The 57,671-nt window shown below is 71.6% G+C and carries 48 protein-coding genes and 6 pseudogenes (1 of these 54 cut by a window edge); 29 read left to right on the top strand and 25 right to left on the bottom strand.

What is annotated here, in order from left to right; genetic code table 11:
• Together RMT89_RS15625 and RMT89_RS15620 are read right to left on the bottom strand one after the other, a co-directional pair.
• A protein-coding gene (locus RMT89_RS15625; protein WP_315884357.1) for a hypothetical protein crosses the window boundary here: on the bottom strand, nt 1-119 show its beginning. It extends 1,666 nt beyond the left edge of the window; the window shows 119 of its 1,785 coding nt (coding positions 1-119); it begins with the start codon at nt 117-119; its stop codon lies off the left edge, out of view.
• Between the two features lie 34 nt (nt 120-153).
• Nucleotides 154-327 (bottom strand): hypothetical protein, encoded by a 174-nt coding sequence (locus RMT89_RS15620; RefSeq protein ID WP_315884368.1) that lies wholly within the window; start codon nt 325-327, stop codon nt 154-156.
• An 819-nt stretch (nt 328-1,146) separates the two neighbouring features.
• On the opposite strand from RMT89_RS15620, the gene RMT89_RS15615 reads away from it, so the two are divergent.
• Complete coding sequence (locus tag RMT89_RS15615) at nt 1,147-2,097, top strand: cation diffusion facilitator family transporter (RefSeq protein ID WP_315884356.1); 951 nt, start codon at nt 1,147-1,149, stop codon at nt 2,095-2,097.
• 163 nt (nt 2,098-2,260) lie between these two features.
• Here the strand turns inward: RMT89_RS15615 and RMT89_RS15610 are convergent, their stop codons facing one another.
• The 5 genes from RMT89_RS15610 to RMT89_RS15590 all read right to left on the bottom strand — a co-directional run bounded on the left by RMT89_RS15610 (nt 2,261) and on the right by RMT89_RS15590 (nt 6,651).
• Nucleotides 2,261-2,686 (bottom strand): universal stress protein, encoded by a 426-nt coding sequence (locus RMT89_RS15610; protein WP_315884355.1) that lies wholly within the window; start codon nt 2,684-2,686, stop codon nt 2,261-2,263.
• Nucleotides 2,687-2,879: 193 nt separating this feature from the next.
• Nucleotides 2,880-4,334, bottom strand: a complete 1,455-nt coding sequence (locus RMT89_RS15605) for a SulP family inorganic anion transporter (protein ID WP_315884354.1) — start codon at nt 4,332-4,334, stop codon at nt 2,880-2,882.
• Nucleotides 4,335-4,382: 48 nt separating this feature from the next.
• Nucleotides 4,383-4,979 (bottom strand): carbonic anhydrase, encoded by a 597-nt coding sequence (locus tag RMT89_RS15600; protein WP_315884353.1) that lies wholly within the window; start codon nt 4,977-4,979, stop codon nt 4,383-4,385.
• A gap of 998 nt (nt 4,980-5,977) precedes the next feature.
• Nucleotides 5,978-6,148 (bottom strand): hypothetical protein, encoded by a 171-nt coding sequence (locus tag RMT89_RS15595; protein ID WP_315884352.1) that lies wholly within the window; start codon nt 6,146-6,148, stop codon nt 5,978-5,980.
• A gap of 83 nt (nt 6,149-6,231) precedes the next feature.
• Nucleotides 6,232-6,651: a hypothetical protein gene (locus tag RMT89_RS15590; protein WP_315884351.1), complete on the bottom strand. Its 420-nt coding sequence runs from the start codon at nt 6,649-6,651 to the stop codon at nt 6,232-6,234.
• A 385-nt stretch (nt 6,652-7,036) separates the two neighbouring features.
• Here RMT89_RS15590 and RMT89_RS15585 point away from each other — a divergent pair.
• From RMT89_RS15585 to RMT89_RS15550, 7 genes and pseudogenes are all read left to right on the top strand, one after another.
• Nucleotides 7,037-7,189: pseudogene (locus tag RMT89_RS15585) on the top strand (transposase); the annotation flags it as partial.
• Between the two features lie 140 nt (nt 7,190-7,329).
• Complete coding sequence (locus RMT89_RS15580) at nt 7,330-8,052, top strand: hypothetical protein (RefSeq protein WP_315884350.1); 723 nt, start codon at nt 7,330-7,332, stop codon at nt 8,050-8,052.
• Nucleotides 8,053-8,208: 156 nt separating this feature from the next.
• Nucleotides 8,209-8,762 (top strand): annotated as a pseudogene (locus RMT89_RS15570) (DEAD/DEAH box helicase).
• Nucleotides 8,763-8,952: 190 nt separating this feature from the next.
• Nucleotides 8,953-10,500 carry a TIGR02677 family protein gene (locus RMT89_RS15565; protein ID WP_315884347.1) on the top strand — a complete coding sequence of 516 codons (1,548 nt, stop codon included), beginning with the start codon at nt 8,953-8,955 and terminating at the stop codon, nt 10,498-10,500.
• Nucleotides 10,501-10,513: 13 nt separating this feature from the next.
• Nucleotides 10,514-11,953: a TIGR02678 family protein gene (locus tag RMT89_RS15560; RefSeq protein ID WP_315884346.1), complete on the top strand. Its 1,440-nt coding sequence runs from the start codon at nt 10,514-10,516 to the stop codon at nt 11,951-11,953.
• Nucleotides 11,950-16,044 (top strand): TIGR02680 family protein, encoded by a 4,095-nt coding sequence (locus RMT89_RS15555; protein ID WP_315884345.1) that lies wholly within the window; start codon nt 11,950-11,952, stop codon nt 16,042-16,044. Before RMT89_RS15560 ends, RMT89_RS15555 begins: the two co-directional genes overlap by 4 nt.
• Nucleotides 16,034-17,308 (top strand): TIGR02679 family protein, encoded by a 1,275-nt coding sequence (locus tag RMT89_RS15550; RefSeq protein ID WP_315884344.1) that lies wholly within the window; start codon nt 16,034-16,036, stop codon nt 17,306-17,308. Before RMT89_RS15555 ends, RMT89_RS15550 begins: the two co-directional genes overlap by 11 nt.
• A gap of 179 nt (nt 17,309-17,487) precedes the next feature.
• Here the strand turns inward: RMT89_RS15550 and RMT89_RS15545 are convergent, their stop codons facing one another.
• Complete coding sequence (locus tag RMT89_RS15545) at nt 17,488-17,658, bottom strand: hypothetical protein (protein WP_315884343.1); 171 nt, start codon at nt 17,656-17,658, stop codon at nt 17,488-17,490.
• A gap of 99 nt (nt 17,659-17,757) precedes the next feature.
• Between RMT89_RS15545 and RMT89_RS15540 the strand changes: the two genes are divergently transcribed.
• A complete protein-coding gene (locus RMT89_RS15540; RefSeq protein ID WP_315884366.1) occupies nt 17,758-19,209 on the top strand; it encodes an ATP-binding protein in 1,452 nt (483 codons plus the stop codon).
• A gap of 813 nt (nt 19,210-20,022) precedes the next feature.
• A complete protein-coding gene (locus RMT89_RS15535) occupies nt 20,023-23,025 on the top strand; it encodes a BTAD domain-containing putative transcriptional regulator (RefSeq protein WP_399498197.1) in 3,003 nt (1,000 codons plus the stop codon).
• Here the strand turns inward: RMT89_RS15535 and RMT89_RS15530 are convergent, their stop codons facing one another.
• A complete protein-coding gene (locus RMT89_RS15530; protein WP_315884342.1) occupies nt 23,026-24,720 on the bottom strand; it encodes a bifunctional 3'-5' exonuclease/DNA polymerase in 1,695 nt (564 codons plus the stop codon).
• 40 nt (nt 24,721-24,760) lie between these two features.
• Entirely contained in the window at nt 24,761-25,393 is a 633-nt protein-coding gene (locus tag RMT89_RS15525) for a LysE family translocator (RefSeq protein ID WP_315884341.1), read from the bottom strand.
• A 66-nt stretch (nt 25,394-25,459) separates the two neighbouring features.
• Between RMT89_RS15525 and RMT89_RS15520 the strand changes: the two genes are divergently transcribed.
• On the top strand, nt 25,460-26,581 hold the full coding sequence (locus RMT89_RS15520; protein ID WP_315884340.1) for a DUF2786 domain-containing protein: 1,122 nt from the start codon (nt 25,460-25,462) through the stop codon (nt 26,579-26,581).
• A gap of 7 nt (nt 26,582-26,588) precedes the next feature.
• Here RMT89_RS15520 and RMT89_RS15515 read toward each other — a convergent pair whose 3' ends face one another.
• The 3 genes and pseudogenes from RMT89_RS15515 to RMT89_RS15505 form a co-directional block, all read right to left on the bottom strand.
• The gene (locus tag RMT89_RS15515; protein WP_315884339.1) at nt 26,589-27,101 is read right to left on the bottom strand and encodes a DUF4232 domain-containing protein; all 513 of its coding nucleotides are present in this window, start codon (nt 27,099-27,101) and stop codon (nt 26,589-26,591) included.
• 108 nt (nt 27,102-27,209) lie between these two features.
• Nucleotides 27,210-27,674, bottom strand: a complete 465-nt coding sequence (locus tag RMT89_RS15510) for a hypothetical protein (RefSeq protein WP_315884364.1) — start codon at nt 27,672-27,674, stop codon at nt 27,210-27,212.
• Between the two features lie 134 nt (nt 27,675-27,808).
• A pseudogene (locus tag RMT89_RS15505) lies at nt 27,809-27,921 on the bottom strand (30S ribosomal protein S14); the annotation flags it as partial.
• 213 nt (nt 27,922-28,134) lie between these two features.
• On the opposite strand from RMT89_RS15505, the pseudogene RMT89_RS15500 reads away from it, so the two are divergent.
• The 3 genes and pseudogenes from RMT89_RS15500 to RMT89_RS15490 all read left to right on the top strand — a co-directional run.
• A pseudogene (locus RMT89_RS15500) lies at nt 28,135-28,505 on the top strand (GTP-binding protein); the annotation flags it as partial.
• A gap of 27 nt (nt 28,506-28,532) precedes the next feature.
• A pseudogene (locus RMT89_RS15495) lies at nt 28,533-28,644 on the top strand (30S ribosomal protein S18); the annotation flags it as partial.
• A 672-nt stretch (nt 28,645-29,316) separates the two neighbouring features.
• Nucleotides 29,317-29,583, top strand: coding sequence for a DUF397 domain-containing protein (locus RMT89_RS15490; RefSeq protein ID WP_315884338.1), 267 nt, complete (start codon nt 29,317-29,319; stop codon nt 29,581-29,583).
• A 97-nt stretch (nt 29,584-29,680) separates the two neighbouring features.
• Here the strand turns inward: RMT89_RS15490 and RMT89_RS15485 are convergent, their stop codons facing one another.
• Complete coding sequence (locus tag RMT89_RS15485) at nt 29,681-30,175, bottom strand: ATP-binding protein (protein ID WP_315884337.1); 495 nt, start codon at nt 30,173-30,175, stop codon at nt 29,681-29,683.
• 352 nt (nt 30,176-30,527) lie between these two features.
• Between RMT89_RS15485 and RMT89_RS15480 the strand changes: the two genes are divergently transcribed.
• From RMT89_RS15480 to RMT89_RS15450, 7 genes are all read left to right on the top strand, one after another.
• On the top strand, nt 30,528-31,352 hold the full coding sequence (locus RMT89_RS15480; protein WP_315884363.1) for a helix-turn-helix transcriptional regulator: 825 nt from the start codon (nt 30,528-30,530) through the stop codon (nt 31,350-31,352).
• A gap of 81 nt (nt 31,353-31,433) precedes the next feature.
• Nucleotides 31,434-32,894: an aldehyde dehydrogenase family protein gene (locus tag RMT89_RS15475; RefSeq protein WP_315884336.1), complete on the top strand. Its 1,461-nt coding sequence runs from the start codon at nt 31,434-31,436 to the stop codon at nt 32,892-32,894.
• Between the two features lie 139 nt (nt 32,895-33,033).
• A complete protein-coding gene (locus RMT89_RS15470; protein ID WP_315884335.1) occupies nt 33,034-33,570 on the top strand; it encodes a DinB family protein in 537 nt (178 codons plus the stop codon).
• Between the two features lie 18 nt (nt 33,571-33,588).
• A complete protein-coding gene (locus RMT89_RS15465) occupies nt 33,589-34,230 on the top strand; it encodes a PadR family transcriptional regulator (RefSeq protein ID WP_315884334.1) in 642 nt (213 codons plus the stop codon).
• A 90-nt stretch (nt 34,231-34,320) separates the two neighbouring features.
• The gene (locus tag RMT89_RS15460) at nt 34,321-35,277 is read left to right on the top strand and encodes an ATP-binding cassette domain-containing protein (RefSeq protein ID WP_315884333.1); all 957 of its coding nucleotides are present in this window, start codon (nt 34,321-34,323) and stop codon (nt 35,275-35,277) included.
• A 2-nt stretch (nt 35,278-35,279) separates the two neighbouring features.
• Nucleotides 35,280-36,041: an ABC transporter permease gene (locus tag RMT89_RS15455; RefSeq protein ID WP_315884332.1), complete on the top strand. Its 762-nt coding sequence runs from the start codon at nt 35,280-35,282 to the stop codon at nt 36,039-36,041.
• A gap of 95 nt (nt 36,042-36,136) precedes the next feature.
• Nucleotides 36,137-37,333 carry a sialidase family protein gene (locus tag RMT89_RS15450; RefSeq protein ID WP_315884331.1) on the top strand — a complete coding sequence of 399 codons (1,197 nt, stop codon included), beginning with the start codon at nt 36,137-36,139 and terminating at the stop codon, nt 37,331-37,333.
• On the opposite strand, the gene RMT89_RS15445 is transcribed toward RMT89_RS15450, so the two are convergent.
• Both RMT89_RS15445 and RMT89_RS15440 read right to left on the bottom strand, forming a co-directional pair.
• Entirely contained in the window at nt 37,327-38,721 is a 1,395-nt protein-coding gene (locus RMT89_RS15445; protein ID WP_315884330.1) for a glutamate decarboxylase, read from the bottom strand. The two genes, RMT89_RS15450 and RMT89_RS15445, sit on opposite strands and share 7 nt — an antisense overlap.
• A 26-nt stretch (nt 38,722-38,747) precedes the next feature.
• Nucleotides 38,748-40,031, bottom strand: coding sequence for an ion channel protein (locus RMT89_RS15440; RefSeq protein ID WP_315884329.1), 1,284 nt, complete (start codon nt 40,029-40,031; stop codon nt 38,748-38,750).
• Nucleotides 40,032-40,142: 111 nt separating this feature from the next.
• Here RMT89_RS15440 and RMT89_RS15435 point away from each other — a divergent pair, with 111 nt between their 5' ends.
• A complete protein-coding gene (locus RMT89_RS15435; RefSeq protein WP_315884328.1) occupies nt 40,143-40,904 on the top strand; it encodes a MerR family transcriptional regulator in 762 nt (253 codons plus the stop codon).
• Nucleotides 40,905-40,921: 17 nt separating this feature from the next.
• Here the strand turns inward: RMT89_RS15435 and RMT89_RS15430 are convergent, their stop codons facing one another.
• Complete coding sequence (locus RMT89_RS15430; RefSeq protein ID WP_315884327.1) at nt 40,922-41,287, bottom strand: YbjQ family protein; 366 nt, start codon at nt 41,285-41,287, stop codon at nt 40,922-40,924.
• A gap of 149 nt (nt 41,288-41,436) precedes the next feature.
• Here RMT89_RS15430 and RMT89_RS15425 point away from each other — a divergent pair, with 149 nt between their 5' ends.
• The gene (locus tag RMT89_RS15425) at nt 41,437-42,273 is read left to right on the top strand and encodes a VTT domain-containing protein (protein ID WP_315884326.1); all 837 of its coding nucleotides are present in this window, start codon (nt 41,437-41,439) and stop codon (nt 42,271-42,273) included.
• A 212-nt stretch (nt 42,274-42,485) separates the two neighbouring features.
• Here the strand turns inward: RMT89_RS15425 and RMT89_RS15420 are convergent, their stop codons facing one another.
• Both RMT89_RS15420 and RMT89_RS15415 read right to left on the bottom strand, forming a co-directional pair.
• Entirely contained in the window at nt 42,486-44,156 is a 1,671-nt protein-coding gene (locus tag RMT89_RS15420; protein WP_315884325.1) for a threonine/serine exporter family protein, read from the bottom strand.
• A gap of 104 nt (nt 44,157-44,260) precedes the next feature.
• Nucleotides 44,261-44,752, bottom strand: a complete 492-nt coding sequence (locus tag RMT89_RS15415) for an inorganic diphosphatase (protein WP_030599677.1) — start codon at nt 44,750-44,752, stop codon at nt 44,261-44,263.
• 79 nt (nt 44,753-44,831) lie between these two features.
• Between RMT89_RS15415 and dacB the strand changes: the two genes are divergently transcribed.
• From dacB to folE, 6 genes are all read left to right on the top strand, one after another.
• The gene (gene dacB / locus RMT89_RS15410; protein WP_315884324.1) at nt 44,832-46,409 is read left to right on the top strand and encodes a D-alanyl-D-alanine carboxypeptidase/D-alanyl-D-alanine-endopeptidase; all 1,578 of its coding nucleotides are present in this window, start codon (nt 44,832-44,834) and stop codon (nt 46,407-46,409) included.
• Nucleotides 46,410-46,470: 61 nt separating this feature from the next.
• Nucleotides 46,471-47,604: a zinc-dependent metalloprotease gene (locus tag RMT89_RS15405; protein WP_315884323.1), complete on the top strand. Its 1,134-nt coding sequence runs from the start codon at nt 46,471-46,473 to the stop codon at nt 47,602-47,604.
• A gap of 193 nt (nt 47,605-47,797) precedes the next feature.
• Nucleotides 47,798-48,823, top strand: a complete 1,026-nt coding sequence (gene tilS, locus RMT89_RS15400; RefSeq protein WP_315884322.1) for a tRNA lysidine(34) synthetase TilS — start codon at nt 47,798-47,800, stop codon at nt 48,821-48,823.
• A 50-nt stretch (nt 48,824-48,873) separates the two neighbouring features.
• Nucleotides 48,874-49,434: a hypoxanthine phosphoribosyltransferase gene (hpt, locus tag RMT89_RS15395; RefSeq protein ID WP_315884362.1), complete on the top strand. Its 561-nt coding sequence runs from the start codon at nt 48,874-48,876 to the stop codon at nt 49,432-49,434.
• A gap of 184 nt (nt 49,435-49,618) precedes the next feature.
• Entirely contained in the window at nt 49,619-51,652 is a 2,034-nt protein-coding gene (gene ftsH / locus RMT89_RS15390) for an ATP-dependent zinc metalloprotease FtsH (protein ID WP_315884321.1), read from the top strand.
• Between the two features lie 140 nt (nt 51,653-51,792).
• Nucleotides 51,793-52,398 carry a GTP cyclohydrolase I FolE gene (gene folE, locus RMT89_RS15385; RefSeq protein WP_315884320.1) on the top strand — a complete coding sequence of 202 codons (606 nt, stop codon included), beginning with the start codon at nt 51,793-51,795 and terminating at the stop codon, nt 52,396-52,398.
• A gap of 12 nt (nt 52,399-52,410) precedes the next feature.
• On the opposite strand, the gene RMT89_RS15380 is transcribed toward folE, so the two are convergent.
• The 6 genes and pseudogenes from RMT89_RS15380 to RMT89_RS15355 all read right to left on the bottom strand — a co-directional run bounded on the left by RMT89_RS15380 (nt 52,411) and on the right by RMT89_RS15355 (nt 57,585).
• Nucleotides 52,411-52,899 carry a DUF3180 domain-containing protein gene (locus RMT89_RS15380; protein ID WP_315884319.1) on the bottom strand — a complete coding sequence of 163 codons (489 nt, stop codon included), beginning with the start codon at nt 52,897-52,899 and terminating at the stop codon, nt 52,411-52,413.
• A 57-nt stretch (nt 52,900-52,956) separates the two neighbouring features.
• Nucleotides 52,957-53,568, bottom strand: a complete 612-nt coding sequence (folK, locus tag RMT89_RS15375; RefSeq protein ID WP_315884318.1) for a 2-amino-4-hydroxy-6-hydroxymethyldihydropteridine diphosphokinase — start codon at nt 53,566-53,568, stop codon at nt 52,957-52,959.
• Nucleotides 53,565-53,924 (bottom strand): dihydroneopterin aldolase, encoded by a 360-nt coding sequence (gene folB, locus RMT89_RS15370; protein ID WP_315884317.1) that lies wholly within the window; start codon nt 53,922-53,924, stop codon nt 53,565-53,567. Before folB ends, folK begins: the two co-directional genes overlap by 4 nt.
• 260 nt (nt 53,925-54,184) lie before the next feature.
• Nucleotides 54,185-54,688, bottom strand: coding sequence for a nuclear transport factor 2 family protein (locus RMT89_RS15365; protein WP_315884316.1), 504 nt, complete (start codon nt 54,686-54,688; stop codon nt 54,185-54,187).
• Nucleotides 54,685-55,656 (bottom strand): dihydropteroate synthase, encoded by a 972-nt coding sequence (gene folP / locus RMT89_RS15360; RefSeq protein WP_315884315.1) that lies wholly within the window; start codon nt 55,654-55,656, stop codon nt 54,685-54,687. Before folP ends, RMT89_RS15365 begins: the two co-directional genes overlap by 4 nt.
• A 112-nt stretch (nt 55,657-55,768) precedes the next feature.
• Nucleotides 55,769-57,585: pseudogene (locus RMT89_RS15355) on the bottom strand (phosphatidylglycerol lysyltransferase domain-containing protein).
• Nucleotides 57,586-57,671: the final 86 nt, after the last annotated feature.

Here is a 57,671-nt window from a genome sequence, read left to right as displayed (position 1 = left end):
AACTCCCCGCTGGGCGTCTTGAGTCCCGCCACGAACGCGGTGGCCTTGCTCTGCAGGTGCTCCAACCGCTTGATGATCGGAGCGACTTCGGCCGCGTACGTCGACAGGGCGTCTGCCACCGTGGCGACCTTGTCCGCGAAGCGGTCCGCGCCATCACGTGCCGGTGCGGTGGAAGCGAACAGCTTCTCCGCCTCCGGTGTTGAACTTCCCCTCCAACGGCTCCGCCGCCTGGATCAGCCACTTGATCAGCGTGCCCAGGTCCTCGCTGGACCCGACGGTGCTCTTCCCGAGATCGGACAGGGTCGTCGACCCCATGTCGAACTTCATCAACCCACCCCCGTGAGCGTGTTACATACCGGCGCTGCGCGATCACTGCAGGGTACTCATGCGTCATGTACGACTACAGCCCGTCGAACATCCTCTCGCACCACGCGTTGCTGACGCAATGTCAAACAGGCCGAAGTGGCGTGATCCAGGGGGTGAGCAGCGGCGCCGCCCGAGGCGAGCCGAACCCGCCCAACGACCCGCTCTGCGCGCGCTGATGGAGGCCAACGGACCTTGTGTTGGCCGTCCGAGCACGTCAAGGGGTGGCTGCGCCGTCAGTTCCCCGGTTGCGCGTATCTTGGGCGAAGTGGTCTTGGCGCACCCGCCGTTGATCTCGGTTTCCCCATCTGCACGGGTTCGGCATCCAACAGGAGGCGTTCGCTGTGCCGTTACGCTTTCGCGGGTGCCGTTGACCTTCTGCGGACTGGGCTGGAAATGGCCTGCTGGTCTCTTCGCCCGACGAGGCTGCCGGGTGTCATCCGCCAAGAATGCGAAGGTTGTGGAGCACGCGGCGATCCCCGCCGGGATCGTCGGCCAGCGCGACCGTCGCCTTCGGTCACGGCTTCCCTTCGGGGCGAGCAGAGGCCAAAGCTGGACGCCGTGTAACTGTCACAAACGACCGTTCGCCGACGCTTCCGGAGACGGTGGCGCGGGGGGCCTGGCTGGTTCAGGCTGGGAGGAGCGGAGGTTACTGTCTTTGCGGTGCGGTCCGGTTTGGACGGGCCGGCGGATCTTGTGGTTGCATTGCGTCGAGCGGGCCGTCGCCCAGCGGGTTTCGGTACTGGATCGACTCGGCTGGCAGCGGGGAAGGGCTCGACGATCATGGCGCACGATCACGCAGGGGACTCCTCCGCACCTGGCATACCCGGCGGTGACGGGCATGCGCACGGGCCGCGGATCGGCAGCGCGGGCGGACGCCACCAGAAGCCGCTGGCCATCGCGTTCGCGCTGACCGCGACGTATGCGCTGGTGGAGGTCGTCGGGGGCGTCGTCACCGGCTCCCTCGCGCTGATCAGCGACGCGGCGCACATGGGCACCGACGTGCTGGGGCTGGGGCTCGCCCTGGCCGCCATCAAGCTGGCCAAGCGTCCGGCGGCGGGTCAGCGCACCTACGGCACCTACCGGCTGGAGGTGCTGGCCGCGGTCATCAACGGTCTGCTGCTGTTCGGTGTCGCCTTCTACGTGCTCTACGAGGCGGTGCAACGCTTCCGGGACCCGCCGGAGGTCCTCGGGGTGCCGATGCTGGTGGTCGCCGTGGTCGGCCTCCTCGTCAACGTCGTCTCCTTCCGGCTGCTCACCGCCGGCGCCAAGGAGAGCCTCAACCTCAAGGGCGCCTACCTGGAGGTGCTCGCCGACATGCTCGGCTCGGTCGGGGTCATCATCGGCGCGATCGTGATCACGGTCACCGGTTTCCGGTACATCGACGCCATCGTCGCGGCGGCCATCGGGCTGTTCATCCTGCCGCGGACCTGGCAGCTCATGCGCCAGGCCCTGCGCATCCTCATGGAGGTGGCGCCTCCCGGCATCGATGTGGAGGCAGCCGCCCGGGAGCTGGCCGCGGTCCCCGGGGTGCGCGAGGTGCACGATCTGCACATCTGGACGCTCACCAGCGGCATGGAGGCGGCCACCGCGCACGTGGTGATCAGGGACGGCGCCGACTGGCACGCCGTGCTGGACCGCACCCGGCAGATCCTCGCCGAGGGATACGGCGTCACCCACCCCACGATCCAGATCGAGCCCGCCGAGCACGTCGAGGAGCCGCCGGGCTTCTGACGCCCCTTGCGGGCAGTGGCCGCGAACCGTCCCGCATGCCCGCCCGGCCGCACAGGCCCCTGTGCGCGTACAGGGTCAGCACATCAACTCGTACACCGACATCGGCGGGAGCTCCGGGGCCAGCCTGTTCGGGGCGGCTCACCGGGTGCCGGGGCGGGCGCGGTCAGGGGTGGACGATGACGATGGGGCAGGGGGCGTGCTGGGCGCACTGATGGCTGACCGAGCCCAGAAGCAGGCTGGCGAAGCCGCCTCGGCCGCGGGAGCCGACGACGAGGAGGTCGGCGTCTTGGGCGGCCTCGATCAGTGCGGGGGCGGGCGGGCCCTCGACGACGCGGCGTTCGACGTCGGCGGCCTCGATGCCCGCGGTGTGCCCGAGGGCGGCTTGGAGGGTCTGCTCGGCCGCCCGTTGGAGCGGTTCGCGGATCGCTGCTTCGGTGGCGAGGCGGGCGATCTCGCTGCCGTGATAGGGGGAGGTCCAGGCGTGGACGACCCGCCGTGTCGCGGCGCGCAGGCGGGCCTCGTCGACGGCCCAGCGCAGGGCCTTGAGCGAGGCCGGCGAGCCGTCGACACCCACGACGATGACGGCCATGGGCGCCTCCCTTCTCGGCGGGGACACATCGAGCGAGCCCGCTTCCCCGGCTCCGTGAGATCCCCGGGCCGGTGGCGGGGCTGGAGTCGATTGTCTCTCAATGTGACCGTCGCGGTCCTGCGGTGGCACCGCCGCACCCGAGGTGGGGTGCGGCGGCGCCACCGGTGGTGCAGGAGGCCCGGGGCCCGGCGTGTCAGGGCAGGGCCGGGGACATCCGTACCGGCTCGGTGCCCTCGGCGTTGTGCCGTTCGGCCCAGGTGATCAGGGCGGTGCGGCAGGCGTGGTCGAGGTGGTGCAGCCCGGACAGGTCCAGCTCGACGGGCCGGTCCTTGGGCAGTGCTTCCAGCTCGTCCAGTATTTTCGGCAGGCGCAGGAAGGTCGCGTGGCCCGACAGGTACGCCTGGACGGGGCCGGCGCCCTTGTCTATCACCTCCAGCTTGATGTGCGAGGTCTGCCAGGCAGTCTTGACCACGGCCAGGAAGAGGCCGATGAGGACGCCCTCGAACATGCTGACCGTGACGATGGCCACGGCGGTCGCCGCGAGGATCAGGGCCTCCCCGCGGTGGCCGCGCCACAGCGCGGGGAACTGCTTGACGGGCAGGAGTTTGACACCGGCGTGGACCAGGACGCCGGCGAGCGCGGCGATGGGGATGAGTGCGAGGACGGCCGGCAGCAGGGCGGCGAACAGCAGCAGCCACAGCCCGTGCAGGACCCGGGAGGCCTTGGTCTTGGCGCCGGCCTGGACGTTGGTGGCGCTGCGGACGATGACCGCGGTCATCGGCAGGGCGCCGAGGGCGCCGCAGACGATGTTGCCCGCGCCCTGGGCCATCAGTTCCTTGTCGTAGTCGGTGCGCGGGCCCTCGTGCATGCGGTCGACGGCTGCCGCGCTGAACAGCGACTCGGCGGAGGCGATGAGGGTGAAGGCGAGCACGGTGCCGAGCACGCCGGGGCCGAGCCCGCCGAGCACGTCGGTTCCGGGCGGCTGGATCGAGTCGATCAGACCGCGGACCTCGACCGTCTTCACCGACAGGTTCAGCAGCCAGGTCGCGCCGGTGGCCAGGGCCACGGCCACCAGCGCGCCAGGCACCACCCGCACCTTGGCGGGCAGGCGCTGCCACAGCAGCATCACCGCGATGGTGCCCGCCCCGATGGCGAAGGAGGGCCACATCGTGGCGGAGGTGAAGAGGTCACCGGCCAGGCCGGGCAGGCCGGCGATTTTGCCGATGCCCGATGCGGGGGCTGCCACGCCGGCCATGGCGTACAGCTGACCGGCGATGATGACCAGGCCGATGCCGGCGAGCATGCCCTCCACCACGGCGATGGAGATGCCGCGGAACCAGCGCCCGCACTTCAGGGCGCCCAGCACCAGCTGGAGCAGGCCCGCGGCCAGGACGATCACACCCAGGGCGGGCAGTCCGTAGGTCTGGACGGCTTCGTAGACGAGGACGGTCAATCCGGCGGCGGGGCCGCTGACCTGGAGGCTGCTGCCCGGCAGCAGGCCAGTGAGCAGGCCGCCGACGATGCCGGTGACCAGGCCGAGTTCGGCCGGCGCGCCGGAGGCGACGGCGACGCCCACACACAGCGGGACGGCGACGAGGAAGACGACGAGGGACGCGGCGACGTCACGCCGCAGAATGTCGGGATTCATGGGGGTCCTTGGCGAGGTGGGGGGCCAGGGTTCGGGTCGTGCGGGGGGTCACAACGGCAGGAAGGCGTTGTCCTGCGGCCGGTGCTCGCACACCAGCCCGGTGTGGATTTCGTAGAACCAGCCGTGCAGCCGCAGCCGCCCCTCGGCCAGCCGGCGGGCGATGCCCGGATAGCCGCGCAGCCGCTCCAGCTGCTCCAGGACGTGGCGCTGCACCGGGCCGGCGAGTTCTGCGGCAGGCTCCTCACCGGTGCTGCTGTCCTGCAGGGACGGGGAGGCCGCGTGGGCCAGCCAGCCCTTCACGGCGGGGACGGCCGTGAGGTCGTCGCCGCGTACCACAGCGCCGACCGCCCCGCAGTGGGAGTGGCCGCACACCACGATGTCGGCGACCTGGAGGACCTCCACGGCGTACTCGATGGTGGCCGCCTCACCGGACGGGCGCTCCAGACGGTAGGGGGGAACGATGTTGCCCGCGGTGCGCATCTCGAACAGCTCGCCCGGCCGGGCGCCGGTGATCAGGGAGGGGACGACGCGTGAGTCGGAGCAGGTGATGAACAGGGCCTGCGGCTGCTGGCCGGCGGCCAGCGGGCCGAGTTCCCCGGCGGCCCGGTGGTGGAAGGAACGGGCGTGGTCGATCAGGGATCGCATGTCAGGTACCTCCTGCGCCCCCGGCGGGGCGCGTCGATGTGATGGATGGGGATGATGCGGCCCTGGAGCCAAACGGCGGGCAGCCTGAAGCCGCCCGGCGCGGGTGGGCGAAGGGGACGCCGCACCGCCTTGCAGGGCTCGCAGAAAAAGGGTTGGGATGGTGAGGCGGGTCCCGTTCCTCACACCTCGGACGGCCCGACCGCACGGTCAGTGGCGGACACGCCCGGCCGTCGCGGGTGACGATTCACCTGCGGGCACGCGGGCACGCCTCACAGCCGCTTGACAATCAGCGGCACGCCAGGAGCGGACACGACTCCCGCACGAGCGGGGCGTGGAACGGGGCCTGACTGTCAGCAGCGGAAGACCTGCAACAGGGCAGGTGAAACGGGCGGCGGCTGTCCGACCGGCTCATACGGCACCCGCCGGCAGGGCCGGCAGTCGCACGGCGCGGCCGACGCACACCCCGCCGTGGGACCAGCCGACTCGGAAGGATCGGCCGGGGGGCTGTTCTCCCGGACTCGCGCCCAGTGCCCGGCAGCCTCCTCCGGCCGGAAGGAGCCCTCGCACAGCTGCACTTCGAAAACGGCCGCAGCTCCGCGGCCCTGAGCCGCACGTTGATCTGAAGGCGCCGCGGCAGCGGCATGGGAGAAGAACAGCACCGCCAGGACAGCGCTCAGCAGCGCCGCGACAGCGCGCACCGCATACCTGCTCCCTGACACTCCCTGCCCTCCCTTCCGGCGCGACCCATCACTCAGCGGCTCGGTCGAAGATCCTCGCACAGCCGTCGACCAGTCCGACGATCCACTGTCGGCAACAGTTCCAGCCCGGATGTAAACAGCGCGTTACGAGCAGACGGCGGGCGGCGGGAGCCGACCGAAACCGGCCAGCCTCCCGCGACCAGCCAATCCCCCGCCTGCGCCAGGCGAAGACGGTGGGCGAGCCGCCCGCCGGCGGCCCGCCCAGGCCCGCACCGGCCACCAACCGATGCCACCTGCTGCTCAGGCCGCGGGGGCGCAGTATTCGCAGCGGGTCTCCTCCCGCGCGGCCTGCTGCTCGGGGGCCGGTGTGACGGGCTTTTCGGTGGGCCGGGGTTCGCGGGCCTCGGAGGCGGTGCGCAGGGCGGTCGCGCGCACCAGGGCGGCGATGACGGCGTAGGGGTCGCTGGGCATGGTTCTCCTGCTGAATGTGGTGGGGAGGGTGACCGGGCTGCGGGGCCGGCCCCTGGCGGTGCGCGTGGGGCGGCCCGGCCCGGTCAGCAGCGCAGGATCTGCCGCGAAACGGCCGGAAGGCCCCCGTCCGGGACCGAGCCGAGCTCCGGAGAGCGTGTGGGGCCGGCCGCGTCGAGCGGCGGCAGCGCCGGCGCGCCGGGGGAGGCCGCCGGTTGCGGCGTCGCGGAGTGCGTCGCCCGCGGGGCTGGGGCGCTCTCGCAGACCCGGGCGGCCGGGTCGTGTTCGGGGTGCTGCCCGCCCGACGGGGCCATCGCGACGGCCGGCGGGCAGCGGTCGGCCGTGGCGCCGCGACGGCCGTGCGGGCATCCCGGATCTTCCACGGCCAGGTGGGTGCCGACCGGGGTGAGCAGGGCGTGCAGCAGCGCGAGGGCGGCCAGGGCGAGGACGACGAACGCGACACGCGCCAGCCCAGACCGGGTGCGGGGGCGGGAGGTCGTCGGCATCGCGCTCTCCTCCCGCCCTGGTACACACGGCTCTCCCGCCATGGTCACCGCTGCCGACGGCGGACACGAGCCGCGCCACCCGATCGAGTGACGTGTGTCACCTGGCGGAGGGATGCATGATTGCCGCAGGTGGTGCTGGTAACGGTGACCATTGCAGGCTTTTGAGGTTTGGCCGTTCCTGACGTGCGGTCGGCCGGTTACGGGTGCGGACGCTTGCCTGTCATGCGCGGCCCTGAAACGCGGCGCCAATCTCACGAATGAACCCTTTGCCGGAGCAAGATCAAGAATGGGCCGCCAGGACCTCGTTGATCTTGGATGGATTCTCAGAACCTGTTCTCACGCAAAGAGGCGAGTCGCCCCCTTCCGAGAAATGTTTACCGCCCGCCCCGCCGGTGTGCCCCAACCCGCCCGGCCCGGGCCCGGACGCCCACCCGGCTCGAAGAACCGCAGGCCAGCCCCGCGCCACGAACCCGGGAAGACCGTGAAACGAGTCGAAACCCTCACCGAGCATGTCCGCTTGAAACAGCAGCGAGGTTAAAGATCAAGCTTAGTGGTGGAAGCCGCATGAACGGCCTGCGGACGCAGATCTCGACATGCAACAGTCGCGGCATGCGCAGCGCGGACCCAGTGATGGAGGGGGGCGTCCCGGCACAGTCCGGGACGGGTGCGGAGGGATCCGTGGCCGAGGTGGCATGGCGGCGGTGGGGGGTGGCTCTGGGCGGGCCGTTCCCGGCGCGCTTCTCGGAGCCGGCATGGAGCTATGAGGAGCGGGTGGGGCACCGTTGTCCTGTCTGCGAGGGGGAGTTGCACAGCCTGCGCAGGCCGTACGAGTCGCAGGGGCGGGTGTACCGGTACACCGCGCTGGTCTGCCCCGCCTGCCCCACCGCGTTCACCCTCGCGGACGTGGGGGCGAAGACGTACGACCAGCTCACGGCCGTACCCTCGATGCCCGCTCCTGTGCCGATGGGGTCCTGCCCGAGCGGTGCCGGGGCCACGGTGACCGCGATCCGCGTCCCCGGGCAGTTCCCGGCAGCGGTGCGCGAAGGGCGCCGTCCGGCGTGGCCGGAGGACCTGGCCGTGCCCGAACAGGCCGAGAAGCGGGCCCTGTTGTGGTGCAAGGTGACCGATCCGGCCTGGCGCCCCGCCGAGGAGGTGCTCGCGGAGGCCGACGATGTGAGGGTGAGCCTGCCCGAGGGGCCGGAGTACGACACGCTGCGGACCTGGCTCCGGGAGCACGACGTCCCGTACCGCGTCAGCCGGTACTGGGAGGAGGCCGAACAGGTCGGCACCGTCAACGAGTCGGGCGGTCGCACCGATCTGGTCGCGGTCGGTCCGGGTGACGCGGTCCCGGCCGCGGGTCCCTGGGCGGCGGCGGCCCGGGACGCGTTCACCGCGCAGTGAGACGCGCTGGAGGAGTTGCCGGAGGGCGGCGGCCAGGCGTATGTGCCGGTTGAGGAGCTTGTGCCGGCCGAGTGGGCTGCGCTGCTGCCGCATCCGGCGTTCAATCCGGCACAGGCGGCGGCCGTTCCGGCCGTACGGGAGGGGGCCGGGCATCTGATGGTGGTGGCGCCGACGGGTGCGGGCAAGTCGCCGATCGGGATGGTCGCGGCCCTGGACGCGCACGCCCGGGGCCGCAAGGCGGCCTGGCTGGTGCCGCAGCGCTCGCTCACCGACGACTCGACCGCGAGCTTCAACTGTGGCGGCGGCGCGGCCTGAGGGTGGTGCGCCTGACCGGTGAGGCCGCCGTGGACACGGAGTTGATCCGGGCGGCCGACGTGTGGGTGGCGACGACGGAGAAGTTCGAGGCGATCTGCCGTGCCGGATCGCTGCGTGACGCGCTCGCCGAGGTGGGCTGCCTGGTCGTGGACGAGATCCATCTCCTCGGCGATCCGGCCCGTGGTGCGGTACTGGAGGCGCTGTTGGCCCGCGTGCGGGAGGACGGCACGGGGACGCGGATCGTCGGGCTGTCGGCGACGGTCGCCAACGCCGACGAGGTCGCCGTTCCTCACCGCGTCGGGCTGTCTGCGCGCCGCCGCCGACGAGGGCCGCCGGGAAGCGAGCCCGCTGGACGCCGACCGTGGCTGGGGGCGTATAGGGCGATGCGCCGCTGAGCCGACCGCCGGGTGGCTCCCGACGGCGGTCACCGCCCGGTAGGGGGTGGGGGCGCACCGTAGCACAGGTGGCACCGGCCGGGGAGCGGCTTACCCGCGCCGGTCGGGGTGCGGCAGACTGGTGCGCATCTGGTGTGTGTCCGGCCGGACACACCAGCCGAAACAAGGGAGAAGGGAAACCCGCAGATTCGTGAGTGACGAGTTCGATGGTCCGGAGTCCCACGCCCCGGACCCCGTCGACGAGGGCGCGTTCGGTATCGACGCGTTCTCCCTCGACGACCGGCTGCGGCTGTTCCACTTCGCCGCCGCCGAGAAGCGCCACGAATACCTGTGGCTGCTGCGGGCGTTCGACCGTGGGCGTGCCAACTACCAGGTGCTGCTGCACACTTCGGACGCGGTGGGGCTGCTGGAGCGGCTCGCCGCCCACCATCCGGCAGCCGGCGCCGTCGGCGGGACGGCGGGTGTTCAGCCGTTGCTCGACGCGCTCGCCGAGTGGCAGGTCCTGGACCGGTCGTACGACGGGACGCGCGCCGCGAACCTGGCCGAGTACCGCAACCGGCACTACGTGTACCAGTTCACGCAGGCCGGATACCGGGCGTACCGGGCGGTGGAGGACGTGCTCGGGGCGAGCCTGGAGGACGCTCAGCTCTCCCGTCTCGTCTTCCCCGACATCCTCGGCGACCTGCGCGCGTTGGCCGAGGCCAACACGGCTGGCGACGGCGAGGAGGTGTACCGCAAGCTGGGGCGTCTCGACTCCGTTCTGAACGAGATGGCGCAGCGGGCCGCCCGTTTCTACCTCATGCTCGGCGACCTGGCGCGCACCAACGACACCCGGCCCGAGGTGTTCCTCGCCCACAAGGACACGCTCCTCGCCCACATGCGGGAGTTCACCGCCGAGTTGGGGCGTTACGCTCCGCTGTTGGCCGAGGCCGTCGAGAAGGCGGCGGCCACCGGTGTGGACCGCATGATCGAGTACGCGGCCGAGGCGGACGAGCGGCTCTTCCGCAGCCCCGCCGAGCGCCTCGCGGACTGGCGGCACCGCTGGGACGGCATCGTCCACTGGTTCGCGGAGCGCGAGCACAGCGAGACCGAGCGGCTGCAGGACGCCACCGTCACCGCGATCCGCTCCGTCCTGGCCCTGCTGCGCCGGGTCACCGAGGCACGCCGGGGCGGGGTGAGCCGGGAGAGCCAACTGCGCCACCTCGCCCAGTGGTTCACCTCCTGTGAGAGCGACGAGGACGCGCACGCCCTGTTCCAGGCGGTCTTCGGGCTCGGCGCGCCCCGCCACATCGCCGTTCCGTACGCCGACCCCGAGCAGATCCCGTCCCGTACGTCCTGGTGGGAGGCCGAACCGGTCGAGCTGGCCCGCACCCTGGTCCAGTCGGGCCGCACCCCCGCCCTGCACGGCCCCGGCCGCATCGAACGCGACGACGACCGGCGGGCGTTGCTGCGCGCCGAGCAGCTCAAGGAGCAGGCCGAGCGGCGGGGTGCCGCGAACTCCCTCGCGTCGGACGGGGTGTACGGCCGGACGCTCGACGAGCCCGAGACACGGGCCCTGCTCGGTCTGCTGGACGTGGCCCTCGCCGCCCGCGTCCCCGCCAGCCGCCGGGTCACCGCGGCCTCCGGATCCGCCCACGGGGTGCGGCTCACCCTCACCCCCGCCGAGGGCTCCACGACCGTCGACACCGTGCGCGGGCGTCTCCATCTCGACGGGCTGCGCCTGGAGGTCACCGTATGAGCGGGGTCGTCGGATGAGCCGCGTCGCCGAAGGCGTCTCCCCGCTCGAACTCGCCGACTACCAGAAGGCGGTACGGCTCGTCCTGCGGCACCCGCTGATCACGCCCGGGTACCCGGACAAGGCGGCGCTGGCGACCGTGCGCCGCTGGGCCGATCAGCTGCGCACCGACCTGATGGAGGTGCTCGGCCACCGGCTCGTGACCACCGCCGACACCGCCCGGCTCCAGCGCGCCCAGGACGGCCTGGACGCCACCCGCCCGGCTCTCACCCGCGCGGGACGCCCCTTCGACCGCCGCCGCTACGCCTACCTGGTCCTCACCCTCGCCGCTCTCGGCCGGCACGGCGCCCAGGTGGCGCTCGGCGAGCTGGCCGACGCGGTCGCCGCCGACGCCGTACGCATCGACGGACTCGGGCTCGACACCGGACGCAAACCCGACCGGGACGCCTTCGTCGACGCCGTCACCTGGCTCACCGAACGCGGCGCGCTCACCCTCGCCGACGGCTCCGCCACCGCCTGGGCCGGCGACCCCGAGCGGGCCGAGGCCCTGTACGACATCGACCGGGAGATCCTCCTCGCCGTCCACCATCCGACCCGCGTCCTGCAGCACCTGACCTCGGTCACCGCGCTCCTCGACTCCGGCAGTGCGCTGGGCATGTCCGCGGGGCGGGCCGCCCAGCGCCGCGACCAGGCCCGCCGCGCCCGTCGGCTGGTGCTGGAGAACCCGGTCGCCTACTACGCCGACGCCGGCACCGAACTGCTGGGCCAGTTGCGGTCCCCCGCCCTCGCCGAGGACCTGGAGCGGCTGACCGGGCTGACGGTGGAGCGGCGGGGCGAGGGCGTGGCGCTCATCGACACCTCCGGGCGGCTGTCCGACATCCGCTTCCCCGGCGGCGGCACCGTCGCGCAGGCCGCGCTGCTGCTCGCCGCCCGGATCAGCGCCGCCGTGCAGCGCTCCGGACGGCACGCCCTTGAACTGCTGCCCGCGCCCACCGCAGCCGAACGTCTGGCGGCCCGTGCCCGGCGTATCGACGCGGCCCTGCCCTCGCGCGGGCTGGTCGCCGAACTCGCCGAGCCGGACGATGAGCCGGCGTACGAGGCGTCCGGTGACGAGGGGGAGGTACCGGGGGAGACCCGGTACCCCTTCGTCACGGACTCCTGGCTCCGGGGCAGGCTCAGGGAGATCACCGCCGAGTACGGCGCGGGATTCGCCGCCGATCTGCGGGGCGACCCGGACCGGCTGCTCGCCCAGGCCCTCGACCTGCTGGCCGCCATGTCGCTGATCGCCCGGGTCGACGGCGGGGCACTCGCCCTTCCACTGCTCGCCCGCTACCGGGGTGTCACGGCCCGCGTGAAGACCCGTACGGCAGCACAACCGCCCTCCCAGACCGCCCTGTTCGCCGCCGACACCGTCAACGAAACCGCCGACGACACCGCCAAGGACCCGACTCCGTGAGCACCCACGCTCCCACCCCCTCAGCCCGGTTCGTCCCCACCCGCGCCGGGATCATCAACCTGTGGGACTACCGGGACGAGGAGTTCTCCTTCGCGGGCGGCTGGCTGGTGCTGCGCGGGCCCAACGGCTCGGGCAAGACGAAGGCCCTCGAAGTCCTCTTCCCCTTCGTCCTCGACGGCCGTATCGACCCCAAGCGGCTCAACCCGTTCGCCGCCGAGGACCGCACGATGAAGTCCAACCTGCTCTTCCGCGGGCAGGACAGCGCGCTCGGCTATGTCTGGATCGAGTTCACCCACCGGGAGACGGGCGAGGCCGTCACCTGCGGCATCGGGCTGCACGCCCAGCGGCACCGCGACACGCCCGCCCGCTGGCACTTCGTCGCCGAAGGCCGCGTCGGCGAGGACTTCTCCCTCCTCACTGACGACGACCGGCCGATGACGAGGAAGCAGCTCGCCGCCGAGCTGGGACGCGAGCTGATCGCCTCCACGGCCGACTACCGTGCCGCCGTCGACCAGCGCCTGTTCGGTCTCGGCCGGGAGCGGTACGAGCAACTGCTCACCCTGATCCTCACGTTGCGCCGCCCGCAGCTGGCCAAGAACCTCGACCCGGCCAAGCTCTCCGACACCCTCACCGCCGGGCTGCGCCCCCTCGACGACGACCTGATCGCCGAGGCGGCCCGCTCCTTCGACGACATGGAGTCCGTGCAGCGCACACTGGAGGGGCTGACCGCCGCCGACGAGGCCACCCGTGCCTTCCTCGCCAGCTACTCCACCTATCTGCGGGTCCACGCCCGCAGCGCCGCGGACCGGCTCACCGCCCGCCGTACCGAGACCGCCGAGCGCGCCGCCGCGCTGCGCACCGCCACCGCGGACCTGGCGGCGGCCCGCGAGGAGCAGGCCGCCGCCGAGACGCGTGCCGAGTCGGCAGACGCCTCGCTCGCCGCCCAGCGCGCCCGTCTCGACCAGCTGCGCTCCTCCGCCGCCTACCAGGCCGTCGAGCAACTGGCCGACCTGGAACGCCTGGTGCGCACCTGCGAGCAGACCGCCCGGCAGGCCACCGCCGACCGGGAGCGCCGTACGGCCGCCACCGGCCGCGCCCGCGCCGAGGCCGAACACGTCGCCCGGCTCGCCGCCGAACTCGACGCCGCCGTCTCCCGGGACGCCGCCGCCGTCGCCGACCACGCCCACACCGCCGGTCTTCCCTGGACCCCGGCCGACGCCGAGCCCGCCCGGCTCGCCGAACGCTCCGCCGCGCTCGCCGCCGCCCGCCACGAGGGCGTCCGGGCCGTACGCGCCGCCCAGCAGGCGGCACGCGGCGCCGAGCAGACCCGCGACCTCGCCCGGATCTCCCTCGACCGCGCGCAGGAGGCCGTCACCGCGGCCGAGATCGCCGAAACGGATGCCGAGTCGGCCCTCGAATCCGCCCGCGAGCAGGCCCGTACGGCACTCGGCCAGTGGACGCGGGCCCACGGCGAGCTCCTGACCGGGGAGGGGGCCGGCCGACTCGCAGAAGCCCTCGAACTCACCGGTGAGGCCGAGGCGTTCACGCTCGCCGACGCCTTCACCGAGGCCGCCGCTCCCGCCGTGCAGGAACTGCGGGACACCCTCGCCTCCCTGCGCGCCCGGCGCGCCGACGTCGAGCGCCGCCGCACCGAGACGGAAGCCGAACGCGACCGGATCGCCGCCGAACGCGACGACGCCCCGCCCCCGGCCCGGGGACGCACCGCCGACCGGGCGCCCGGTGACGGCGTTCCGCTGTGGCGGCTCGTCGACTTCCACGACGAACTGACGGACCGTCAACGGGCGGACCTGGAGGCGGCCCTGGAGGCATCGGGCCTCCTCGACGCACTCGTCACCGCCGAGGACACTCCCGTTACGGCCGGGCACAGCGAGGGTTACCTCCGTGCCGGTACCCCGGTGGGCGGCCCGAGCCTGGCCGACCTCCTGCGGCCCGACGACCCCGAGAACCTGGAGGGCGCAGCGATCCCGGCCGCCCGGATCGCCTCCGTACTGCGCTCCGTCGCCGTCACCGGTGACCCCGACGCCGGAACCCCGCAGATCGGCCCCGACGGCCGGTACGCGGCCGGTGTCCTGGTCGGCGCCCACACCAAGGAGCACGCCGAGTACGTCGGCGCCACCGCCCGCGCCCGCCGACGTGCCGCCCGGATCGCGGCCTGCGAGACGCTGCTGGCCGAACTCTCCGCCCAGCTTGAGGAGTTGGCGCGCGCACAGGCGCGTACGGACTCCGCCCTGGAGGCGTACGCCGCCGCCCGCGCCGCCCTGCCCCGCATCACCGGCATCACGCAGGCGCTGCGCGAGCTCGACCGGGCCGCGGCGCGGCTGCGCGCCACCCGTGACGCCGCCGACGCCGCCCAGGGCTCGTACGACGAGTCGGTGGCCGCCTGCTCGGTCGCCGAGCGCGCCCTGCGCCGTACCGCGGCCGAGCACGCCATCGAGACCGAACGCGTCGACGCCGTCGAGACCGCCACCCGCGCCTTCGAGACGGCGGTCCGCGAACTCGCCGCCCGCCGCCGTGAACACGCCCGCCAGAGCGAGGCGGCCGAGGCCGCCGCCGACCGGCTCACCGCCGCCGCCGAGGACGAGGAGGCGGCGGCGGACACCGAGCGCGCCGCGCGCCGCCGGCACGCCGAGGAGGCCGCGGGCCTTGAGGCCCTCCAGGAGGCCGTCGGGGCCGAGGCGCAGGAGGTGATGCGCCAGGTGCGGGAGACCGAGGACGGGACCGACGCCCTGGTCCGGGAGGCCGAGGAGGCCCGCACCGCCCAGCACACCGCCATCGCGGGCACCGCCGCGGCGGAGGCCCGCCGTACCGCCGCCGCCGAGGCCGGGGCGGTCGCCGCGGCGGAGGAGAAGGACACCGCCCGCTCCCTGCGCCCGTACGCCGCCCGGGAACTCCTCGACATCCTGCGCTGCCCGCCCGGCCTGGCCTGGCCCGCCCAGGAGGCCGACTGGGCGGGGGAAGCCCTCCCGCCGGCCGTGGTGGCCGTACACGAGGCGATCCTGACCGCGACCCGTGACCTCACGCCCACCGAGACCAGCCTCAAGCAGTCCGTCACCCGGCTCACCAAGGCGCTGGACGACCTTCAGGCGCAGCTCGCCGCCGCCGGACAGGACTACCGGCCCGAATGGGACGGCTCGGACGGGGTCATCCTCGTCCGGGTGGCCGACGAGGAGGGGCCGCTGCCCGTGGCGGCCTTCGCGCAGAAGATCTCCTCCCACCGACGTGACCAGGCCGAACTGCTCTCCGAGTCCGAGCAGCGCATTCTGGAGGACGCCCTGCTCACCCGGCTCGCCCAGCAGATCCACGACCGTACGGTCGACGCCCGTGACCTGATCCGGCGGATGAACACCGACATGCGCAAGCGGACGATGTCCTCGGGGACGACGGTCGGGGTGAGCTGGCTGCTCGCCGACCATCTCGACGACGAACAGCGTGCCGTCTGCGCCCTCCTCGACGCCGACGCCGCCCGCCTCGGCCCCGAGGGTCTCGCCCGGGTGCGCACGCACTTCGCCGCGCAGATCAAGACCGCCCGCGCCCGCCACCGCGACCAGCCCTACCGTGAACTGCTCGCCGAGGTACTCGACTACCGGCGCTGGCGGCACTTCGCGTTCCAGCTCGTACGCCCCGACAAGAGCGAGGAGCGGCTCACCCGTGCCCGCCACAGTCGACTGTCCGGCGGTGAGCAGTCCGTGTCGCTGCACCTGCCACTGTTCGCCGCCGCGCACGCCATGCTCAACTCCGCCGACCCGCACGCCCCGCGCCTGCTCGCCCTCGACGAGGCCTTCGCGGGCGTGGACGACACCGGGCGCGGTGAACTCATGTCGCTGGCGTCCCAGTTCGACCTCGACCTGTTCATGACCGGCTACGACCTGTGGGCCGCCCACGCCTCTGTGTCCGCCGCCGCCCACTACGATCTCGCGCACACCGCCGTCGACCACACCGTCTCCGCGCTGCTGCTGGTCTGGGACGGTGACCGGCTCCTCGCCGACGACACCGGTGATCTGACCGCGGCCCTCGGCTCGCCGGGCACCCGGCGCGTCCCGACGCCCGAGGAGGCCGCGGTTGGCGACTGAGCGTGAGCCGTCGGCGTACGACGAACTGCGGGGCGAGGGATGGACCCGGCTGCTCGCCGCCGCCCGCCGCAGGCTGGAGCGCACCGGCGGCGCGCTCGACGGCGACATCGGGCTCACGGCGCCCAGCGAGGCCGAACGCCGCACCGTCATCGGCATCACCGGCCGCTACCGGCCCGAGACCGTCAAGCGTCTCGCCGTGCCTCTGCGTGACCTGGACGGATACCTGTACGACCGTTACGGCACCGGTCTCCTCCAGACCCTCGGCCGGCTCCACGGCCCGCTGCGCGACCGGCCGGCCGAACGGGCCGACGAGCAGGCCCGCCGGGAGCAGGCCCTGAAGTCCGCCCACGCCAGTCGGCTCGCCGGGCAGGGATGGTTCGCGGCCTGGCTGGAGCGGATCGCCGCCGACGGTACGCTCACCCGTCTCGTACGCCGGGGGGACGCGGCTCTCCTTGACGCGGCGGTACGCGTCCTGGAGAGGCTGACCGGTGACGGGGGACGGATCCCCGGACATGCGGTCGGCGCCCTGCCGCTTCCGGTCCTCGCCGAGTGGGCCACCGGCGACACCAAAGCCCTCGTGCCCGGCACCCCGCTCGAACAGCTCGTCCTGCGTGGCCTCGCCCGGCGTACCGGCGACAGTGCGGTCGTACCGCGCGATCGGGTCGGGCGGCGCGCCTTGTGGGACAGCGCCGGGGTCATCGCCGACGACCTCGCCAGCCAGGTCCTCGTCCTGAACATCGGCGCCGAGGGCGACACGGTGGTCTGCGACTGGCTGCGCGACGCCGCCGACTTCGGCATCCCCTTCCGGCTCACCCTCCACCAGCTCGCCACCGGCCCCGTCGTCCCCGCCGCCCGCACCATCTACGTCTGCGAGAACCCGGCCGTACTGCGCGCCGCCGCCGGCGAACTCCAGGACACCGGCGCCGCCCTCGTGTGCACCGAGGGCGTCCCGTCCGCCGCCTGCCACAGACTGCTCGGCGCCGCCGTACGCGCGGGAGCCCGGCTGCACTGGCGCGCCGACTTCGACTGGGCCGGACTGCGCATCACCACGGACGCCGTCGCCCGCCACGGTGCCCGCCCCTGGCGGATGACCGCCGCCGACTACACGACGGCCCTCGGCGAGGGCGAGTCCACACCGCTCGCGGGACCGCCCGCGGCCAGCCCCTGGGACCCACAACTGGCCCTCGCGATGGAGGAGTCGGGCAGCGCGGTCATGGAAGAACGCCTCCTGTCCGTACTCCTGTCCGACCTCACCCGTACCTGACCCGGCCACAGTGCCCGAGAGCGAGGAGAACGATCCTCGGCGCCGGCTTCCTGCGCCGTCCTTCTCCCGGGGGCTTGCTTTCCGGACACCGGCACGTGGGACCCTTCGGCGGCGGTTTCGATGAACGCACCTTCGCCGACCGACTGCCGGACCTCTTCGTTGTATCGGGGCGCGTCTTCTCAGCGAGTGTCGGCCTCCGGGTCCGGCAGGGGGAGTTCGTCGAGGTCGAGGGTGAAGGTGCGGCCGTCGGCCAGGGGGATGGGGAGCTTGCCCGAGGTCGGGAGGGGTGCGGCGTGGATTCCTCCCGGCTGCGGCGCGCGGTGGAGCTGTGTCTGCCGCCCTGCTTGCATTCAGGTCTGCGGCCGGCAGTCGGCAGTGCACAATAAGCCCAGATATAATAACCCCACCTATACAATGCTGGGGTGTGTTCTGTGGACAAGCCTGCCGAGATGTTCGACCGTGACTTCGAATGGGCTGAGCTGACCCGGTTCGCCGCCCTCCCCGGTCCGCGGGCCACGCTCGGCGTGGTCTCCGGGCGCCGCCGCCAGGGCAAGACCTTTCTGCTCGACGCGGTCACCCGTGCCAGTGGCGGCTTCCTGTACACGGCCACCGAGACCACCGAGGCCGACGCCCTGCGCCAGTTCGGCGAGGCCCTCGCCCGGTACCGGGGCCAGCCCACCCCGTTCCGCTTCACGCACTGGGACGAGGCCGTCACCGAGCTCATGCGCATCGCCGATGCGGGCAGGCCGACCGTGGCGGTCATCGACGAGTTCCCCTTCCTCGCCAAGGCGTCCCCTTCTCTGCCCTCGATCATTCAGCGCGCTCTCGATCCCGCCGCGCAGCACACCAACACCCCCGTACGCCTGCTGCTGTGCGGCTCCGCACTGTCCTTCATGGGCAAGCTGCTGTCCGGAAACGCTCCGCTGCGCGGCCGCGCCGGCCTCGAACTCGTCGTCCCCACCCTGGACTTCCGCCTCGCCGCCGAGTTCTGGCAGATCACCGACCCGCGCACCGCGCTGCTCACCCACGCCGTCGTCGGCGGCACCCCCGCCTACCGCCGCGAGTTCACCCAGGGCGACACTCCCGCCGGCCCGGACGACTTCGACGACTGGGTCACCCGCGCCGTCCTCAACCCGGCCCGCCCCCTCTTCCGCGAAGCCCGCTACCTGCTCGCCGAAGAGCCCGAACTCCACGACACCGCGCTGTACCACTCCGTACTGGCCGCCATTGCCGCGGGCAACGCCGCCCGTGGTGGGATTGCCGACTACCTCGGCCGTAAATCCACCGACCTGGCCCACCCGCTGAGCGTTCTCCAGGACGTCGGCATGATCACTCACGAAGCGGACGCCTTCCGCCGTAACCGCTCCGCCTACCGCATCGCGGAGCCGCTGGTCACCTTCTACCACGCGGTCATGCGTCCGGCCTGGGGCGACCTTGAGCGCCCCGGGCGGGCACCCGCAGTATGGCGCCGCGCCCAGTCCACCTTCCGTAGCAAGGTCGTCGGGCCGCACTTCGAGCAGGTCAGCCGGGAATGGGCCCGCTGGCACGCGGCGCCCGATACCCATGGCGGACAGGTCACGCGGGTCGCGAGCGGCACGGTCAACGATCCCGCCGCCAAGACCAGTCACGAAGTCGATGTGGCCGTCCACGGCGAGACCGGCAACGGCCGCGAGGCGCTGCTCGCCATCGGCGAAGCGAAGTGGAGCGACGTGATGGGGATCGGCCACCTGGAACGACTCCGGCACATCCGCACCCTCCTGACCGCACGCGGCTCGGCCTCCGGGGCCACCCGTCTGCACTGCTACAGCGGCACCGGCTTCACCGACGAACTGCACCACCTTGCGAAGGACGACCGCACGATCCAACTGATCGACCTGCCCCGCCTCTACGACGGTGAGTGACTGCTGATCTTTAGCCCGGGGGACCTGGACCGCCGCCTCTGGTATTGCCTGGCCAGAGAGCGAGGAGCGCAAGGGGAGCGCGGACGCCTCTGGACCGTGCAGCACGAGATGCGAACAGCGGGACCGCCGCATCTGCTCTGACGCCTTCACGAGGATTACCGGTGGCGGGAACATATGCCCTGACCTGCGGAATCTCCCCGCTCCATGCCGCCCGAGTTGGCAACCAACTTCGCTGCAGTTATGTCCGCTTGGAAGCGACTGATAACCACCTGCCGAACAACAAACAAAGCGCTCGGGGGAGTTGTACAGCGGCGCGGAGCTTCGGCCGGGCCGGCCGATCCCAGGCCGTCCGGGCCGGCGTGGTCCGGATGGCTGCACCACTCGGCGGGACGCCACCGCGCGTATTCCGCGGGGCCGGCCGATCGTGCGCACGTTGTCACGGGAGGTGGACGCGGGTCCCGGTCGGTCACCTCCGCCGACCGGGACCCGCGTGCGTGCCCGGACCGGCCGCGGCGGTAACACTCCCCCGAGCAACGCGTCTTACGCGCGCACCGTCGGGCCAGATCCGATGCAGTGATCACACCAGGCCCCACCAACGGATCGCTAACATGTGGCCAACGGTTCTCCGTGCTGCCGTCGTCCGACTGGCGTGAAGTCGTCGGGAGCGATCGTGCCGGACGGCCGGAACGGTAGCGGATCCCGGCGGGTGGCCCGTCGGGGACAGGGTGGCGGAATACCGCCGTCGACCGGCGGAAATCCGCCACGGCGGCTGGTCGACGCCGGGGTCGGCACCCGCAGGTGCACGGAAGGGCAGTGAGCGGCGTGAAGCGGTGCGAGCTGCGGTTCGGGCTGCTGGGGCCGCCGGTTCTCTACGACCATGGCGGCGACGGCCCCGTGGTCCGCCCCCTCGGCAGCCCCAAGGTGCGGGCCCTCCTGGCCGCCCTCCTGCTCGAAGCCGGCCGTACCGTCTCCGTCGAGGCGCTCAAGGACGCCCTGTGGGGCGGCGCGCCGCCCGCCTCGGCGCACGCCTCCCTGCACAACCACGTCACCCGGCTGCGCCGCCTCCTCGACGACCCCTCGCGACTGCGCGCCGTGTCCCCCGGGTATCTGCTGCGCGTCGACGACGGCGAACTGGACGTCCATGTCTTCGAGGCGCACCTCGCCGCCGCCCGCGCCGCCCACACCGCCCGGGACTGGCGCGGCGCCGTGTCCGAGTGCGCGGCCGCGCTCGCCCTGTGGCGCGGCACCCCGCTGAGCGGACTGCCCGCCGAACTGGGCGGCTACGCGTTCGTCCAGCGCCTGAGGGAAGCCCGGCTGCTCCTCCTGGAGTGGTGCTACGACGCCGAGTTGGCCCTCGCCGACGGCCGACTGGACGCTTTGCTGCCGGAGTTGGCCGCCCTCGCCGCCGAACATCCCCTGCGCGAGGCCTACCACCGACAGTTGATGCTCGCCCTGCACCGCAGCGGACGTCAGGCGGAGGCTCTCGCCGTCCATCGCGACCTGCGGGAGCGGCTCGTGGAGGAGCTCGGCGTGGAGCCGGGGATCGCTGTGCGGGGGGCGCATATGGAGGTGCTGCGGGGACCCGTGGAGGAGGGGGACAACGGTCAGCACGCCGGAGCCGCCACCGAGGTCACCCCCGCCGGGGCTCCGGCCGCCGCCCGACCCGCGCTGCCGCGCCCCGCCCAACTTCCCCCGCCTCCGGCCCACTTCACTGGCCGCACCAGCCTCACCGACGACCTCCGCCGCACCCTCACCCACCCCGGACCCACCGTCACCGTCCTGACCGGCATGGCCGGCATGGGCAAGAGCGCCCTGGCCCTCCACATCGCCCACGCCCTGACCGACCGCTTCCCCGACGGCCAGCTCTACGTCAACCTGCACGGCGCCACCCCGGGCATGCTCCCCCTCACCTCCGCCCAGGCCCTCGCCGCCCTCCTGCGGGACGTCGGCGCCGACCCCCGCTCCATCCCCGAACACCCGGACGCGGCCGCCGCGTTGCTGCGCTCCATGCTCGCGCCGACCCGCACCCTCCTGGTCCTGGACGACGCGGCGAACGCCGCACAGCTACGGCCCCTGCTGCCCGCAGGCCCGGGCTGCGCCGTGATCATCACCAGCCGTTCGTCCCTCGCCGCCCTCGACGGCGTCCGGCGGTTCCCGCTCACGCCCCTGTCCGCCGAGGACAGCGCCGCGCTGCTGCGGGCGGTGTCCGGACGGGACGACGACGGGATCGACGCGGGGCACCCTCTCGTCGAACTCACCGGCCGCCTCCCGCTCGCCCTGCGCGTGGTCGCCGCCCGCCTCGCCGCCCGCCGCGCCCTCACCCCGGACGTGCTGGCCGGTCAACTGACCGCCACCGAGGGGCGGTTGAACCACTTGGAGTACGACGACCTCAGCGTCCGCCGCTCCCTGGCCGTCGCGCACGACGCGCTCGCCGCTTCCGACCGCGAGGCCGACCGGGACGCGGCCCTCGTGCTGCGCCGTATCGGCGCCCTCGACCTGCCCGAGTACGGTGCCCCCCTGCTGGCCCGCCTCAGCGGCATCGGCACCCGGCGCGCCGAGGACGGCCTCGACCGGCTCGTCGACGTGGCCCTCCTGGAGGAGACGGCGCTCGGCCGCTACGTCCCCCACGACCTGGTCCGCGACTTCGCCCGGGAACTCGCCGGCACGGAGGGCGGCACCGCCGTCGCCGAGGCCGCCGTGAGCTGGTACGCCGCTCTCGCCGAGCGCACCCTCACCGCGATCGTCGAACCCGGCCTCGACCAGGACGACCGGCGCCGCCCCACCTCCTGCCAGCCGTCCGAGCACGAGGCCTACCTCACCGGCACGCATCCTTTCGACAGCCCCGAGGCCGCGTTCGCGTGGGGCGAGGCGGAGCTGGAGAACGTCGTCGCGCTGGCCGAGCGGTACGCCGACGCGCGCGACCTCCGTATCGCCTCCCGCGTCTGCACGCTGCTGCGGCTGATCTTCCCGTACGTCCAGCGCAGCGGCCGACTCGCCGAGATGGAGGTCCTCGGCCGGGCCGCACTGCGGGTGGCGCGGCGCCTCGGGGACGAGGCCGCCGAGGCGTACGCGCTCGGTGACCTGGCCGGTGTGCACTTCATGAGCGGCCGGCAGAACGAGGCCCTCGCCCTCAACGACGAGGCTCTGGCGATCTGGCAGCGCCTCGGCCACCTCTCCTGGATGCGCCGCTCCCTCAACAACCGGGGTCTGCTGCTCGAAGGACTCGGCCGCTACGAGGACTCCGAGCGGGCGCTGCGCCAGAGCCTCGCCTACTCACGGCGGCTGAACGACCCGTACGGCGAGGCCGTCACCCACCAGCACCTCGGGAACCTGTACGAGCACACCGACCCCCGCGCCGCCATCGAGCAGCACCGCCTCTCGCTGGCGATCGGCGAGACGATCGGCAACGTCCTCCTTCAGCTCTACGCGCGGTGCAACATCGGCTACGCCCATCTCACCCTCGGTGAACCGGCCGCGGCCGCCCGGCACTTCGAGGAGAGCCTGCGGGTCCTCGTCGCCCATGGCGACTGGCACGGCGAGTCGCAGGCCCGGCTGGGCCTCATCTGCTCCCTGCGGCTGCTGGGCCGTACCGAGCGGGCCGCCCGGGAGTGTGCCGAACTGCTGCGCCGGGCCGACGCCCGGGCCGACCGCTACACCGCCGGACTCGCCCGCCACCAGCACGGACTCCTGCTGCGCGAGGAGGGGCGGGCCGAGGAGGCGTACGCGGCCTGGCGGGCGGCTCTCGACGCGCTGGAGGGCACGGACGCGACGACGGTCCGCGCCGAACTCAGCTCCCTGCTCACCGCCCGGGCCTGATCACTTCGCGTCCGCATAGCACTCCACCACCGCCGTCGTGAACGGAAACCGCACCGGCGTCTGCCCGAACGTCAGCCGCCCCGCCAGCTCCGCCGCCTCCCGGATCGCCGCCACGACGGCCTCCGCCTCCTGTTCGGGACAGTGCACGATGACCTCGTCGTGCTGAAAGAAGACCAGCTCGGCCGCCATGTCCGCACAGGCCTGACGCAACGCGGCGAGCAGCAGCAGCGCCCAGTCGGCTGCGCTGCCCTGGACGACGAAGTTACGGGCGAAGCGGCCACGCGCGCGTGCGTCGGTGGAGGCGTACCCCGGCACCCACTGCTGACCTTCCTCGGAGCCGTCGGGCGCGGAGGAGTCCGGGATACCCGCCTCCTCCGCGGAGTCCTCGCCCCGTCCCGCCGCGGGTGGGCAGGTGCGGCCCAGCCAGGTGCGCACAAGACGCCCCTCCTCACCGGCCCGCGCGGCGTCGTCGACGTAGGCCACCGCGAGCGGGAAGCGGCGGCGCAGCGCGGCGAGGTTCTTCAGGCCGTCGCCGGACGTCTGGCCGTAGACCGCGCCGAGCACCGCGAGCTTGGCCTGGGCGCGGTCGCCGGAGAAGGCCCGGTCGGAGACCGACTGGTACAGGTCGCTCTCCCGGCCCGCCACCTCCATCAGACCGGGGTCGCGCGAGATGGCGGCCAGCACGCGCGGCTCCATCTGGTCGGCGTCGGCGACGACGAGCCGCCAGCCGGGGTCGGCGACGACCGCCCGCCGGATCACCTTGGGGATCTGCAGCCCGCCCCCGCCGTTGGTCACCCACCGTCCGGTGACCGTGCCGCCCGCGAGGAACTCCGGCCGGAACCGCCCCTCGCGCACCCAGTCCTGGAGCCAGGACCAGCCGTGGGCGACCCAGATCCGGTACAGCTTCTTGTACTCGATCAGCGGTGCCACGGCCGGATGGTCGACGGACTCGATCTCCCAGCGCCGGGTCGAGCGGATCTTGATGCCGGCCTGCGCGAAGGCCTTGACGACATCGGCGGGCAGATCGGGCCGGACCCGGCGCCCGAAGGCGGCGGACACCTCGTCGGCCAGTTCGGCCAGGCGCCGGGGCTCGCCACCGCCCGCGTACCGCTCGCCGAGCAGTTCGTGCAGCACCCGGCGGTGGACGTCGGCGCTCCACGGCAGCCCGGCGCGGTTCACCTCGGCGGCGACCAGCATCCCCGCCGACTCGGCGGCCGTCAGCAGCCGCATCCGCTCCGGGTGCGCGGCCTTGTCGTGCCGCCGCTGCTGCTCGGCGTAGACCTCCAGGAGGTCGGCCAGCGGCACATGGACGGCCCGGGGCTCGAACAGCGAGGACTGCGCGCCCGGTTCGGCCGACCGCTGGGGCGGGTCGGGCGGTACGGGGCCGCCGCGCAGCCGGGCCAGGGCGGCTGCCGCGGAACGAGGTTCGCCGTACCGCCCCTCGTGGCCGAGCAGGAGGGTCTCGGCGTCCTCGATGTCGTAGCACCGCTCCACTCGCACCCCCGTGGCGAGCAGGCGGGGGTAGACCTCGGCGGTGGAACGCCAGACCCAGCGCGCGACCTCCGGCCTGCCGCGCACCGCCGCGGCGAGGTCCGGTTCCCGCACGACCGGCCCCGCGGGCAGCCCGTCCGGGCCGAGGGGGGCGAGCTCCGCGCCACCGTCCTCGGCCGGTGCGAGAGCCCACCGGTCGGTCATGCTCCGGAGTGTGGCAGGAGGGTCTGACAATGGCCCTCGGCTACTTCGGCGAGGCGACCGCCAACCGCACCGCCAGGCCCGTGAACACCGTGCCGGAGACGATGTTCAGCCAGCGGTTCACCCGCCTGCTGCGGCGCAGCAGGTCCGCCAGCCGGCCGGCGAGCAGGCCCACGAAGCCGTCCCAGAGGAAGCCCATCAGCACCAGCGTCCCGCCGAGCAGCAGCAGCTGGCCGGGGACATGGCCGAGGGACGGGTCCACGAACTGGGGCAGGAACGCCACGTTGAAGAGGATCACCTTGGGGTTCAGCAGGTTGGTGACGGCGCCCTGCCAGAAGGCCCGCCGCATGCCCGAACCGGAGTCGGCGGAACCGTCCTCGCCGGGCACCGAGCGGTCCCGGAACGCCTTCACCGCGAGGTAGAGCAGATAGGCCGCGCCCACCCAGCGCAGCACGTGGTACAGGGTCGGCAGGGTCGTGAACAGCGCCGAGAGACCGAGCGCCGCGGCCACCGTGTGCACGAGCATCGCGCAGGCCACACCGAACGCCGCCATCACTCCCGCCGAGGGACCGCCCCGCCCGCCCATCGCCACGATGAACACCATGTCGGGGCCGGGGGTGATGCAGAGCGCGAAGGCGGCGACCAGAAACGCCGCGTACAGAGACATGTCCACCATGCTCGCCATGCTCGAAGCGCCCACGCGGGCGGGCGACCGGGTTTCGGGGAGTGAGACGATCGGCGGGTGAGCAGTACGAACAGTTCGAACGGGACGAGCGGCACCGTGGACCGCGCCTTTCAGGCCGCCCTCCACACCGACTCCGACAGCGCCCTCGACACCGGCGCCTCCCTGCTCGCCGCCGACCCCGGCGCGGACACGGAACTGGAGCGCAGAGGCCGGGAGTTCGTCGCGGCGGCCTGGCGGCGCGGCTGGCAGCCCGCCGACGTCGTACGGATCGTGCGGCGCGACCTGGACGACGTACATCTGCGCCTGCTGGTGACCCTGATCCACGCGCAGGCGCCGGACGACGTTCCGCGCGGACCCCGTTGGCGGGCACAGCTCGACGAGCTGGACGTGACGCCCACGCGTGCGGGCGACCGTTTCTCGCACGCGACCACCGTGCTGGAGCTGTACCGCCTGCTGCTGCGTCTGCCGCCCCTCGAACCCCTCGACGATCCGCAGCACTCCCGCAGGCCCGAGTCCCGCATGCTGACCCGGATCCGGGCGCTGCTCGCCAAGGCGGAGGCGACGGGCTTCCCCGAGGAGGCGGAGGCGCTGACCGCGAAGGCGCAGGAGCTGATGGCCCGGCACAGCGTGGACGAGGCCCTGCTGTCGGCCCAGGCCCCCGCGCCCGACGCGCCCGGCGCCTGCCGCATCGGTGTCGAGCCGCCGTACGAGCAGGCCAAGGCGGTGCTGCTGGACGCGGTGGCCGCCGCGAACCACTGCCGTGCCGTGTGGAACGAAGCCGTCGGCTTCTCCACCGTCGTCGGTTTCGAGGCCGACCTGGAGGTGGTCGAGCTGCTCCACACCTCGCTCCTCGTCCAGGCGCAGACCGCGATGGCCAAGGCGGAGGCGGCTCAGCGGGCCGGCGGACGCAGGCGGACCAAGGCCTTCCGGCAGTCCTTCCTCGCCGCCTACGCCCACCGCATCGGCACCCGCCTCGCGCGGGCCGCCGAGACCCAGGTGAGTGACGATCTGCTGCCGGTCCTGGCCTCCCGGGAGGTGGCGGTCACCGCCCGGCTCGACCGTATGTTCCCGGAAACCACCACGACCCGGCTGCGTGGCGTGAGTGACGCGGCGGGCTGGACCCAGGGCGCCGAGGCGGCCGACCGGGCCCAGGTGAAGGCCCGCCGCCCGCTGGACTGAGCCCGGCTCAGTCGCCCTGCTGGAACCCGCTCACCGAGGCGTCCGGCGCCTCGCCCTTGAGCGCGATATCGCCGTACGACCAGGGGAAGCTCCGCGTCGCATCGGCGCCGGGCAGGCCGAAGTCGGCCGTCTTCACCGCGAGGCCGTCTCCCGCCGCTGCGCGCACGTAGGTGACGGTGAAGGCGACGGCGCCGCCCTCGGCGAGCGTCCGCTTCTGCTTCGTCGCCGCCGCGTCGGGGGCCACCTGCGCCGAGGTGTCGCCCGCCTTCAGGGTCACGGAGGGCAGTCCGGCCAGGGTGCACTCGGCGCCGTTGTTGGTGAGCGTGACGGGCACATTGCCGGTGTCCCCGGCGGCCGGGGCGGCGTTGGCCGGACCGACCTGCACCTCCATGTCGCCGATCGCGCAGGCGGCCGTGGCGCCTTCGCCCTGCTTCTCCTCCCCGCTGCTGTCACTGTCGCCGCACGAGGTCAGCAGAAGGGCCGCGGCGAGGGCGGCGAGGGGGAGGGCGATGGCGCGCATGTGGTGTCCTCTGAGCGGGCGTGACGGGTCGCGTGCGTGACGGTACGCGTGCGTGGATCATCCCGCATACGGCTGTGGGCCATCGGTCCTGTGGGCCTTGAGGGCCCCCTAGGACCCGAGACCGGCGGTCGGCAGCCCGGTCGGCAGCGTCGCGCCCTCGGCCTTCCGGTACGTCTCGGCGCCCAGGTCGCTGTCCCAGGTCACCTTGAGCGTGTCCTTGTCGACGGAGTCGACCGTCCCGCTCGCCCGGTCCTTGCTGCCGTCGGTGCACTTGAGCTCGATGGTCGCGCCCGCGGTACCGCTGCACACGGTCCCGCCGGTCGCGAACAGGCCCGCCTTGCTGCCGGTGACGACCAGCGCCACGGCCTTGCCCTCGGTCGTGGCGAGCCAGCTGCCCTCCAACTCGCCCGCGGGGGACGCCGTACCGCCATCACCCCCGCCGGTGTCGGCGGTCGCCGTGGCGGACGGCGTGGCGCTCGCGCTCGGCGAGCCGTCGTCGGAGGAGTCGTCGTCACTGCACCCGCTCAGCACGAGCACACCGGCAAGACCCGCGGCCGTGGCCACGATCCGCATCCGCCTGCGCGCCACGCGCGCGTACGTCGCCGAAGTCACTGCAAGCCCCCAGGGTGAGCAGGTCAAATACGCCCAGTGCGCAGCAAGCTACCAGCACGTAACCACGACCAGAACGACGACCGTCACAAAGACGGCTACCAGGACGACTTGCGGACCCCCGGCGGATACCCCGCGTGCGCCTGCTCCCGCAGCGACACCCGGGACCCCCGAACGCCCGGAAGCAGCCGCGCGGGCGCCCGTCCACCTGGTGTGGCACCGGCGCCGCCCGTTCCACCCGGAGCGGCTGTACGAGGCCCTAGGGGGTGTTTTGAAAGTCCCGCACAGCACCCACGGCGCCCGGCACGCACCCTCGCCGCACCGGCCAAAGACCCAAGTACGTCCAGTACGAGGGCCTTCGTCCGGCACGCCGAGGGCACGCACCGAACACCGCGGGCACCGCACAGGACTTTCAAAACACCCCCTAGGACATCACCTGCGCCGCCGCCCGCAGCCGGGGCCGATTCTGGCTCGCCGACAAGCCGGACACGCTGCTGCACTGGGACGCGGCCGGCGGTGCCCTGTGCGTGGGGAGGGCGGGCGGCCCTGGCTCGCCTCGCTCCCCGACGCGGGCCTGGGAGATGGTCCCGCCCGTGCGCCGGGCCGCCGCCGCGCTGGACTGGCACCCCGAGCACGGCGACTGTTGCCAGCCCTTCGTCTTCACCCTCGCCCGGGCTGGACCGGGACGGCCTCGAACAGTTGCTGGAGTCCTGCCTGCTGACCGACGTCGAGTACACCACAGGGCGCAACGCCTGGAAGCGGCTGCCGCCCGCCCTCGACACCGTCCTGGAGGTCTGCCCCCGCCAGGCCCCGCAACCGCGGCAGATCCGCAGCCGCCGCATGACCCGGGGTGTCCGCACAGCAGCAGCGCCGGCCGGCCAAGGCCATCAAGAACGCCCGGGAGACGGCCCTGCTGCCGTACGCGAGCCGCTGACGGCCGAGGCCGCACCTTCCGACTGCCGTCGGCTGCGCTCACCGACGTACAGGACCGCCTCCATCCGTACGAGGGGTTCTGGCGCGGGCGTCCGAAGGGGCTCGGCGAACTGCCCGGCCGTAAGCCCGCCAAAGACCCGACACGGGCACCGCACCCGAGAGCGGCCCGAGGGTCGTGCGTGTCGACCACCGCACGACCCCGATGCCGCGTCCACGCATCGGCTTCCGTGGTGTCGTCGAGGTGGCGGCCCTCCCCTACGTCGTCCCAGCGGACGCCGAGCGTCCGCTGGGACGACGTCATTCCGGACACCTCAGCTGATTGAACCGTCATATAGACGGTGGGAACAGGAAGCGCGTTCCAGGCGTCTGTTCCAGTACACGAGGGATTCGATCCGGACGATCCGGCTCAGTCGATGGTGCGGAAGATCATGGACGGGGGATGGCGGGTGCATGTTCTGCGGGCCCTGGGGGAGGCGCTGGAACGGCTTCGCTGATGCGCACGTCCCAGCTGTCGTCACGGCAACAGCAGCTGTAACCGCAGGAACACCCCCCGTGCACGTGCATCTGCCCGTGCATCCTCCCATGCATCTGCACATGAACAGGGCTATGATCCGGGTCAGTTGACCACTGCATCAATGGCCTCACCAGCCAGTGCACCACCGGGGAGCGACCTGTGGACCACGACGTGTACGACGTTGACGCGTCCGGCGTGTACAACGGCATGGCCGCCACCCAGCTCAGCGGTGTGGCCTGGCAGAAGAGCCGGCACAGCAACTCGCAGGGCTCCTGCGTTGAGTTCGCCCGGTTGCCCGGCGGGGATGTCGCCGTGCGCAACTCGCGTTTTCCGGACGGTCCGGCGCTCGTCTACACACGCGCCGAGATCGAGGCGATGCTCCTGGGTATCAAGGACGGCGAGTTCGACCACTTGATAGCGGGCTGACGCCCGGCGGGGCAACTCGGGGAACTTTTCCGGCGATCCGCGCCTTTCGTGCGGGTGACGCGCGTAGAGCCACGGCGCCGCGAAGCGCCGTGGCTCATCATTCGGCGGGGCTGGGCTGCGGCTTGTGCGGCAGCCGGAACAGGGCCCAGACCACCTTGCCGTTGAGCGTGCCGGCCAGCGGGTGCCAGCCCCAGCTGTCGGCGAAGGAGTCCACCAGGAACAGCCCGCGGCCGGACTCCGCCGAGAAGTCGTCCGAGTCGCGGGCGACAGGGCTGTCGTGACTGGGGTCGCGCACCGCGCACACCAGCCGCTCGGTCCACCGCATCAGATGCAGCCGTACCGGAGGTGTCTGGTCGGGCACGCGCGCGTGGTTGCCCGGAAGCGCGTGCCGCAGCGCGTTGGTGACGAGTTCGGACACCACAAGGCAGACATCGTCGAAGCGCTCGCCTGTGTCCCACTGGTCGAGGGTTCTGCGGGTGAACTGCCGGGCCTCGCGCACCGCTTCGTAGCGCGCGGGCAGTGCACAGGAGGCGGCGTTGGACACGGCCGCGGGATCAAGCGGCGGAAGGCCCTGCCGTAACGGCTCGAGCATGGTCGATCCATTCGTCCCCATGCGAGGCACTCCCGGGAATTCGCGGTCGTTGCGATGCAGCGGTTGCGCGGGACCATGGTTTCGGATGCGTACAGCAGATGCAAGGGCAGATGCACGTGCACGTGACCGAATTGGACCCTCCCGTACCGCTTGTTGGCCATTTTTTCCGCCATCTTCTCGCTCCCCGCTTGCCTTCTCCTTCCTTCTTCCTGAAAGAAATCTTTGGCTTCTTTCCATCTCTGTAATCAGGCGAGTACAGCTCGGAGTGTTTTAGTGGCAGACTTCGGGCCCTGAAGAGTTGGGGAGGCTGGCGAACGTGAGCGCGGGAGAGCCCGGATCGGTGGTGCGGCGGATGCTGCTCGGCTCGCAACTCAGGCGACTGCGAGAGGCACGCGGGATCACGCGTGAGGCCGCGGGGTACTCGATCCGTGCGTCCGAGTCGAAGATCAGCCGGATGGAGTTGGGCCGGGTGAGCTTCAAGACCAGGGACGTGGAAGACCTGTTGACGCTGTACGGCATCACCGACGAGGCCGAGCGCACCTCCCTGCTCTCCCTCGCCAAGGAAGCCAACGTCGCGGGCTGGTGGCACAGTTACTCCGACGTGCTGCCCAGCTGGTTCCCCACCTACGTCGGCCTGGAGGGCGCCGCCGCGCTGATCCGGGCGTACGAGGTGCAGTTCGTGCACGGCCTGCTGCAGACCGAGGCCTACGCCCGCGCGGTCGTGCGGCGCGGCATGAAGAGCGCGAGCGCGGCCGATGTCGAGCGGCGCGTGGCGCTGCGTCTTGAGCGGCAGAAGTACCTCCTAGACGACGGCGCCCCCGAGTTCCACATCGTCCTCGACGAGGCCGCCCTGCGCCGTCCGTACGGCGATCGCGAGGTGATGCGCGGTCAGCTCCAGCATCTGATCGAGATCTCCGAGCGCCCCAACGTCCGGCTGCAGATCATGCCGTTCAGCTTCGGCGGCCACTCCGGCGAGTCCGGTGCCTTCACCATCCTCAGCTTCCCGGAGTCCGACCTGTCGGACGTCGTCTATCTGGAACAGCTGACCAGTGCGCTGTATCTGGACAAGCACGAGGACGTCGCCCAGTACGAAAAGGCGCTCAAGGAGCTCCAGCAGGACAGTCCGGGGCCGCACGAGAGCCGCGATCTTCTCCGAGGACTCCTTCAACTGTCTTGAAACACAAGTACGATGACGTGTGATCAGACCGTGGAGATGATCAGAACCTGATCAGGTGTCCGCTAGGGATTGAGGGATCACATGTCGTCCGACTTCACCGACCTGGCCCAGCAGTACATCGACGGTGAGTGGCGCCCGGGCACTGGCTCCTGGGACATCATCGACTTCAACCCGTACGACGGTGAGAAGCTCGCCTCGATCACCATAGCCACGGTCGACGAGGTGGATCAGGCTTATCAGGCCGCCGCGCGCGCCCAGAAGGAGTGGGCCGCGACCAACGCGTACGCGCGTCGCTCCGTCTTCGAGAAGGCCCTGCGTCTGATCGAGGACCGGGAGGCCGAGATCAGCGAGATGATCATCGCCGAGCTCGGCGGTACGCGGCTGAAGGCGGCCTTCGAACTCCACCTCGCCAAGGAGTTCCTGCGCGAGGCGGTCCATCTGGCGCTGCGCCCCGAGGGCCGGATCATCCCCTCGCCGGTGGACGGCAAGGAGAACCGCGTCTACCGCGTCCCGGTCGGGGTCGTCGGTGTGATCAGCCCCTTCAACTTCCCCTTCCTGCTGTCGCTGAAGTCGGTCGCCCCGGCCCTCGCGCTCGGCAACGGCGTGGTCCTCAAGCCGCACCAGAACACCCCGATCGTCGGCGGCACCCTGGTCGCGAAGCTCTTCGAGGACGCGGGCCTGCCCGCCGGCCTGCTCAATGTCGTCGTCACCGACATAGCGGAGATCGGCGACGCCTTCATCGAGCACCCGATTCCCAAGGTCATCTCCTTCACCGGCTCCGACAAGGTCGGCCGCCATGTCGCCACCGTCTGCGCCTCGCACTTCAAGCGCTCGGTGCTCGAACTCGGCGGCAACAGCGCGCTGGTGGTCCTCGACGACGCCGACCTCGACTACGCCGTCGACGCCGCGGTCTTCAGCCGCTACGTCCACCAGGGCCAGGTCTGCATGGCCGCCAACCGCGTCCTGGTCGACCGTACGATCGCCGACGAGTTCACGGACAAGTTCGTCGCCAAGGTGAAGACGCTCAAGGCCGGCGATCCGCGCGACCCGGAGACCGTCATCGGCCCGGTCATCAACTCCTCGCAGGCGGACGCCCTTTCGGGCGTCGTCGAGCAGGCCGTCGCCGAGGGCGCGACCGCGCTGGTGCGGGGTACGACCACCGACAACCTGGTCGAGCCGTCCGTACTGACCGGCCTGCCGGCCGACTCCGCCCTGCTCCAGCAGGAGGTCTTCGGCCCGGTCGTCTTCCTCGTCCCGTTCGATGGCGAGGAGGAGGCGGTACGTATCGTCAACGACACCCCGTACGGCCTGAGCGGCGCCGTCCACACCGGTGACATCGAGCGGGGCGTGGCCTTCGCCAAGCGGATCGACACGGGCATGTTCCATGTGAACGACGGCACCGTGCACGACGAGCCGATCGTGCCCTTCGGCGGCGAGAAGCACTCCGGCCTCGGCCGTCTGAACGGCGAGACGATGCTGGACGCGTTCACCACGCTGAAGTGGATCTCGGTGCAGCACGGACGCAGCGGGTTCCCCTTCTAGAACTCTCGCGCTGAAACTTTCGCGCTAAATCTTTTGCGAGGAGGGGCCATTGAGGACGCAAACTGACCTCAATGGCCCGTAGCTTCGTCGGTGTCAGGCAAGGAATCCTCCGAGCCACTCCGACGAAAGGCGGCCGGCCATGGTCACTCACGTTCCCGCAGAGACGCACGGCGACGAGCGCGGCGCGCTGCTCAACTTCCTGGCCGAGCAGCGCGGCGGCATCCGCCGGGCGGTGCTCGCGCTGACGGACGAGCAGGCGTCCTCGCGGCCCAGCGCAAGCGAGCTGTCCCTGGCCGGTCTGGTCAAGCATGTGGCCGAGGTCGAGCAGTACTGGATCTCGCTGGCCAAGGGCGAGCCGCCGGCCGTCAAGCGGGACCGGTCGAACTGGCACGAGTGCTTTGTGCTGGTCGACGGGGAGACCGTCGCCTCGCAGCTCGACTACTGGGAGAAGGTCGCCGCCGAGACCGAGGCCTTCATCCGCTCGGCACCGAGCCTCGACGACACCTTCGCACTGCCCGACATGCCCTGGTTCCCGCCGGAGGGCCGGGTGTCCCTGCGCTGGCTGGTGCTGCACCTCATCCGCGAGACCGCCCGGCACGCGGGCCACGCCGACATCATCCGGGAGTCCCTGGACGGGAAGACGGCCTTCGAGCTGGTTGCCCTCGCCGAAAGCTGAGGTCATAACCTGGACCGCATGTCAGCGATCCGTCTCCTGGTGCTCGGCGCGGTCCGCCAGCACGGGCGGGCCCACGGCTACCAGGTGCGCAACGACCTGGAGTACTGGGGCGCGCACGAGTGGTCCAACGCCAAGCCCGGCTCGATCTACCACGCCCTGAAGCAGATGGCGAAACAGGGACTGCTCGTCGCGCACGAGATCGCGCCGTCCACGGCAGGGGGTCCGCCCCGCACCGAGTACGAGATCACGGAGCGGGGCACCGAGGAGTACCTGCGGCTGGTCCGCGAGGCGCTGACCTCCTACGACCAGAAGATGGACGTGAAGTCGGCGGCCATCGGCTTCATGGTCGACCTCCCGCGCGCGGAGACGGTGGCCCTGCTCAAGGAGCGGATCCGGCGCAGCGAGGAGTGGCGGTCGGCCGTCACCGAGCACTACGTGCCCGAGGACGGCCCCGGCCAGCTGGGCCATATCGGCGAGATCATGAACCTCTGGGTCCACACGGCCGACGCCGAGGCCGCGTGGACCCAGGGGCTGATCGAGCGGATCGAGGGCGGCGCGTACACCTTCGCGGGGGAGGGCGAGCCGTTCGTCGGCGTCCTCGCCGAGGGCGAGGAGAACCCGTACGCGACGGGAGAGCGGCATCCGGGAGATGTGCGCTGACGGACGATGACCGCTAATCAAGTTTGGCGACTGTAGGCCGGGGTATTAACCTCGGGCTTGTAGTCAAGTTTGATTAGTGAGGGAGTGCTCGTGGCCGATACGGCGATCGCCGTCGAAGGCGCACACAAGACATACGGCGAGAAGAAGGCACTGGACGGGCTCGACCTGCGGGTCGCGCGCGGCACCGTGCACGGGGTGCTGGGTCCGAACGGCGCGGGCAAGACCACCTTGGTCCGCATCCTCTCCACCCTGCTGCGGCCCGACGGCGGCCGGATCGAGGTGGCCGGCCACGACGTGGTGACCGAGGCCCGCGCGGTCCGCTTCCGCATCGGCCTGCTCGGCCAGCACGCCGCCCTCGACGAGGAGCTCGGCGGCAGGCAGAACCTGGAGCTGTTCGGCCGCCTGTACCACCTGGGCGCCCGCCACGCGCGCGTGCGTGCCGACGAGCTCCTGGAGCGGTTCGGTCTCGCCGACACCGGCCGCAAGGCGGTACGGCAGTACAGCGGCGGTATGCGGCGCCGCCTGGACCTCGCCGCGTCCCTGATCACCGATCCGGAGGTGCTGTTCCTGGACGAACCCACGACCGGCCTCGACCCGCGCGGGCGCGCGGAGGTGTGGACCGCGGTCCGCTCCCTGGTCGGCGGCGGCACGACGGTCCTGCTCACCACCCAGTACCTGGAGGAGGCCGACCAGCTCGCCGACCGGATCTCGGTCGTCGACGCGGGGCGGGTCATCGCCGACGGTACGGCCGACGAACTCAAGGCCGCCACCGGCGGCGACCGTATCGACGTCGTCCTGCGCGACGCGGGCCAACTGGGCGCCGCTGTCGCCCTCTTGCCGCTCGACCCGGCGGGCGTCCAGGTCGACACCGACCGCCGGCTGCTGAGCGCCCCGGTCACCGACCGGATGGCGGCGCTCTCCGGGGTCGTAGGGGCCCTTCAGGAGGCCGGGATCGAGGCGGAGGACATCGCTCTGCGCCGCCCGACCCTGGACGAGGTGTTCCTGCACCTGACCGGAGACGAACGCCGAGTGAAGGAGCCCGCATGACCATGAGTGCCTACGCACTGACCGACTCCTGGAGCATGACCCGCCGCGAACTCGCCCACTGGGCGCGGCAGCCGGTCCAGTTGGCCGTCGGCCTGGTCTTCCCGGTGATGCTGCTGCTGATGTTCGGCTATCTGATCGGCGGCGGTCGCGAGGTCGGCGGCGCGTACCTGGACTACCTGGTGCCCGGCATGCTCGCGCTCACCATGGCCTTCGGTCTGGAGGGCACGATGCTCGCCGTCACCCAGGACCTCAACAAGGGGGTGATCGACCGCTTCCGCTCGATGCCGATGACCAACGGCGCGGTGCTGGTGGGCCGTTCGGCCGCCGACATGCTCCAGTCGGCGCTCGCGCTGGCGCTGATGATCGCGGTGGGGTACGCGCTGGGCTGGCGCGCGCAGGGCGGTGCGGTGGCCTTCCTCGGCGCGGTCGGGCTGCTGTTGCTCTTCCGGTTCGCGATGCTGTGGATCGGTATCCATCTGGCGCTGGTCGCCGGGAAGCCGGAGATGGTGCAGGCCGTGCAGATCCTGGTCTGGCCGGTGGGCTTCCTCTCCAACGCCATCGCCACCCCCGAGTCCATGCCGGGCTGGCTGGGCACGGTGGTCGAGTGGAACCCCATGTCCCAGACGGCGACCGCCGTACGGGACCTGTTCGGCGGGCCGGGCCTGGAGGCGGGGCATGTGTGGCCCGCGGTGGGGTGGTCGCTGGGGCTGCTGGCGGTGTTCTTCCCGTCGGCGGTGCGGCGGTTCGGGGGGCTGAGCAAGTAGCGCCGGAAAGTTCGGCGAGGAGGGGAACCCGAGGCCGGTCTGCGGTGTACCAGAAGTAGCAATCGGCTGCTGGCCATCGCAGATCGGGGGATTCCATGAGATTTCACGGGCCGAGGGCGCTGCTGCTCGGGGCGGTGCTGCTTCTGTTGCCGACCGCGTGCGGCGCGGGGGCGACGGGCGAGCGCGCGGGAAACTCTGCAGCGCCGTCCCCCACCACAGCGGCTGGAGTGCAGCCGCCGCGCATACCGTCCGCTGTTGGCCTCCCCGGCTGGTCCCACAGCCCGGGCTTCGCCGCCGACGGCTCCGGCTTCGCCCTGCTCGCGCAGTGCACCGAGACGCGGTGCGAGCAGCATGTGGCCGTCCTCGACAAGGACGCCCGGCGCTGGCGCCTGGCCACGTCACCGCTGCCGGACGTCACCGGTGACCTGGGCATCACCGCCGGTCTGACCGTCCTCGGGCCGGGCCGCGCCGTCATCATCGACCAGAGCGAGGACTGGCGCCGGCCCGCCCCGACCTGGTTCACGCGGGACAACGGCCGTACCTGGAAGCGGGGTTCGACCGCGCCGACGGGCCGTACGGCGACCGTCCCCGAGGGCGCCCTCATGACCGACGAGTGCCTGGAGCTGGAGTCCGACCTCAGCTCCTGCGCCCGCAACCGTCTCCTCGTCGTCCTGCCCGACACCGGGGAACACCGCGTCCTGGAGCGGCAACCGCCCCTGAAAGGCATCCTCGCGCCCTCCGGCGACGTGGCCGAAGACGCGCTCTTCGTCTCCGGCGAGGACGACTCCGGCCGCCCGGCGCTGGCCAGGAGCGAGGACCGCGGCCGTACCTGGGAGGTGACCCGTATGACCGAGCCCGGGAAGGACAGCGGGGGCTTCCGCGTGGTCGCCGGCCCGGACCGACTGTACGCCGCCCAGCCGGGCCAGCTCATGGACGAGGAGGTGAAGAACGGCCTGCACGCCATCCACACCAGCACTGACGGCGGCCGCACCTGGACCCGCGTCTGGGCCTACCGCAAGGGCGTCGAACCCCTGTCGATCCTCGGCGACCTCGTCGTGGCCGCCGACGGCACCGTCACGGTGTACGGCGAGAGCGGCGTCTGGCACAGCACCGACGGCGCCCGCACCTTCCGCTCGGACGGCGGCGGCCGCGCCCCGTCGGGCTCCACGACCCGCACCCCGCTCGGCTGGCTGTGGAACGACAGCTCCGGCAGCGGCCGGTACCGCATATCGGCCGACGGGGTGCGATGGCACGAGTTCGCTCTGGGTGGCCCGGCGTCAGGGGGTCAGTGATGGAAGGCGGTCGCCTGGGCCGCGTCGCCCCCCAAGGGATGCGGCTGTCGCCGCAGCTCCGGCAGCAGTCTCTGAAGGTCCTCCATGAGCAGCGCGGCGAGGTCCGTCGAGAACCCGTTGCGGCACACCACCCGCAGCACGGACAGGTCCTCCCGGTTCGGCGGGAAGGTGTACGCGGGCACCAGCCAGCCGTGCTCACGCAGCCTGCGCGAGACGTCGAAGACGTCGTACGCCTTCACCTCGGGCGCCGTCGTGAAGGCGAAGACGGGCAACTGGTCGCCCCGGGTGAGCAGTTCGAAGTCGCCGAGGGACTGGATCTGCTCGGCGAGACGGCTCGCGACGTCCCGGGAGGCCCGTTGCACAGCCCGGTAGCCCTCGCGGCCCAGCCGCAGGAAGGTGTAGTACTGCGCGACGACCTGGGCGCCGGGGCGGGAGAAGTTCAGCGCGAAGGTCGGCATGTCGCCGCCCAGGTAGTTCACGCGGAAGACGAGTTCCTCGGGCAGCGCCGCCTTGTCGCGCCACAGCGCCCAGCCGACGCCCGGGTAGACCAGTCCGTACTTGTGCCCGGAGGTGTTGATCGAGGCCACGCGCGGGAGGCGGAAGTCCCACACCAGGTCCTCGTCGAGGAAGGGCGCGACCATCGCGCCCGAGGCGCCGTCCACATGCACCGGGATGTCGAGTCCGGTGCGCTCCTGGAGGGCGTCCAGGGCGGCGCACAGGTCGGCGATGGGTTCGTAGGACCCGTCGAAGGTGGAGCCGAGGATGCCCACGACCCCGATGGTGTTCTCGTCGCACAGCTCGGCCGCCGCCTGGGGGTCGAGGTGGTATCGGCCGCCCTCCATGGGGACCTGGCGGGGCTCCACCTCCCAGAAGGTGCAGAACTTGTCCCAGCAGACCTGGACGTTGACACCCATGACGAGATTCGGGCGCTCGCCCGTGTTCCGCTTGCTCCACCGGCGCTTGAGCGCCATCCCGGCGAGCATGCACGCCTCGCTGGAACCGGTCGTCGAACAGCCCACTGCGGCGGCCGGATCGGGCGCGTTCCACAGGTCGGCGAGCATCGCCACACAGCGCCGCTCCAGTTCGGCGGTGCGCGGGTACTCGTCCTTGTCGATCATGTTCTTGTCCCGGCACTCCGCCATCAGCACCCCGGCCTGCGGCTCCATCCAGGTGGTGACGAAGGTGGCCAGATTCAGCCGGGCATTGCCGTCCAGCATCAGTTCGTCGTGGACGAGCTGGTATGCCGTCATCGGCGGCACCGGGCTGTCCGGGAGCCGGTGCTGGGGTGGCGCATCGGTCATGCCGCTGACCGGATCGGCCTGCCCGTAGAAGGGGTTGACGGCCACGGGGCGGTCGTCGGGCCGGTCGGGTCCTTTGTGCAGTGCCATGGAAGTCTCCTGGTGGATCGGGGGGTTCAGCGGACCGGGGTGCCGTCCTCGCGCAACTGCATCTGCGGGCGCCCGGTCACCAGCAGCCAGGCCGGCAGGGACGCGACGCACAGCAGCGCGATGACGTCGGCGGAGGACACCAGGACGGCGGCGACGAACAAGCTCACCCAGCCCTGCCGGGTGACGGCGAGCAGCACTCCGAGGACGGCCGCCGAGACCCCGACCGCCGGATGGACGTCCGACACCAGCGCGTGGGCGCTCAGACCGAGAGCGACCCCGACGAACACGGACGGGAAGATCCGCCCGCCGCGGAAGCCGCAGCAGGCGGCGACGACCAGGGCGGCCAGTTTCACCACCGCCATCCCCGCGAACTCGCCGGCCGACCAGCCGTCGGGATCGGCCGCCAGCTCCCCGACCTCCTCCAGCCCCTTGAAGAGCGTCAGATGCCCGCCCAGGGCCGCCAGCAGCCCCAGGACGAGCCCGCCCAGTGGAAGCATGAGCATCGGGTGCCGCAGCCGGGCGAAGGCGGCGTGGACGTACGGGAAGGCGTACACGGCGGCCATACCGAGCACCGCGCCCGCCGACGCGATCACCAACGCCGCCGCCAGGTCGCCCCAGCCGGGGTGACCGAAGGCGGGAAGACCCAGGTCGAAGGTCGGTTGGGCCACCAGCGTGGTGGTGATCGCCCCGGCGGCGGCCGCGATGAGCGGAGCGAAGACGTTGTCCCACAGCGCGCCCTTGATCTGCCGCCCGGCCAGCGCCTCCGAGATCACCAGCGCCGCCGCCACCGGCGTACCGAACAGCGCGCCGATCGTGGCCGCTTCCGCCAGCACCGCCCACAGCCCGCCCGGCGCCCGGGGCAGGAAGCGGCGCCCGAACCAGAGGGCGAGCCCGACATTGACGGCGATGATCGGGTTCTCCGGGCCGAGGCTCGGCCCGCCCGCGAGCATCAGGGCGGTCGCCAGCAGCAGTCCGGGCAGCACTGCGGGCGGCAATACCGGAGCGTCCAGACCGGTGGTGGCCGGATCGGGGCCGGCGTGCCCGGGCGCCTTCCACACCACGAGGCCGACGGCCACCCCGGTCGCGGTCAGCATGACCAGCATCCACAGCACCGAGTAGCGGCCCACGCCGAGCGCGTCGGGCACGTCCTGCCAGAGCACGTCCTGCAAGGACTCGGCCGCCTCGCTCACTCCGAGGAGGAGCAGGGCGGCACCCACGCCCACCACCAGCGCGGGGAGGATCAGCGGCAGCAGGGCGCGTGCCGGGGTCGCCGGAACGGCGGGCGCCTGCGGCGCGGAGTCCTGAGCCACGGGCACACGATAGGCGGGCAAACCACTCAAACCCGGCATAACGAATGGGCTTGCACCTCACGTGGCGTGAGGATTCACCGTGGAGTGCGTACCGAGAAGGGAGCGGACGAAGTGAGCTACTCCGTGGGACAGGTCGCGGGCTTCGCCGGAGTGACGGTGCGCACGCTGCACCATTACGACGACATCGGCCTGCTCGTCCCCGGCGAGCGCAGCCATGCGGGCCACCGGCGCTACAGCGACGGCGACCTCGACCGGCTGCAGCAGATCCTGTTCTACCGGGAGCTCGGCTTCCCGCTCGACGAGGTCGCCGCCCTGCTCGACGATCCGGACACCGACCCGCGGGCGCATCTGCGCCGCCAGCACGAACTGCTGACCGCCCGGATCGAGAAGCTGCAGAAGATGGCGGAGGCCGTGGAGCAGGCCATGGAGGCACGCACGATGGGGATCAATCTCACGCCCGAGGAGCGCTTCGAGGTCTTCGGCGACAAGGACCCGGAGCAGTACCGCGAGGAGGCGGAGGCGCGCTGGGGCAACACCGAGGCGTACGTCGAGTCCCAGCGCCGCGCCGCGACGTACACCAAGGAGGCCTGGAAGCGCATTCAGGCGGAGGTCGACGACTGGGGCGAGCGGTACGCGGCACTCGTGGCGGCCGGCGAGCAGCCCTCCGGCGAGGCGGCCATGGACCTCGCCGAGGAACACCGGCAGCACATCAGCAGGTACTACTTCGAGGTCGCTTACGAGATGCACCTCTGCTTCGGCGACATGTACGTCTCCGACGAGCGCTTCAAGGCGTTCTACGACGCCATGCACCCGGGCCTGGCCGAACACCTGAGGGACGCGATCAAGGCGAACGCCGCCCGCCGCACCGCGTGACACATGGCCCGGGAGCCCTACTCCCGGGCCAGGACCACGGCCGTCCCGTAGGCGCACACCTCGGTGCCCACATCGGCGGCGTCCGTCACATCGAACCGGAACGCCAGCACCCCGTTGGCCCCACGCGCGCGTGCCTGCTCCACCAACCGCTCCATGGCCTGGTTGCGGGTCTGCACGAGCGTCTTGGTGAGCCCCTTGAGCTCACCGCCGACCATCGACTTCAGCCCCGCTCCGATCTGGCTGCCCAGATGCCGGGAGCGCACCGTCAACCCGAAGACCTCACCGATGACCTCCTGGACCCGGTGACCTGGTACGTCGTTCGTGGTGACCACCAGGACGTCGGGCTGAGGGCCCTGTCCGCCGCCGTACTCTTCAATGCCCATGGTTCACAGCTTTGCCCGAGCCGCCGCAAAGGGCATCCTGTGCGCGCCCATGGAACCTGGGGCTCCAGCGGTGCGTTGGTAGTAGTGCCGCGTTGGTACGTTTAGCAACCAGCCCCCGCCCGCCCCACCCCCGCAGGAGCCACGGACCCGTGACCACGCTTGCGCTCAGCCCTGAGTGGCTCAGCCCGGACTATCTGATCGAGACCTTCAGCCTGCCCGGCATTCTGCTGATCGTCTTCGCCGAGTCCGGCCTCTTCGCGTTCCTGCCCGGTGACTCGCTGCTGTTCACGGCGGGCCTCTTCGTGGCCGAGGGGACCTACATCACCCAGCCCCTGTGGCTGGTCTGCACCCTGATCGTCCTCGCCGCCGTCATCGGTGACCAGGTCGGCTACATGATCGGCAAGTTCTTCGGGCCGAAGCTGTTCAACCGCCCCAACTCCAAGCTCTTCAAACAGGAGAACCTGGAGAAGGCACACGAGTTCATGGAGAAGTACGGCCCGAAGGCGATCGTCCTGGCCCGCTTCGTGCCGATCGTGCGCACCTTCGCGCCCATCGTGGCGGGCGCCGGCCGTATGAAGTACCGCACCTTCCTGACGTACAACATCATCGGCGGCATCGCCTGGGGCACCGGACTCACCCTCGCCGGCTACTGGCTCGGCCAGATCGACTTCATCAAGACCAATGTCGAGGCGATCCTCATCCTGATCGTCTTCGTCTCGGTCGTCCCGATCATCGTCGAATACCTGCGCGAGCGCTCCAAGAAGAAGCGAGCGGCGGCGGTCCAGCCCCCGGCCGCCCAGCCCCCGACGATGGACGACGCCACCACCCAGCTCCGCCGCATCGACCCCACGGACCAGCCGCCCCAGCAGCAGTACTACGGCCACCAGCAGCAGCCCTACGCCCAGCAGTATCCCCAGCAGTACGGCAATCAGCAGCAGTACGGCGGTCAGCAGAACGACCAGTACCCGTACAACCAGGGCTACTAGGGGGTGTTTTGAAAGTCCTGTGCGGTGCCCGCGGTGTTCGGTGCGTGCCCTCGGCGTGCCGGACGAAGGCCCTCGTACTGGACGTACTTGGGTCTTTGGCCGGTGCGGCGAGGGTGCGTGCCGGGCGCCGTGGGTGCTGTGCGGGACTTTCAAAACACCCCCTAGAACCCCCTGAGGGGCGCGGGGACAGCACCCCCCGCCCCAACAGGCGCTCAGAACCCCCGAGTCCGCTTCGCGGCCTTGCGCCCCTCCCCGGCCCCACCGGGAATCCGCAGGAACAGCCGCGAGATCTCCGACCCCAGATTCACCCCGATGGCGATGGCCATGGCCAGTGAAGCCGCCGTCGCCAAGGACACCAACCCCTTGTCCACCTTGTTCTGAGCGATGGACAACAACCCGAAGTACGTGGCCGATCCCGGCAGCAGGGGCCCGATGGCCGCGGTGGTGTACGGCAGCGCCGAAGCGAACCGGTACCGCGACAGCAACTGCCCGAACAGCCCCACAAGACCCGCCGCCACGGCCGTGGAGGCGACCGGGGACAGACCGCCCGCGTAGTGCATGGCGCCGTACACCACCCACGCGACGCCGCCGTTCAGGGTCACCGCCAGCACGGTGGACCGTTCCTGCTGCAGCAGCACCGCGAAGGTCAGCGACAGCAGCATCGACGCGCCGATCTGCCAGTAGGGCCGCTCGGAGACGCTGAGCGCCGCGTCCGGATTCAGCTCGGCGCCCAGGTTCACGCCGAAGTACAGGATGATCAGCACTCCGACGACGATCCCCACGAAGAAGTACATGACCTCCAGCAGACGCGCGGCGGCGGTGATGTAGAACCCGGTCAGACCGTCCTGCACACCCGCCACCAGCGCCCGCCCGGGCAGCAGCGCGAACAGCCCACCGGTGATCACGGCGGACGCCTTCGCATCCACGTGCGCGAGGTTCAGCGCGACACCTATCGCGGCCGGAGGCATCGCGGCCACCGTGAACTGGTAGAACTCCGGCAGCCCCCGCCCCGCGCACAGCCACGCCAGCCGGTCGCCGAGCATCGCGCCGATCGCGGCGGCGATGAACACGATCACATCACCACCGACCAGCACCGAGGCCGCACCGGCCAGCAGCCCGCTCGCCGAGGTCAGCACCCAGGTCGGATACGGGTGCCGGTTACGCCGGATCTCCGCGAGCCGCCGGTAGGCCTCCTCCAGGGAGATATGGCTCTCCGGGTCGCTGAGGTCGTCCACCAGCCGGAACACGGCCGCGAGCCGCGTGTAGTCGGTCCCGCGCCGCCGTACGGTCCGCGAAGCCGTCACCGGATCGTCCACCAGCGAGGGCTGGTAGGAGATCGACAGCAGCGTGAAGGTGACGTTCGGCTCGCAGCGGTCCAGACCGTACGACCGGCAGACCGCGAACATCGCCGCCTCGACGTCCTCCGCGCCCTCCCCGCCCGCCAGCAGCAGCTCACCGATACGCAGGGTCAGGTCGAGCACGCGCGGGACGGCCGGACCCTCCTCCTCGGTCTTGTGGATCCGCTCCGGAGCGGGCCGCTCGGCCACCGGCATGCGCAGCATCGTGCGCATGCGGTCCTGCCAGGGCACGTTCTTGGTCAGGCTGACCGCAGGCACCCCGGTCGCCGGAGTGAACGCGGGCGGCGCGTCCTTGGCGTGATAGGTCCTCGGCAGACTGAACGCCGACCCCTCCGGCTCGGCGGCAGCAGGGCCTGGCGGCGCGTCAAGACCGTCCGGGAGGGCGAACTCGGACGTCGTCTCCGCCTCACCGCCCGTCTTCGGTACGGCGAGCCCCTGGGGAATGGCGAACTCGGATGTGATCTCGGGGTCGAACGTGCCGGTCGCCTCGTCCGACTGCGGCTTGCGGTCCTCCGCGTCCGTCACTTGCGCAGCGCTCCCTGTACGACGCATTCCGTAGGCCTCAGTATGCGCACTCAAAGAAAACGAGCCGCACGCGTACGCGTGCGGCCCGTCAGGGGACTCGGGGCTCAGTGGCCGCCCTGGTCCTTGAAGCGCTTGTAGGACCGCTCGATCTCGGCCTCGGCCTCGGTACGGCCCACCCAGTCGGCGCCCTCGACGGACTTGCCGGGCTCCAGGTCCTTGTAGACCTCGAAGAAGTGCTGGATCTCCAGGCGGTCGAACTCCGACACGTGGTGAATGTCGCGCAGGTGCTCCACGCGCGGGTCGTGCGCCGGCACGCACAGCAGCTTGTCGTCGCCGCCGGCCTCGTCCGTCATCCGGAACATGCCGATCGCGCGGCACTGGATGAGGCAGCCCGGGAAGGTCGGCTCGTCCAGGATGACCAGGGCGTCCAGCGGGTCGCCGTCCTCGCCGAGGGTGTTCTCGACGAAGCCGTAGTCGGCCGGGTAGCTGGTCGAGGTGAAGAGGCGACGGTCCAGGCGGATCCGACCGGTCTCGTGGTCCACCTCGTACTTGTTCCGCGAACCCTTCGGAATCTCGATCGTGACGTCGAACTCCACCGGTGGCTCCTCCATGATCAACACATAGTTCTGGTGGTTAAGTGTCCCTCACGCAGGTGTGTGATCGCGAAAGGGGCTGGTGGTCGTGCCAGAGCTGAGGCCTTGGCAGGCCGCGAAACCGCGTGTGACGCGGATCGCGGACGCCCTACGACCGCGTCTCGCACGGGCCGCCACAGCAGCGCGACCGCGTCTCGCACGGCTCGGCCGAGCCGTCTCGTCGCAGGTCACAAGGCCGAAGACCTGGCAGTACACCGCCGGCGCCGCCACCGCGGGCCTTGCACTGGCCGTGGGTGTGGTGACCGCCGCCGGTCCCTGGGACTCCTCCGGTCAGCGTACGGCCGAGCGGGACCTGGCAGCCGCCCAGGGGCGCACGGGTGGCGCAGATCACGGTCCTGATTCCGCTACGGCGGCCAAGGCGCCCGACCCCGCACCCAGCGCCGCATCCGTCCTCGGCGGCCTCGGCGGCTCGGCCGGCCGGGTGAAGTCCGTGCCCGGCGGAAAGGCCCTGGCCGGCGTCCTGGACCCGCTCCTGGACGACCCCGCGCTCGGCGCCCGCCGCGCCGCCGTCGTCGTGGCCGTGACCTCGGGCAAGCGCCTGTACGGCGTCGGCGCCGACACCGCGCTCACCCCCGCCTCCACCACGAAGATCGCCACCGCCGCCGCGGCCCTGTCCGCCCTCGGCCCCGACCACCGCCTCACCACCCGCACCGCCCTGGAACCCGACACCAAGGAACTCGTCCTGGTCGGCGGCGGCGACCCCACACTCACCGCCCGCGAGGACGCCGAGGGCTGGGCGAGCCTGCGCACCCTCGCCGAGGACACCGCCACCGCCCTGAAGAAGGACGGAGTGCGCGAGGTGACGCTGTCGTACGACGTCACGCTCTACGCGGGCGACGAGGCCCACCCGATCGGGGTCAACGACAACCTCGCCCGGGTCAGCGCCCTCATGGCCGACGAGGCCCGCACCGACGACTCCACCAGCGGCCCCGCGCCCCGCGCGGCGGACCCCGCGGCGGAGGCGGCCCGCACCTTCGCGGACCTGCTCGGGGGCCACGGCGTCAAGACCACCTCCCCGGGCCCCTCCAAGGCGACCGGCCGCGCCGAGACCCTCGCCGAGGTCGCATCCCCGCCGCTGTCGGCCCTCGTCGAACGCATGCTCACCAACAGCGACAACGACATCGCCGAGGCCCTCGCCCGCCAGACCGCCGTCGCCACCGGCGAACGCCCCGACTTCGGCGGAGCGGGCCGCGCGATCCGCGCCGAACTCAAGAAGCTCGGACTCCCCGTCACCGGGGCCGACTTCAAGGACGGCAGCGGCCTGAACCGCGACGACCGCCTCACCGCCGCCCTGCTCACCACGCTGCTGGCCAAGTCCGGCGACCCCGCCTACCCCGAACTCCGCCCCATCCTCACCGGGCTGCCCATCGCGGGCTTCACCGGCACCCTGACCAGCCGCTACACGGACGGCGCGGCCGGCATCGTACGAGCGAAAACCGGCACCCTGAGCGGGGTGAACGCCCTTGCGGGAACGGTCGTGGACCAGGACGGCCATCTGTTGGCCTTCGCGTTCCTGGCGAACGGCACGACGGATCCGGGGGCGGCGCAGTCGGCCCTGGACGCGACGGCGACGGCGCTGGCGGCCTGCGGCTGCGGTTAGCCGTCCCCCTGCCGACCCCGACGCCCTGCCCCCAGCGCGAGCGCTCACGTACGGTTGACGCATGACGAGCATCGGTGGTGCGGCAACTCCTGGGATGGTCGACTGGAATCTCGCGGTGGCGACCGCGACCCGGCTGATGCGGCCGGGCCCCGAGGTCAGCCGCGACGAGGCCCGCGCCGTCGTCGCCGAGCTGCGCCGGCACGCCAAGGCCTCGGAGGAACACGTCCGGGGCTTCACTCGTCTGGGCACCGAGGAGACCCACGACACCCCCGTCCTGGTCGTCGACCGGCCCGGCTGGGTCCGCGCCAACGTCGCCGGCTTCCGGGAACTGCTCAAACCGCTGCTCGACAAGATGCAGGAACGCCGCACCAGCACCCCCGGCGGCGCGGTCCTCGGCGCCGTCGGTGGCAAGGTGACCGGCGTCGAACTCGGCATGCTGCTGTCGTTCCTGGCCTCCCGCGTCCTCGGCCAGTACGAGACCTTCGCCCCCGCCACCCGCGAACTGCCCGCCGGCGCCGGCGGCGGCGGCCGACTCCTGCTCGTCGCGCCCAACATCGTCCACGTCGAACGCGAACTCGACGTCCAGCCCCACGACTTCCGCCTGTGGGTGTGCCTGCACGAGGAGACCCACCGCACCCAGTTCACCGCCGTGCCCTGGCTGAGAGACCACCTGGAGGGCGAAATCCAGTCTTTCTTGGGGGAGACCGACGTCGACCCCATGACCGTGCTGGAACGCATCCGCGAGGCCGCGCAGTCCCTCGCCGGGGGCCGGCCCGAGGCCGAGGAGGACGACGGCGGACGCTCCTTCGTCGAGATCGTGCAGACCCCGGCCCAGCGCGAGATCCTCGGCCGCCTCACCGCCGTGATGTCCCTCCTGGAGGGCCACGCCGACTTCGTCATGGACGGCGTGGGACCGGCGGTCGTGCCGTCCGTCGCGGAGATCCGAGAGAAGTTCCAGCAGCGCCGCGCCAAGGGGGCCTCCCGCCTGGACATGGCCCTGCGCAAGCTGCTCGGCCTGGACGCCAAACTCCGGCAGTACCGCGACGGCGAACGCTTTGTGCGGGCCGTCGTCGACCAGGTCGGCATGGACGGCTTCAACCGCGTGTGGACCTCCCCGAACACCCTCCCGACCAAGGCGGAGATCGCCAAACCGGCGGACTGGGTCGCGCGGGTGCACCGCAAGGCCGAGTCGTGAGCCCCAGGGGAGGGTCGTGAAACGAATCCGGCCGACGGCAGGCGAACGCCCCTTCAATCACCCGTCCGAGGGACCGTGAGCCATGGACAGGCGTGCAATGCTCGGGGAACCGCCCGGTTCTGTCACCATCTACACACTCTGAGTGACCGAACCTCGGGCTCACCCCCCGAAAACTTCATGAAGGGAACCGGACATGGGTCCCCATCCTGCGGTCGCGGCGATACGCCTGGCGGTCCGCCGCGTCCTCCACGACATCCTCAACGACCATCAGACCCCTGCTGAGCAGATCCCGCACGAGCGCCCGCCGTCGCCGCTCGTGCTCGTGGCGTGCTCCGGCGGCGCCGACTCCATGGCCCTCGCCTCCGCCCTCGCCTTCGAGGCCCCCAAACTCGGCATCCGCGCGGGCGGCATCACCGTCGACCACGGCCTGCAGCCCGGCTCCGACCTGCGCGCCGAAGAAGTCGTCCTGCGCCTGCGTGAACTCGGCCTCGACCCGGTCGAGTCCACCGCCGTCACCGTCGGCCGCGAAGGCGGACCCGAGGCCGCCGCCCGCGACGCCCGCTACGCCGCGCTCGACGCCGCCGCCCAGCGCCACGGCGCCGCCGCGATCCTGCTCGGCCACACCCGCGACGACCAGGCCGAAACCGTCCTGCTCGGCCTCGCCCGCGGCTCCGGCATCCGCTCCCTGTCCGGAATGGCCGCGGTCTCGGGGGCCGGCGGCCGTTACCGACGCCCCTTCCTGGAACTCGACCGGCAGACCGCCCGCAGGGCCTGCATGGTCCAGTCCCTCCCCGTCTGGGACGACCCCCACAACGCCGACCCCGCCTACACCCGCTCCCGCCTGCGCCACGAAGGCCTGCCCGCCCTGGAGAAGGCCCTCGGCAAGGGCGTCGTCGAGGCCCTCGCCCGTACGGCCCAGCTGTCCCGCGACGATGCCGACGCCCTCGACGCCTGGGCCGGCCAGGCCGAGGCCTCGGTCCGTGACGCCGCCGGCCTGCTGGAGTGCGCCAAGCTCTACGCCCTCCCGCCCGCCGTACGCCGCCGGATCCTGCGCCGAGCCGCCATCGAGGCGGGCGCTCCCGCCGGTTCGCTGTTCGCCCGGCACATCGAGGAAGTCGACCGTCTGATCACCGGATGGCGCGGCCAGGGGGCCATCAATCTCCCCGGCAAAGTCGTGGCCCGGCGCCAGGGTGGCAGACTGGTGATTCGGCAAGGCTGAATCCTTACCCCCTCCAAGGGGGCGGACGGCCGGTGGGACGACCGAAAGTGATGCGGGTGGACGCGAAAGACATGGGTGCCGACCTTCGGCAGGTGCTCATCACCAAGGAAGAGATCGACGCGAAGCTGGCTGAGCTGGCCGCGAAGATCGACGCGGAGTACGCGGGCAAGGACCTGCTCATCGTCGGCGTCCTCAAGGGCGCGGTGATGGTGATGGCGGACCTCGCCCGGGCGCTGTCCACCCCCGTCACCATGGACTGGATGGCCGTGTCCTCCTACGGCGCGGGCACCCAGTCCTCCGGCGTGGTGCGGATCCTGAAGGACCTCGACACCGACATCAAGGGCAAGCACGTCCTGATCGTCGAGGACATCATCGACTCCGGGCTGACCCTGTCCTGGCTGCTGTCCAACCTCGGCTCCCGCGAGCCCGAGTCGCTCAAGGTCTGCACCCTGCTGCGCAAGCCGGACGCCGCCAAGGTCGCCATCGACGTCGAGTGGGTCGGCTTCGACATCCCGAACGAGTTCGTCGTCGGCTACGGCCTCGACTACGCCGAGAAGTACCGCAACCTCCCGTTCGTCGGTACGCTCGCGCCCCACGTCTACGGCGGCTGAGCCAGACGGCCCAAGCCCTGTAGGACGATCGGGAACCCCGGCGGGTCTCGCGCCGTTGGAGCATGCAGACGGGTTCGTCAGCTCTCCCGTGCGGCTTCGGGCCACAATGCTGGGGTACCGTCAGAAGAACTGTCTTATCAAACTCACTATGGCAGGAGGGACGGGGCGACACCGCTCCGTATGGATGGACGTGAAGCGATACTTCCGTGGGCCGGTCATGTGGATCGTGCTGGCCGTCCTTGCCGTGGTCGTGTTGATGCAGGTCGTCGGCTCGTCCGGTGGCTACAAGACGGTGGACACCGGCCAGGTCGTCCAGGCGATCAATGACAACAAGGTCGAGTCGGCCAAGCTGACCACCGGCGACGAGCAGACCATCAAGGTCCAGCTCAAGGACGGCGAAAAGATCGAGGACAGCTCGAAGATCCAGGCGAGCTACATCGGCGACCAGGGTGTGAACCTGGCGAACACCCTGCAGACCAAGTACGCGGACAAGCAGATCCCGGACGGCTACACGGTCTCGCCGACGAAGCAGAACGCCTTCGTGAGCATCCTGCTCTCGCTGCTCCCCTTCGTTCTCATCGTGGTCGTGTTCCTGTTCCTGATGAACCAGATGCAGGGCGGCGGCTCCCGAGTCATGAACTTCGGGAAGTCCAAGGCCAAGCTCATCACCAAGGACACCCCCAAGACGACGTTCTCGGACGTCGCCGGCTCGGACGAGGCGGTCGAGGAACTCCAGGAGATCAAGGAATTCCTCCAGGAGCCCGCCAAGTTCCAGGCCGTCGGCGCCAAGATTCCCAAGGGCGTACTCCTGTACGGCCCTCCCGGCACCGGCAAGACCCTGCTCGCGCGCGCCGTCGCGGGCGAGGCCGGCGTGCCGTTCTACTCGATCTCCGGTTCCGACTTCGTCGAGATGTTCGTCGGTGTCGGTGCCTCCCGAGTCCGTGACCTGTTCGAGCAGGCCAAGGCGAACGCCCCGGCGATCGTCTTCGTCGACGAGATCGACGCGGTCGGCCGCCATCGCGGCGCCGGCCTCGGCGGCGGTCACGACGAGCGCGAGCAGACCCTGAACCAGCTGCTCGTCGAGATGGACGGCTTCGACGTGAAGGGCGGCGTCATCCTGATCGCCGCCACGAACCGCCCCGACATCCTCGACCCGGCCCTCCTGCGCCCCGGCCGCTTCGACCGCCAGATCGCGGTCGACCGCCCGGACATGCAGGGCCGTCTGGAGATCCTCAAGGTTCACCAGAAGGGCAAGCCGGTCGCCCCGGACGTCGACCTGTCGGCGGTCGCCCGCCGTACGCCGGGCTTCACGGGTGCCGATCTGTCCAACGTCCTGAACGAGGCCGCCCTGCTGACGGCCCGCTCGGACAAGAAGCTGATCGACAACCACATGCTCGACGAGGCCATCGACCGCGTCGTGGCGGGCCCGCAGAAGCGGACCCGGATCATGTCGGACAAGGAAAAGAAGATCACCGCGTACCACGAGGGCGGCCACGCCCTGGTCGCGGCGGCCTCCCCGAACTCCGACCCGGTCCACAAGATCACGATCCTGTCGAGAGGCCGCGCTCTCGGCTACACGATGGTCCTGCCGGACGAAGACAAGTACTCCACGACCCGCAACGAAATGCTGGACCAGCTCGCGTACATGCTGGGCGGCCGTGCGGCGGAGGAACTGGTCTTCCACGACCCGACCACGGGTGCCGCGAACGACATCGAGAAGGCCACCGCAACGGCCCGCGCGATGGTCACGCAGTACGGCATGACCGAGCGTCTCGGTGCGATCAAGTTCGGTGGCGACAACACCGAGCCCTTCCTCGGACGTGAGATGGGTCACCAGCGGGACTACTCGGAAGAGGTCGCCGCGCTGGTCGACGAAGAGGTCAAGAAACTCATCGAGACGGCGCACAACGAGGCCTGGGAGATCCTGGTCGAGAACCGCGACGTCCTCGACAACCTCGTTCTCGCGCTGCTGGAGAGGGAGACGCTGGGCAAGGAGGAGATCGCCGAGATCTTCGCCACCATCGTCAAGCGCCCGCCCCGGCCCGCCTGGACCGGCTCCTCCCGCCGTACCCCGTCCACGCGTCCGCCGGTGCTCTCCCCCAAGGAGCTCGCACTGACGAACGGCGCCAACGGCGCGACTCCGGCGATCACCACCGCCAAGTCCACGGTGACGGAGCCCGTCCCGGAGCCCGCTCCCGAGGAGCGCCCGGAGAGCTGAGCCGGGCCCCGGTGACCTCACCGGGCCCGGAATGGATGCCGCGTCCCCCTGGTTTTAGCCTGGGGGGCGCGGCATCGTCGTATGTCCGCAGTTCAGACGCGTGACCCACACGCGCCACCCGCACAGGAACGAGGCACCACATGACCGACCCCGTGACGCTGGACGGCGAGGGCCGCATCGGCGAGTTCGACGAGAAGCGCGCCGAGAACGCCGTACGCGAACTGCTGATCGCGGTCGGCGAGGATCCGGACCGGGAGGGTTTGAGGGAGACGCCGGGGCGGGTGGCCAGGGCGTACAAGGAGATATTCGCGGGGCTGTGGCAGAAGCCCGAGGATGTGCTGACGACGACGTTCGACATCGGGCACGACGAGATGGTGCTCGTGAAGGACATCGAGGTGTACAGCACATGTGAGCACCATCTGGTGCCGTTCCGGGGGGTGGCGCACGTCGGGTACATCCCGGCCACCACCGGCAAGATCACCGGGCTGTCCAAGCTGGCCCGGCTCGTCGATGTCTACGCCCGCCGTCCGCAGGTGCAGGAACGACTCACCACCCAGATCGCGGACTCCCTGATGGAGATCCTGGAGCCGCGGGGCGTGATCGTCGTCGTGGAGTGCGAGCACATGTGCATGTCGATGCGGGGCATCCGCAAGCCCGGCGCGAAGACCCTCACCTCCGCGGTGCGCGGTCAGCTGCGGGACGCGGCCACGCGCAACGAGGCGATGAGCCTGATCATGGCGCGCTGACGCCGCGGCGCCTCACGCCGCCGGGGCCGCGCCCGCGCCGTTGTGTTCGTCGTCCTCCGGGAGTTTGCAGACTCGCTCCAGGAAGATGGCCGCCGCTATGACGGCGATGCCTGCGACGACCGAGAAGCCGGCGTAGATGGCCTGGTCGCGGCGGGCCGGGGTGTCCAGGACTTCCAGAAGGAAGGCGCCTGTGCCGCCGTACATGCCGGCGACCAGGGCCGCGACCAGGGCGCTGGCCTGTCCGAAGACGACCGCGCGGGCCGCCATCAGAGGGTCGACGCCCTTGGCGCCGGGGCGGCGCTCGCGCTGGGCCTTGAGGCGGGCGCGCAGCGAGAGCGCGGTGGCCAGCAGGACCGCGGCGATCAGGGCGAGGACGATGGGGGCGGCCAGGGGGACGCTCGGAAGGGTCCCGATCGAGTTCCAGAGGCGGGCGCCCGCCCAGGACAGGATCCCGGCCACGACGAACACGCCTGCCAGCACCCTGATGCGCAGCTCTCTCACGGTGTCCCTTCAGCTCCCCCGGGCTCCCACGGACTGTGGTCGCGTTGACCTTAACGACTACTCGGGCAGTCGGAGTTCCAGGTCCCCACGGGGGGAGACGCCTTCTCGGGTGACGGTGCCGAGCAGGTCGGCGACCGCGCCCCGGCCGGGCAGCTGGGCCTCGGGCTCCACGTCGTGCCAGGGGGCGAGGACGAAGGCGCGCTCGTGGGCCCGCGGGTGGGGGAGGGTCAGGGCCGGGTCGTCGGAGACGACGTCGGCGTAGGCGACGATGTCGACGTCGAGGGTGCGCGGGCCCCAGCGTCCGTCCCGGACGCGGTGGAAGGCCTCCTCGACCGCCTGTGCCCGCTCCAGGAGGGACGACGGGGGCAGCGTGGTCTTCAGGACGACGACCGCGTTGAAGTAGGACGGCTGGCTGCCCGGCTCCACGCCCCAGGGCTCCGTCTCGTAGACGGGGGAGACGGCCTTGACCCGGAGGCCGGGGGTGTCCTCCAGCGCGTCGATGGCGCCCTGGAGGGTCTCCAGGCGGTTGCCGAGGTTTGAGCCGAGGGAGATCACGGCTCGCTGCGGGTTGTGCAGGGTGGTGTCGGCGGCGTCGACCTTCTCGACGACGGAGGCGGGTACCGGCTGTACGGTCGGGTCGCTGTGACCCTGGGTGAAGAACGCGGTCATACTCGGCTCCGGGTGATGGTGACGGTCACGTCGTCGAAGGGGACCGTGATCGGCGCGTCGGGTTTGTGGACGCGGACCTCGACCTCCTGGACCCCTTCGTGCTTGAGACAGGCCTGGGCGATGCGCTCGGCGAGGGTCTCGATGAGGTTGACGGGCTCGCCCTCCACGACGGCCACGACCTCCTCGGCCACGATGCCGTAGTGCACGGTCTTCGCCAGGTCGTCGTCGGCGGCGGCCAGCCGGGTGTCCAGGCCCAGCACGAGGTCCACGATGAAGGTCTGGCCCTCCTCGCGCTCCTTGGGGAACACACCGTGGTGCCCGCGGGCCTTCAGGCCGCTCAGCGCGACACGATCCACGCGAATCACTCCTGCAATCGTCGGTAGCGGCCGGTTCGTGCCGTGTGCGGGCGGCACACCGGCCTCGAACGAATCTACCTGCGGGCACTGACAGGGCCGTTCCACGGGGCATGGGCCCGCGCCGGGGTCAGGAGGTTTCATCGCGTGTTTCCCCTGGGGAACCCGGCGGCTCATGGGTTGGTAGCCGCCCCTACCCGGAGCTACGTGATGCCAACCACTTGTTGGTCCCTGCGAGCGTTTCCTGTGGGGCGTCTACCCACTCATGTGGGTGTGTCGTCGCTTTCTTCCTCGTCGGTTTCGGCCAGAACGGGGGAGGCGTGGTGGGACCAGAGTTTCCAGCCGCCCGGGGTACGGCGGAAGACGTTGGTGGCGACGACGAGCTGGCCGACGAGCGGGCCGAGCTCCTCGCTGCCCTCGGGGGCGGGGCCGCCGCTGAGGATGTTCTCGGTGCAGGTGACGAGCGCGGTGTCGCCGGTGACGGAGACATGCACGTCGGTGAGGAAGAACTGGATGTAGTCGGTGTTCGCCATGATCAGGGCGTACGACCTGAGGACCTCGCCGCGGCCGGTCAGTACCGGCCAGCCGGGGTGTACGCAGGAGATCACGCCGACGTCGGCCGGGTCGTGGTACGTCTCGTCGACGCCGAGGTCGGCCGGGGTGAGCCAGAGGGAGGACAGTTCCTCGAAGTCGCCGCGCTCCATCGCCTCGTAGAAGGCGGTGTTCGCGGCTTCCACCTGCTCGACGTCAGTGTGTGGGGCGCTCACCAGGCTCCTTCGGGGGAGTGCGCACCCCGCTCGAGGGTGTGCGCGCCCGGCTCCGGGTGGTGCGGCGGGTTGCTCGGGTCGGGGTGCCCGCCCGGCGCGTGCGTGATGTCGCGCGCTCCCTCGACGGCGCGTGCGACCCGTACCGCGTCCGCCGTGGCGCGTACCTCGTGCACGCGCACCGCCCATGCGCCGGCGTGCGCCGCGAGCGCGGAGACGGCGGCCGTGGCCGCGTCGCGCTCGCGCGCGGGCGGCGGCGCGCCCTGCGGGCCGGCCAGGACCCGGCCGAGGAAGCGCTTGCGGGAGGCGGCGACGAGCAGCGGGTGGCCGAGGCCGAGCAGCTGGTCGAGGTGGGCGAGGAGGACGAGGTCGTGCTCGGCGTCCTTGGAGAAGCCGAGGCCGGGGTCGACGACGACGCGGTCGGGGGCGATGCCGCCGGCCAGAACGGCCTCCACGCGTGCGTGCAGTTCGTCGACGACCTCGGTGACGACATCGTCGTAGACGCCCTTGACGTTGCCGCCCGCCAGGAAGCCGCGCCAGTGCATGACGACGAAGGGGGCGCCGGAGTCCGCGACGACCGGGATCATCGCGGGGTCGGCGAGGCCGCCGCTGACGTCGTTGACGAGGGCGGCGCCGGCCGCGAGGGCCTGTTCGGCGACGGACGCGCGCATGGTGTCGACGGAGATCGTGACGCCCTCGGAGGCGAGGCCGCGGACGACGGGGATGACGCGCTTGAGTTCCTCGGCCTCGTCGACGCGGGTGGCGCCGGGGCGGGTGGACTCGCCGCCGACGTCGACCAGGTCGGCGCCCTCGGCGACCAGGGCGAGGCCGTGCTTGACGGCCGCGGTGGTGTCGAACCAGCGGCCTCCGTCGGAGAAGGAGTCAGGGGTCACGTTCACGACTCCCATGACCGCGCAGCGGTCCCATTCAGGAAGGCCTGCCACGCGCCCGCGTCCGCTCTGCTTGCTCATACGTTCAGCGTAGGCCCCGGGCGGGTCCGGGTGGTCGCGGGACCGCGCAGTGCGGCCCGGGCGGAAGCCCCGGGGCGGGGGGTAGGGGGCTTCCGCCCGGACCTGTCCGGGGTTAGGCCGCGCGGGCGGTGGTGTCCGTCGTGGCGTGGGCGCAAGGGCGTGCGGGTGTGGTGCGGCGGCGCAGGGGGCGCGTAAGGGGGAGCGCGAGACGGACGTAGCCCTCCGCCTGCATGGCGGCCAGGCCGATACGGGGCAGGTCGGCGGAGGCGCGGTAGACGACGAAGCGCGGCTCCCAGCGCGGCCGGAACTTGGCGTTGAACTTGTACAGGGACTCGATCTGGAACCAGCGGGAGAGGAAGACCAGCAGCCCGCGCCAGGCGCGCAGCACCGGGCCCGCGCCGATCTTCTCGCCGCGTGCCAGCGCCGAGCGGAACATCGCGAAGTTGAGCGACACGCGCGCGATGCCGAGCCTCGGGGCCGCCTGGAGCGCGGCGACGATGAGGAGTTCGTTCATGCCGGGGTCGGCCGAGCGGTCGCGGCGCATCAGGTCCAGGGAGGCGCCGCCGGTTCCCCACGGCACGAAGTGGAGTACGGCCTTCAGGTCGCCGTACGGGCCCGGCCGGTCGTCCTGCCGGTGGGCGGTGGCGATGAGGCAGTCGCCGTCGGCCGTGTCGCCGATGCGGCCGAGCGCCATGGAGAAGCCGCGTTCGGTGTTGGTGCCGCGCCAGTCGTCGGCGGCGCGGCGGATGCGGTCGAGCTCGGCCTCGCCGAGGTCACGGACGCGTCGTACCCGGGTTGCGTAACCGGCTCGCTCGATGCGCTTGACCATCTGGCGCACATTGCGCATCGCGCGGCCGGTGAGCGAGAAATCCGCGACGTCCACCACCGCCTCGTCGCCCAGTTCGAGGGCGTCCAGGCCGGTTTCGCGGGTCCAGACCTCGCCGCCGGTCTCGGAGCAGCCCATGACGGCGGGGGTCCAGGAGTGGGCCTTGGCGACGTCCATGAAGCGTTCGATGGCGCCCGGCCAGGCCTCGACGTCACCGATGGGGTCGCCGCTGGCGAGCATCACCCCGGAGACGACGCGATAGGTGACCGCGGCCTTGCCGCTGGGCGAGAAGACGACGGCCTTGTCGCGGCGGAGCGCGAAGTGGCCGAGGGAGTCGCGGCCGCCGTGCTTGTCCAGCAGGGCCCTCACCTCAGGCGGGCCTCGTCCTCCTCCGTGAGGCGCGCGGCGGGGTGTTCGGGACGGAAGGCGAGGTAGATCGTGGTGACGGCGGTGAGCAGGCCGAGGGCGCCCAGGGAGACGGCGACGGTCCACGAGGTGGTGCCCTGGTAGTCGACCGGACCCTCGAAGCCGAACAGGCCGTACAGGACGTGGGTGATGCGCTCCGCCAGGCTCGGGTTGCCGACCAGAGTCCTCGGGTGGGCGCTGACGATGACGAGCCCGAGGGCCAGTGAACCGGCGCCCATGAGGACGAAGTTGGCGAGCGCCCGCCAGCGGCTGCGCGGGTCGGGCAGCGCCGCGAACTGGTCGCGGTGGCGCAGCAGGGCGGTCAGCAGGAGGAGCGAGATGACCGCGCCGAGCAGGGAGTGGCGGTAGGCGAACTGGGCCACGGCACCGGCCGGGAGCAGCGCCACGGCGGCCCGCCAGGCCCGGCGCTTGCCGCGCTTGAGGCCGTGGGCGAGCAGCAGCAACAGCACGCCGGCGCTGAGCGAGAGGGCGGCCGCGAACGGCCCGAGTGCGCCCGGCAGCACTTCGGCGAGGGTGTGCATACGGCTGTGCCGGAAGCGCGGGAAGACGCCCGCGGCGATGTCCAGGAGGCCCACGAGAGCACAGGCTCGGCCGACGAGAAGGGGCACCGCCTCGGGGCGGGAGCCGCGCAGCAGCCGGCGTACCCGGCTCGGTCGCCGCGGAACCCCGCCCGACACTTCCTCATCTGTCCTGACCGACATCGCATCCCGTGGTTCCGCGAGAGAGCTTGGATCCGGTGCCGATTCGGGCATCCGGCGACATT

It is taken from the genome of Streptomyces sp. P17 (genome assembly GCF_032436805.1).
Classification (GTDB): Bacteria; Actinomycetota; Actinomycetes; order Streptomycetales; family Streptomycetaceae; genus Streptomyces.
Note: the sequence above shows the minus strand (reverse complement) of the source record. Positions and strands in the feature narration are given on the sequence as shown.

Coding starts and splice junctions, on each gene's coding strand:
- RMT89_RS15620 (WP_315884368.1), bottom strand. CDS start 327: ATGAAGTTCGACATGGGGTCGACGACCCTGTCCGATCTCGGGAAGAGC.
- RMT89_RS15615 (WP_315884356.1), top strand. CDS start 1,147: ATGGCGCACGATCACGCAGGGGACTCCTCCGCACCTGGCATACCCGGC.
- RMT89_RS15610 (WP_315884355.1), bottom strand. CDS start 2,686: ATGGCCGTCATCGTCGTGGGTGTCGACGGCTCGCCGGCCTCGCTCAAG.
- RMT89_RS15605 (WP_315884354.1), bottom strand. CDS start 4,334: ATGAATCCCGACATTCTGCGGCGTGACGTCGCCGCGTCCCTCGTCGTC.
- RMT89_RS15600 (WP_315884353.1), bottom strand. CDS start 4,979: ATGCGATCCCTGATCGACCACGCCCGTTCCTTCCACCACCGGGCCGCC.
- RMT89_RS15595 (WP_315884352.1), bottom strand. CDS start 6,148: ATGCCCAGCGACCCCTACGCCGTCATCGCCGCCCTGGTGCGCGCGACC.
- RMT89_RS15590 (WP_315884351.1), bottom strand. CDS start 6,651: ATGCCGACGACCTCCCGCCCCCGCACCCGGTCTGGGCTGGCGCGTGTC.
- RMT89_RS15560 (WP_315884346.1), top strand. CDS start 10,514: ATGAGCCGCGTCGCCGAAGGCGTCTCCCCGCTCGAACTCGCCGACTAC.
- RMT89_RS15545 (WP_315884343.1), bottom strand. CDS start 17,658: ATGCAAGCAGGGCGGCAGACACAGCTCCACCGCGCGCCGCAGCCGGGA.
- RMT89_RS15540 (WP_315884366.1), top strand. CDS start 17,758: ATGTTCGACCGTGACTTCGAATGGGCTGAGCTGACCCGGTTCGCCGCC.
- RMT89_RS15530 (WP_315884342.1), bottom strand. CDS start 24,720: ATGACCGACCGGTGGGCTCTCGCACCGGCCGAGGACGGTGGCGCGGAG.
- RMT89_RS15525 (WP_315884341.1), bottom strand. CDS start 25,393: ATGGTGGACATGTCTCTGTACGCGGCGTTTCTGGTCGCCGCCTTCGCG.
- RMT89_RS15515 (WP_315884339.1), bottom strand. CDS start 27,101: ATGCGCGCCATCGCCCTCCCCCTCGCCGCCCTCGCCGCGGCCCTTCTG.
- RMT89_RS15510 (WP_315884364.1), bottom strand. CDS start 27,674: ATGCGGATCGTGGCCACGGCCGCGGGTCTTGCCGGTGTGCTCGTGCTG.
- RMT89_RS15485 (WP_315884337.1), bottom strand. CDS start 30,175: ATGCTCGAGCCGTTACGGCAGGGCCTTCCGCCGCTTGATCCCGCGGCC.
- RMT89_RS15480 (WP_315884363.1), top strand. CDS start 30,528: ATGCTGCTCGGCTCGCAACTCAGGCGACTGCGAGAGGCACGCGGGATC.
- RMT89_RS15475 (WP_315884336.1), top strand. CDS start 31,434: ATGTCGTCCGACTTCACCGACCTGGCCCAGCAGTACATCGACGGTGAG.
- RMT89_RS15470 (WP_315884335.1), top strand. CDS start 33,034: ATGGTCACTCACGTTCCCGCAGAGACGCACGGCGACGAGCGCGGCGCG.
- RMT89_RS15465 (WP_315884334.1), top strand. CDS start 33,589: ATGTCAGCGATCCGTCTCCTGGTGCTCGGCGCGGTCCGCCAGCACGGG.
- RMT89_RS15455 (WP_315884332.1), top strand. CDS start 35,280: ATGAGTGCCTACGCACTGACCGACTCCTGGAGCATGACCCGCCGCGAA.
- RMT89_RS15450 (WP_315884331.1), top strand. CDS start 36,137: ATGAGATTTCACGGGCCGAGGGCGCTGCTGCTCGGGGCGGTGCTGCTT.
- RMT89_RS15445 (WP_315884330.1), bottom strand. CDS start 38,721: ATGGCACTGCACAAAGGACCCGACCGGCCCGACGACCGCCCCGTGGCC.
- RMT89_RS15430 (WP_315884327.1), bottom strand. CDS start 41,287: ATGGGCATTGAAGAGTACGGCGGCGGACAGGGCCCTCAGCCCGACGTC.
- RMT89_RS15405 (WP_315884323.1), top strand. CDS start 46,471: ATGACGAGCATCGGTGGTGCGGCAACTCCTGGGATGGTCGACTGGAAT.
- tilS (WP_315884322.1), top strand. CDS start 47,798: ATGGGTCCCCATCCTGCGGTCGCGGCGATACGCCTGGCGGTCCGCCGC.
- hpt (WP_315884362.1), top strand. CDS start 48,874: ATGCGGGTGGACGCGAAAGACATGGGTGCCGACCTTCGGCAGGTGCTC.
- ftsH (WP_315884321.1), top strand. CDS start 49,619: ATGGACGTGAAGCGATACTTCCGTGGGCCGGTCATGTGGATCGTGCTG.
- folE (WP_315884320.1), top strand. CDS start 51,793: ATGACCGACCCCGTGACGCTGGACGGCGAGGGCCGCATCGGCGAGTTC.
- folK (WP_315884318.1), bottom strand. CDS start 53,568: ATGACCGCGTTCTTCACCCAGGGTCACAGCGACCCGACCGTACAGCCG.
- folP (WP_315884315.1), bottom strand. CDS start 55,656: ATGAGCAAGCAGAGCGGACGCGGGCGCGTGGCAGGCCTTCCTGAATGG.